Consider the following 57,671-nt stretch of genomic DNA (forward strand, 5'->3'; position numbering starts at 1 on the left):
GGATCCGCCGCTATCGGAGGGGTTCCGCCGACGAGTGACCCGCGGTGTGTGGCCACCCGGATCGGGTGGCCCGCCTCACTGCTGTGTGCGGGTCAGCGTCAACTGCGGCCGCTGCCGAGGGCCTTGCGGTTGCTGCTGGGCAGCGCGGGGCGCGCGGGCGGCGGAGTCGGGGCCGAGGAAGCCACCTGCTCGATGCGCATGGCGAGCGCGGGACAGCGGCGCACGGCTCGCTGCGCACGCCCCTGCATGTGCATGGGGACCATCGCGTCGGCCACCGACGGATAGCCGTCCGGGTTGAGCCGGATCAGTTCGGGGATGATGTCGGCGCAGAGGCCGTGGCCCTGGCAGAGCGTCCAGTCCACGAAGATCTTCTCGCCGCTCGGGATCGACTCCTCCGCCTCCTCGTAACCGGGCAGCGGAAGGGGCAGCACACCCGTCGTCTCGCGTCCGCAACCCCCGTGCAGCACATGGGCCGCGAGATCGTCCGTGAAGGCGGACAGGGTCGAGGCGAAGAAACGCGCGGAACCGTCCGGGTGCTTGCACGCGCCGCGGCCCTTGACCGCCTGGGTCACCTCGCGCAGCGCCTCCAGAGCGGCCGGCCCGCCGCCGTTCATCACGTCGGCCAGCCCGCCGGCCGCCGCGGGCAGGCCGAGCTTGCACGGGCCGCACTGGCCCGCGGTCTCCGCGGCCAGCCAGTTGGCGACCCGCAGCGCCTCACCCAGCGGACACGTCTCCGGACCGATCGGCAGGATCGCGCCGGCGCCCAGCGCGCCGCCCACCGAAGCGAGCGACTCCTTGGAGACGACCGCCTCGTGGACGGCGGCGGAGTCGATCCAGTTGCCGTGGTAACCACCCGTCAGCACCCCTTGGGGCTGCGGCGGTGCGCCGGCCAGCTGGAGCACGTACCGCAGCGGTACGCCCGTCGGGACCTCGACGACCATCGGGCGTGCGACCGCCCCGGAGATCGTCAGCATGACGGTGCCCGGCTCGGAGTCCAGGCCGGTGTTGCAGTAGCGGCGGGCACCGATACGGGCGGCGACGGCGAGCTGCGCGAAGGTCTCCGCGTTGGACAGCAGGGTCGGAGCGCCGCCCACGCCCGTCTCCGCGGCACGGACCCGCCGGCCGGGCGGCAGGGCGGGCCCGCCGTTGACGGCCCGGATGACGGACGACGCCTCGCCCGACACCATGCGTTCAGGGGTGCGGACGACTCTGGCCCGCAGGGCCTGGCCGCGCCGGTCGGACAGGCCACGCTCGGCGAGCGCCGCACGCATGGAGATCTCCGTCGAGTTGCGGGTCACCGCGACGACGAGGGTCCGGGCGCCGAGCGCCTCCGCGGCGAGCAGCGCACCGTCGAGGATCAGATGCGGAGCGCGGTTCAGCAGCACCGTGTCCTTGCGGCAGGCCGGCTCGCCCTCACTGCCGTTGACCACGACGACCGGCCGCACGCCGCGCCGGATCGCGGACTTGGCGACTGCGCGCAGCTTCTTGCCGAACGGGAAGCCCGCTCCGCCGCGGCCGGTGAGGGATATGTCCTCGGCGAGTTGGGCGAGCCGTTCGCCGCTCACAGGCTCGAGCGGCCCGTGCACCTTGAGGTGCATGGGCAGATCGAGACGGTCGACGAGATCAAAACCCTGCGTCAGCTGGGGAAGGCCGACGACGCGGACCTCGGGGACGTCGGGGAGGGGGGCGTTCACGGTCGTTCTCCTGCTGGTGCGTGCCAGGGCTCTCCGGCCGGGGGCTGGAAGAGGGGGCCGGGCAGTGGCGCTGTCTCGTCGTACGCGGGGACGTTGCCGGTGTCGTACGAGGAGCGGTCGGCGTAAGGGGCGGCGGCTTCGGTCAGAGGGGCGTCGTAGGGGGCGGTGGACGTGTAGGGCGCTGAAGCGCCGTACGAGGGGATGTCACCGGTGTCGTACGCCGGCACGCCGCCGGTGTCGTACGTCGGGACGTTGCTGGGTTCGTACGCGGGCAGACCGCCCGTGTCGTACGTCGGGATGTTGCCGGTGTCGTACGTGGGGACGGCACCGGTGCCGTACGAGGAGGGTGCGTCGTACGACGGTGCCGGGTCGAAGAGCGGTGGGGCCGGGGTGTCGTAGACGGGCGGTGCTGCCGGTTCGGGCCTGACCGACTGCGCCGGGGGAGGCGGCGAGGGGGTCGGCCAGCTGCCCGTACCGGGGCCCGTCTCCGACACCACGGGTATCTCCTCGGTCATCGGCACACGCTCGGCGAGCGGGGCAGACGGCTCGCCGGCGAGTGAGACCGCGCGGTAGGCGGCGGACATACGGGTGCCGCGGCCGGTGGTGCCGCCGTCCGGCGTGACGGCCGGTTCGTCGTTCTGCGGCCGCGGGGCCTCGTACAGCTGCGGCGAAGGGGCGGCGAGCCGTGGAGGCTGCGCGCGAGCCTGGCCGAGGGGCGGCTGGAAGTCCTGCTCGTACGGGCGCTGCGACGGCACGCCGTTCATTCCGCCGCCCATGCGATCCATGCGTTCCATGCGGTCCATGCCTGCGGGTACGGTCGGGCGGCCCATCCCGTTCATTCCGCTCACGCCCGGCAGCGGCGCCGTGGCCAGGTCGCGCTGTGCCTGCTCATCGGCGGCGGGCCCGTCGGAGCCGGCACCGCCGGTCAGGACGAGGATCTTCGCGGCGACCTGCCGCTGCAGGGGGCGCGGCAGCAGCCGGACCGAGACCGCGGCGGCCACGCCCGCCAGGGCCAGGCAGTACATGGTCACGACCCACGTCGCGGCCGGTCGGCCGGTGTAGAGGCCGTGAACCAGGGCGAAGCACCAGGCCGGGTACGCCAGCATGTGCAACTGCCGCCAGCGGCCGGCGACGCGGACGTTGCCGGCGAGCGCGCTGCGGAGTGCGCCGGTCGTGCCGGCCACCACCATCAGGAACCCGGCCAGCGAACCGAAGCCAATGAGCGCGGAAGTGCCGGTGACCCCGAGCCCGAACGGGATCAGGGCGCCGATCACCGACACATGCCCCAGCGACACCTTCACGGTGGCGTGCAGCAGCAGGAAGCCGAGCGACGCGATCGCGGTCGCCCGGTGGATGCCCTGGGCGAGCAGACGATGGCGGGGTGAGAGCAGTAGACGGTCGGTGGCGATGAGACCCCAGGCGACGGAGGCGGTCAGCGAGACCAGGGAGAGGACTCCGGTGGTGAAGTCGAGCGCGGCGCGAAAACTGTCGCTTCCTCCGACGGCGAGCAGGGGTATGAGCACCAACGCGGCCGCGGTGAGGCCGCCTTGCACCTGGCGGCTGAGTCCGAGGCCCGGACCGGGCGACAAACGCATCTTGAGACGAGGGTTCATGGGGCGACTCCGAATGGTGCGGGAAAGCTGTCCCGTTGACGCACTCTAGGTCGACCCCTACCAACCGGACGAGGTTTCGAGGTTTATAGCGGTGAAGTGAGCACAACTGACTCGGGGGTTGCCCTGGATAGGTGCGATACGCGGAGTAACCCGGACGGCTCGATCTCCGGAGCCGGCCGAAAGGCGTTCCCGCCCGGTCGGGGCGGCCGTCCGGTGGACAGCAATGCGGCCGGATCCTCCGCTGCGGTACCCTGACGCCATGCGTGCCGTACGCCTTCTGCTTAGCGAGCCGCGCTGATCAGTCCCGGCGGATGAGAAATCCGGTCGGAATCGGCGCGGCGTCCCCTCCTGTGCGAGGGGATTTTTCATTTCCCCTGTACGTGAATCGGCTGGCAGTCGGCAGAGACGATCGATGGAGCTTCGAAGGATCATGAGCGAGATGAACTCGGCTGCCGAGACAGCAGCCCCACATCGTTATACGGCTGCCATGGCGGCCGACATCGAGGCACGCTGGCAGGACTTCTGGGACGCCGAAGGCATCTACGAGGCGCCCAACCCGACCGGGGACCTGGCGGGGGACCCGGCGCAGGTGGCCAGGCCCAAGAAGTTCATCATGGACATGTTCCCCTACCCGTCCGGTGCGGGACTGCACGTCGGCCACCCCCTGGGGTACATCGCCACCGACGTGTTCGCCCGTCACCAGCGGATGACCGGGCACAACGTCCTGCACACCCTGGGCTTCGACGCCTTCGGTCTGCCCGCGGAGCAGTACGCCGTGCAGACCGGCACGCACCCGCGCGTGTCGACCGAGGCGAACATCGAGAACATGAAGGTGCAGCTGCGCCGGCTGGGCCTGGGCCACGACAAGCGGCGGTCGTTCGCCACGATCGACCCGGACTACTACAAGTGGACCCAGTGGATCTTCCTGCAGATCTTCAACTCCTGGTACGACGAGCAGGCGGACAAGGCCCGTCCGATCGATGAGCTGGTCGCCCAGTTCGAGAGCGGTGCCCGCGAGGTGCCTGGGGGTACCTGGGCCGAGCTGAGCTCCCTGGAGCGTGCCGACGTCCTGGGCCAGTACCGCCTGGCGTACGCCTCGGACGCGCCCGTCAACTGGTGCCCCGGGCTGGGCACCGTTCTGGCGAACGAAGAGGTGACGGCCGACGGCCGTTCCGAGCGCGGCAACTTCCCGGTCTTCAAGGCCAAGCTGCGCCAGTGGAACATGCGCATCACCGCCTACGCCGACCGGCTGCTGGACGACCTGGACGCGCTGGACTGGCCGGAGGCCATCAAGCTGCAGCAGCGCAATTGGATCGGCCGCTCCGAGGGCGCCCGCGTCGACTTCGTGGTCGAAGGCCACGACGACGCGCGGATCACCGTCTTCACCACCCGCCCCGACACGCTGTTCGGTGCCACATACATGGTCCTGGCGCCCGAGCACGGGCTGATCGACTCCATCGTCCCGGCCGAGTGGCCGCAGGGTGTCAAGGAGGCGTGGACCGGGGGTGCCGCCACCCCCGCCGAGGCCGTCGCGGCCTACCGCAAGCAGGCGCAGACGAAGAGCGACGTCGAGCGGCAGACCGAGCACAAGGACAAGACCGGTGTGTTCAGCGGCTCTTACGCCCTGAATCCCGTCACCGGTGAGCGGATCCCCGTCTTCGTCGCCGACTACGTCCTGATGGGTTACGGCACCGGCGCCATCATGGCCGTGCCCGGCCAGGACGAGCGGGACTGGGAGTTCGCGGAGGCCTTCGGACTGCCCATCATCCGCACGGTGCAGCCGCCCGAGGGCTGGGAGGGCGAGGCGTTCACCGGGCAGGGTCCGGCGATCAACTCCGCCAACGACGAGATCTCCCTGAACGGCCTGGACGTCGCAGAGGCCAAGGCGAAGATCACGGCCTGGCTGACGGACAAGGGCATCGGCGAGGGAACGGTCAACTTCCGGCTGCGCGACTGGCTGTTCAGCCGGCAGCGCTACTGGGGCGAGCCCTTCCCGATCGTCTACGACGAGGACGGCGTAGCCCACGCCCTGCCCGAGTCGATGCTGCCCCTGGAACTGCCGGAGGTCGACGACTACTCGCCGCGCACCTTCGACCCGGACGACGCCGACACCCAGCCCGAGACGCCGCTGTCGCGCAACGAGGACTGGGTCGATGTCGAGCTGGACCTCGGCGACGGCCCCAAGCGCTACCGGCGCGAGACCAACACGATGCCCAACTGGGCCGGTTCGTGCTGGTACGAAATGCGCTACCTGGACCCGCACAACAACGAGCGGCTGGTCGACCCGGCCATCGAGCAGTACTGGATGGGACCGCGCGAGGGGCAGCCGCACGGCGGTGTCGACCTGTACGTCGGCGGAGCAGAGCACGCCGTGCTGCACCTGCTGTACGCGCGCTTCTGGTCCAAGGTCCTGTTCGACCTGGGGCACGTTTCGTCGGTCGAGCCGTTCCACAAGCTGTACAACCAGGGCATGATCCAGGCGTACGTCTACCGGGACGACCGGGGCTTCCCGGTGGCGGCCACCGAGGTGGAGGAGCGGGACGGCAAGTTCCACTTCGAGGGCGAGCCCGTCAAGCGCGAGCTGGGCAAGATGGGCAAGTCGCTGAAGAACGCCGTCACCCCGGACGAGATCTGCGCCGAGTATGGTGCGGACACCCTGCGCCTGTACGAGATGGCGATGGGCCCCCTGGACGTCTCCCGGCCGTGGGACACCCGCGCCGTCGTCGGGCAGTACCGACTGCTGCAGCGCCTGTGGCGCAACGTCGTCGACGAGGCGAGCGGCGAGGTCACGGTCGTCGACACCGAGGCGGACGAGGCGACGCTGCGTGCGCTGCACAAGGCGATCGACGGTGTGTCGCAGGACATGACGGCGATGCGCTTCAACACCGCCATCGCCAAGATCACCGAGCTGAACAACCACCTGACGAAGTCGGGCGGCCCGGTGTCCCGCTCGGTCGCGGAGCGCCTGGTTCTGCTCATCGCTCCGCTGGCCCCGCACATCGCCGAGGAGCTGTGGCGCAGGCTGGGCCACTTGGAGTCGGTCGTGCACCAGGACTTCCCGACCGCCGACCCGGCATACGTCGTGGACGAGTCCGTGACCTGCGTCGTGCAGATCAAGGGCAAGGTCAAGGCACGCCTGGAGGTCTCCCCGTCCATCACGGACGAGGAGCTGGAGGCCCTGGCGCTGGGTGACGCGGCGGTCGTCGCCGCTCTGGGCGGTGCCGGCATCCGCAAGGTGATCGTTCGAGCGCCGAAGCTGGTCAACATCGTGCCTGCGTAGCGGGCACCCGTTTCGCCCGGACAAAGCGGGCGGGGCGGCGGCGGGGATTTCCCCTACGGGCAGGTTGGGGGTTCCGATGGAACCTACGGCCTGCCCGTTCCGTTTACCGTGGAAGGAACACAACCGACGCCGGAGGGCGCACATGGAAGCCGCGATCACGATCCTGGCGCTGCTCTTCTTCGCCTTCGTGGCGTTGGGGGTGTACGTGGGTGTGAAGGCCGTGCGCGCCACCAAGCGCGGCGTCGAGCGCACCATCAACCAGGCGCGCCGCACCGTCGAGGACACCACGCTGCGTGCGAAGAGCTACGGGCAGATGGGCGTGAGCGGTGAGCTGGCGCAGCTGCGGCTGAAGCTGCGTACGTCCATGAGGGCCACCCAGGAAGCGCTGAACGCCGGCGCGGCGGAGGACGCCTCGCTGTCCGAGTCGCTCGCCCTGTTCAGGCGGCTCAGCGCCCATGGACACGAGCTGGACGACGAGCTCAGGCGGCTGGAGCGCGAGCCCGACCGGTCCACGGTCGCCGCGCTGATGCCCGGCCTGCGCGAGCGTACGGAGCGCATCGCGCACTCCGCGGATTCACTGCGCTGGGCGGCGCGCGACCGGGCGCAGAAGTTCGCAGAGGACGATCTGGACGCGCTGAGCGCCCAGATCGACATGGAGGCGGGAGCGCTGCGGCACTGGTCCGCGCCGGACGAGGCTGCCGGCGTGACGGAGCCGAAGCCGTGGCCGGCAGCGCCGAAGCCAGAGCGCCCGGCGCAGGACCCGGAAGGTGCGGGCGCCCAGACATGGCCGGAGACGGAGGCCGAGTCGCCCGGTCGGCCGCAGGCGATCACCGCGCGGGACCCGCGGCAGCAGACCGCGTACCCCTGGCAGAAGACCGCCCGGCCGGAAACCTCCAACTGACACCTGCGGCGCCCCACATGGACCTTGCGGCGGGGCGCACGGTCCTTGCGGTGGGGCACATGGCCCTTGCGGCGTGCTGCCGCCCTCGAGCGTCCTGGCCGCCCGAACGCCCCGGGGCGGGCGCGCAGGTGGACGCCGGGATGGCGCTGGGGTGGCGCTCGGGAGGTGTTCGCATGCCACCCGTGCGGCCGTCCGACAGGGTCGGGCTGCCGACCAGGGGCGGCTGCGGGTAACCTCCCGCTCATGTCCCGCCATGTCGCGATCGTCACCGATTCAACGGCCTACCTGCCGCCACTGATGATGGAGCGGCACAGCATCACCGCGGTGCCGTTGACCGTCGTACTCGGTGACCAGGCGCTGGAGGAGGGCACCGAGATCTCGGCCCGCTCGCTCGCGGCCGCCCTGCAGAAGCGACGCTCGGTGACGACGTCCCGGCCCAGCCCCGAAATGTTCGCGCAGGCCTACCGCGCCGCCGCGGAAGCCGGCGCGACCGGGATCGTCTCGCTGCACCTGTCGGCCGAGCTCTCAGGGACGTACGACGCCGCGCTGCTGGCCGCCAAGGACGCACCCGTACCGGTTCGCGTCGTCGACACCGGAATGATCGCCATGGCGCTCGGATTCTGCGCGCTCGCGGCCGCCGAGGTGTCGGAGGGGGGCGGATCCCTCGACGAGGCGGTGGCGGCGGCGGAGAAACGAGCGGAAGGCACTGCCGCGTACTTCTATGTCGACACCCTCGACTATCTGCGCCGGGGGGGCCGGATCGGTACCGCACAAGCGCTGCTCGGGTCCGCGCTGGCCGTCAAACCGCTGCTCCAGCTGGACGGCGGCCGCATCGACATGCTGGAGCGCGTGCGTACGGCGTCGAGGGCCATCGCCCGTCTCGAGGAGATCGTCGCCGAACGGGCGGGCACCGCGCCGGTGGACATCGCGGTGCACCACCTGGCGGCGCCGGAGCGGGCCGCGGCACTGGCCGACCGGCTGCGGGAGCGGGTGCCGGGGCTGGCGGACCTGCACGTCAGCGAGGTGGGCGCGGTGATCGGGGCACACACGGGACCGGGGCTGCTGGGCGTCGTGATCTCGGCGCATTGAGGCGACGGCCGTCGTCCGCCCTGCCTGTGGCCTGCGCGTCCGTCGTCACCTGTACGTGCCCGGTCACTCTGCACGTGCCTGGTCACCGCCAGGTCCGGCTTCACCAGCAGGTCCGGCGTCACGTGCAGGTCCGGCGTCACCTGCAGGTCCGGCGTCACGTGCAGGTCCGGCGTCACCTGCAGGTCCGGCGTCACCTGCACGGGTGAGCGAGTTATGCACAACGCATCGGTTTTCCACCGGAATTGGGCCGGCTCGGCGCGTTCGGGCGGTTATGCCTACCGTCCTGTGACATGGCTCTTCGATCACGCTCCGCAACCAGTGGCCCGGGCCGCGCCCCGGCCTCCGACAGTCGCGCACGCCGTGGCCGCGGCCCCGTCCCTGGCCTCGGTCATGGGGTCCTCGGTCAGCAGGCATACGGCGGCGGTAGCGCTTACGCCGGTGACGGTGGTGTCCGACCCGGCCGGCTGCGTGGAGGTCGTGCGTCGCCGACGGCGCAGGCCATGGCCTTGCGCCGGCGGGCGGACGCCTTGTTCGGGGCAGCGGCTCCGCGCGCCGCGGGCGGGCGGACCGAGGGCGGGCGTGCCGCGGGCTCGACGTACGCGCCCGGCGACCCACCTCTTCGCTCCGCACGTTCGGTCCGCCCGGCCCGCTCGGCGGCAGGCGTGCGGCGGAGCGGCGCGGGTACCGGGCCCGGTCGTGGCGGCCCGCCGGGCCGGCCGGGAGCCGACGTACCGGCCACTCCGACGCAGCCGCCTTCCAGGCCGCCCGCACCGGCGGTGGAGCCGGCCGCTGAACGGGACAGGGCGGATGCCGGGCCGGGGACCGATGGGCCGAGTGCCGGGCGGCTGGGTGCCGGGTCGCGGGCCTTCCGCGGTGGAGGAGGGCCGCGCTTCTGGTTCGCGCTCCGGGACCGGCTGCCGGTATGGGTGCAGCTGCGATGCGGTCTCCAGCCCAAGGCGCTGGCCGCTCTGGCTGTGATCCTCGTGGTGGGGGCGGGCTTCGCGGCACAGCACTTCTGGGCGGGCCGACCGCAGTCCGTGAGCGTTCCTGCGCTGCTCCATCAGGGGTCGGCCCTGGACGGATCAGGGCCCGCCGACGCTTCCGGCTCCGAGTCCTCGGCTGAAGAGCCGGGTCCGGGTCCTGAGCCGGAGCCGTCACCGGGTCCGCCGCCTGCCGACGCCCGACAGGCGGCCCGCATCGTCGTTGACGTGAGCGGCAAGGTACGGCAACCGGGAGTGCTCAAACTGCCCGCGGGGTCGAGGGTCGCCGACGCGATCGAGGCGGCTGGAGGGGTCAAGCCCGGTACGGACATGACGGGCCTCAACCGTGCGCGGGTCCTGACGGACGGTGAGCAGGTCGTGGTGGGCGATCCTGCGCCGCCCGTGCCGAGCGGCATCGGCACAGGGGCGGGGGCTGGGACGGGGCCGGGACTCCCGGCGGGGCCGATCAGCCTCAACTCGGCCAGTGCGGAGCAGCTCGAGACGCTGCCCGGAGTCGGACCGGTGCTGGCTCAGCACATCATCGGCCACCGCACGCAGAACGGGGGCTTCCGGTCGGTCGACGAACTGCGTGACGTCAACGGGATCGGCGACCGTCGGTTCGAGGACCTGCGCAATCTGGTTCGGCCATGACCCGGGTGGCGGTTCACGCCGTATCGGGGAGCAGGCTCGGTGCTTGCGACCCACGACAGGAGGGGCCGACAGACCTCCGTCTGGTGCCGCCCGCACTGGCGGCTTGGGCGGCGTCCGCTCTCGCGCTCGGGGCGCCGGGCGGATGGACGGCCGCGGGGGTGGTCGCCTGTCTGGTGGCGACCGGACTGCTACCGCTGTGGGCGGCGGCGCGGCATCGTCGGACGCGTGGGGTCATGGCCACGACTCCGGGCAGAACGTCGGCAGACGTGGACAGTTCTGGGCGAGTCCCCGTCAGTGGCGCGTGGTGGCGGCTCAACGCCACCGCCCTCGCCGCGGTGTTGCTGTGCGCCGCCGCGGGCGCCGCCGCCGCCGGACTGCACGCGGCGGATCTCAGCCGTGGACCGCTCCCGGCCCTGGCCGACCGACACGCGCGCGTCACAGTCGAGTTGACGGTCACGTCCGACCCGAGGCCCACCCGCTCCAGGGTGGTCGGTGACCGGATGGCTCCGGCAGCGCTCGTACTGAACGCCGAGGCGACGCGGGTCACCGCCCCCGGCGGAGCCGTCACCGCGACCCGTTCCCCCGTGCTCGTGATCGTGCCCACCGGCGAGGCGGACGCGAACTGGCGGCGGCTTCTGCCCTCCACGCGGCTGAAGGTCGGCGGACGGCTCGCGCCCCCACTCCGCCCCGACGACCCGTTCACGGCCGTGCTGCGGGCCGACGGCGGCCCGCCGTCCATCGTCGGCTCCCCGAGCGCACTGCAGCGCAGGGCCGGCGCACTGAGAGCAGGACTGCGCGAGGCCACGGACGGCCTGGCGCCGGACGCCCGCGCCCTGCTCCCGGGGCTGGTCGTCGGGGACACCTCACGCATTCCGGCCGACCTGCAGGAAGCCTTCGAAGCGACGGACCTCACGCATCTGCTTGCCGTCTCCGGAAGCAACCTCACCATCGTGCTGGTCCTGCTGATCGGACCGCCCGGCCGGGCGCTGCTGGCCGAACGGCGCGGCCTGGCACCGCGTTTGGGTATTACCCTGCGCGGGACCGCGCTGCTCGGCGGCGTGCTCACGCTCGCCTTCGTGGTGGTGTGCCGGCCCGAGCCGAGCGTTCTGCGCGCGGCGGCGTGCGGGCTCATCACCCTGCTCGCCATCGGAACCGGCCGACGCAGGTCGCTCGTCCCGGCGCTGGCCGCCGCCGTCCTGCTGCTCCTCCTGTACGACCCGTGGCTGGCATGGAGTTACGGCTTTCTGCTCTCCGTCCTCGCCACCGGGGCGCTGCTCACGATCGGACCGCGTTGGAGCGAGGCGCTCCAGCGGCGAAGGGTGCCGCCCCGGCTCGCCGAGGCGCTGGCGGCGACCGCCGCGGCGCAGGCCGTGTGCGCTCCGGTGGTGGCCGTGTTCGCCGCCAGGGTCAGCCTGGTCGCGATCCCCTGCAACCTCGCGGCCGAACTGGCCGTGGCTCCGGCGACGATCCTCGGCTTCGCGGCGCTGGCCACGGCCCCCATGGGCATACCGGTCGCCGAGCTGCTGGCGCGCTGCGCCGGCTGGCCCGCAGGCTGGATCGCCTCCGTGGCCCGGACGGGAGCGGCGCTGCCGGGCGCCCGGATCGACTGGCCGGGCGGCTGGCTCGGCGGGCTGCTGCTCCTGGCGCTCACTGCCGGAACGCTGCTCGTTGTCCGCCGGCTGACGCGGCACCCCTGGGCGGTCGCACTCTGCGCGCTGCTGTTCGTGCTGGCCGTGGTACGCCCCGCCCCACTGACCAGGAGCCTCACCGGCTGGCCGCCTCCTGGCTGGGCGTTGGTGATGTGCGACGTGGGCCAGGGAGACGCCATGGTGCTCTCGGCCGGTGACGGGGCCGCGGTGGTCGTGGATGCGGGGCCCGATCCCCGCCTCGCCGACCGGTGCCTGAGCGAGTTGGGTGTCACGGAGGTGCCGCTGGTTCTGGTGACCCATTTCCACGCCGACCACGTCGCCGGCCTCCCCGGCGTGCTGCGCGGCAGGGCGGTGGGGGCGATCCAGACGACGACGTTCGAAGAGCCCAGCCGGCAGGCGGCGTTCGTACGGCGCACGGCTGCGGCGGCGGGCGTGCCGGTGAACCACGCGACACCGGGAGAGCGGCGTCGGGCCGGGCGGCTCTCATGGCAGGTCCTGTGGCCGGCCATGTCCTGGGCTGCGGCGCCCGAAGGGCCGAACGATGCCAGCGTCGCGCTGCTCGTCCGGGCGGCGGGCGGTCTGTCGCTGCTGCTGCTCGGAGATCTCGAACCTCCGTCCCAGCGTGGGCTGATACGGGCCCATCCCGCGCTTCCACCGGTCGACGTGCTCAAGGTCGCCCACCACGGCTCGGCTTACCAGCACCCGTCGCTGCTGGAGGGGGCCCGCCCCCGGTTGGCCCTGGTGTCGTGCGGCAGGGACAACCCGTACGGGCACCCGGCGCCTCGTACGGTCGGTGCGCTGCGGGCGCGAGGGGCACTGGTGCTGCGTACCGATCGGGACGGTGCCATCGCGGTCACCGGCGCGGGTGCTCAGCTGAGAGCTGTGGCGCGCGGCCCAGCGGGCTGGTGAGGGGGACCGCCGCCGGTGAAGGGCGTGCGGCGGGTGGGTGCACACCGCGGTGGTGCACACCGCGTGTGCGGTCAGTCGTCCAGCCAGCGGCCGTCGCGCATGAGCAGCCGGTCCTTCAGTTCGTTCTCCTCACGCCAGGCCTTCACCACCAGGGGGGTGATCCGCAGATAGACCCAGGGCCGCCGGTCCCGTGGATCCCAGCGCAGCTTCGCGGCGAAGGCGTCGGCGGACTCCCCGGCCAGTTCCGAGCCCTCGACGATCTCGGCCAGGCCCTCGACATGGACCACGTCACGGGTGTGGCCCAGGGTGACCACCGCCTCGCCTCGCGGAGTCACGTTGAGCGCGGTCGGATTGGTGCGCCGGGTGCACATCAGCAGGGTGCCGCGGTCCCAGACGAACGACAGGGGCATGAGGCACGGCCGTCCCTTCGGCGACGCCGTGGCGACCCAGGCGTCGCCGTCGTTCGTGAGCCGGCCGAGGGTGTCCCGCCTGCGCTGTTCCCGGCTGCGTGCCGGTTCCGGAGTCGTCATGTCCGGCACGTTAGGGGTGCCCGGGCATCGCCGCCTCGGGCCGAGGGAGGAAGGACCTCCGCCGTCCGGCCTAGGACCAACGGACGCCTGGCCCACGGGCCGCCTGCGCAAGAGACTGACGGTATGAACCTTCCTGCGCAGACCGTCGATGCCTACCTCGCCCGGATCAAGGGCGTACGACCCCGGCGGGCGGACGCCGCGGCGCTTCGTGAGCTGCAGCAGCGGCATCTGCTGACGGTGCCGTTCGAGAATCTGTCGATCCACCTCGGTGAGCCCCTGGTCCTGGAGGACCGCCCCCTGCTGGAGAAGATCGTCGGTGCCCGACGCGGCGGCTTCTGCTACGAACTCAACGGCGCCTTCGCGGCGTTGCTGCGCGCGCTCGGCTACCGGGTGACGCTGCTCCAGGGGCGGGTGTTCGGCGACGGGGGCCGGCTGGGCATCCCCTACGACCACCTCGCGCTGCGCGTGGAGACCGTGGACGGCACCGGACCCTGGCTGGCCGACGTCGGATTCGGGGACCACAGTCACCATCCGCTGCTCCTCGGGGAACGAGGCGAGCAGGCCGATCCGGCGGGGATCTTTCAGATCGTCGAGGCGCCCGAGGGGGACCTGGACGTGCTCCGGGGCGGCAAGCCGCAGTTCCGCCTGGACACCAGGCCGCGGGAGCTGGTCGACTTCGAGGCGGGCGCATGGTGGCACCGCACCTCGCCCGCCTCGCACTTCACCCAGTCGCTTGTGTGCTCCCTGCTCACCGAGGAGGGGCGGATCACGCTCACCGGCCGCAAGCTCGTCACCACGGTGCGCGGCGAGCGGCAGGAGCGGCCGCTCGACGGCGACGAAGAGGTGCTCGCCGCCTACCGGAAGCACTTCGGCCTGGAGCTCGACCGGGTGCCGGAGGTGCGGAGGACGCAGTCCTGACACCGGGTGCGAGGACAGACCGTGCACGAGTAACAGGGTCGCGGCGGCGACCTGCACAATATGGCCGTGAGCGATGTGAGACATGTGCTGGTGCTGCCCGACCGCGACGCCGCGCAGGAGGTGGCCGAGACGATCGGTGACCGCTTCGCCGTGGCCGAGGAGCCCCAGCTGGTGCGGGACGCCCTTGCCGGTGAGGACGACGCCGAGGACGCGCAGTGGCTGGTGGTCGTCGAAGACCCGGAGGGCAGGCTGGACGGCGCCGCGCTCGACGAGTTCGTCGCGGACTGGGAGGGATGGCGCGAGGCGCACTGACGACGCGACGTACCGCGCGAGACGCACTGAGGACGCCTCGAGAGGCGGGGACGGGCGCAGCACCGGGGGCGGGTAGCGGCAGGAGCGGCGACGGGGACAGCAGGGGACTGTCGGTGGCCCGTGGGATGCTGGAGCGCGATGGCCAGCAACAGGAATTCCACCGACGATCCACTCGCCCCCGTCACCCTCGCGGTGGGTCAGGAGGACCTGCTCCTCGATCGTGCCGTTCAGCAGGTCGTGGCCGCGGCACGCGCCGCGGACGCCGACACCGACGTACGGGATCTCACCGCCGACCAGCTCCAGCCCGGCACCCTTGCCGAGCTGACCAGCCCGTCGCTCTTCGCCGAGCGCAAGGTCGTGATCGTGCGCAATGCGCAGGACCTGTCCGCCGACACGATCAAGGACGTCAAGGGATATCTCGACTCCCCGGTCGAGGAGATCACTCTGGTGCTGGTGCACCCGGGTGGCGCCAAGGGCAAGGGACTGCTGGACGCGGCCCGTAAAGCGGGGGCGCGAGAGGTCGCCTGCCCCAAGACGACCAAGCCGGCGGAGCGGCTCACCTTCGTACGGTCCGAGTTCCGTGCGCTGGGCAGGTCCGCGACGCCGGAGGCCTGCCAGGCTCTGGTCGACTCCATCGGCAGCGATCTGCGGGAGCTGGCGTCGGCCGTGTCCCAGCTGACCGCGGACGTCGAGGGAACCATCGACGAGGCGGTCGTCGGCCGCTACTACACAGGCCGTGCCGAGGCCTCCAGTTTCAACGTCGCCGACCGAGCAGTGGAAGGCCGGGCGGCCGAGGCGCTTGAGGCGCTGCGCTGGTCCCTGTCGACGGGTGTCGCGCCCGTGCTGATCACCAGCGCGCTGGCCCAGGGCGTGCGGGCGATCGGCAAGCTGTCCTCGGCGCGCGGTGGCCGGCCCGCCGACCTGGCCCGTGAGCTGGGCATGCCGCCGTGGAAGATCGACCGCGTGCGCCAGCAGATGCGGGGCTGGACCCCCGACGGGGTCGCCGTCGCCCTGCGGGCGGTGGCCGAGGCGGACGCGGGCGTCAAAGGAGGCGGCGACGACGCGGAGTACGCGTTGGAGAAGGCGGTCGTGACGATCGCACGTGCGGCGCGGTCGCGCCGCTGAAGCCCTGCCTCCCCGACGGGCCACCTCCCACCGCCTCGCCGACGGGCACCCGGCCTCACCTCCCAGGGTCCCCTCCCATCCTCCGCCTCTCGCGCCACCCGGGTACGACGAAGGCCCCGGGCCGGTGTCCTGGGGAAGGACATCGGCACGGGGCCTTCGTTTCAAGCTCGGTGCGCCGCACCCGCGTGGCGAACGCAGGCCGCGTGCGGCGCGGAGGGTGCCGGTCAGGAGCGGATGAGAGGGCCCGCTGAATCCGTCCCGGCGATCACATCAGTGAGCTCAGCCCTGCAGGGAGCCGACCTTGGCAGCCAGCGCCGACTTCTTGTTGGCGGCGGCGTTCTTGTGGATGACACCCTTCGAGACAGCCTTGTCGAGCTGACGGGAAGCGTCGCGGACGGCCACGTTGGCCTTCTCGACGTCACCCGCGGCGACAGCCTCACGGGCCTTGCGGATCGCGGTCTTGAGCGACGACTTGACGGCCTTGTTGCGCAGGCGCGCCTTCTCGTTGGTCTTGTTCCGCTTGATCTGGGACTTGATGTTCGCCACGAAAAAGAGCCCTTTTCTGGGGGTCCCACCACGCCCGCAAGGGCGTAGGGGGCGTTCGATGATTCTTTGAGGTTGCGTCCCGGCCCCCGAAGTTTGAGGGCTTCGGAAGCCCCCGAGAGAGGGCATGAGACACAGCTGCTCAGGCTACCAGTCGCCCCGCGGGCGGCCCAAACCGGGCTCAGTCCCGCAACCGTGGGACCATGGAGCCTACGTATCGATCCGACATCGCCCCGAGCCGAGCCCGAGCCGAGCTCACCGACCCGGCGTCTGCCAAAGAATCAGGACCCTGCGTGCCCGCGACTCCTACCAACGTGCCCGAGCCGAGCCGTACCGACCCGGCTCTGATCCGCAACTTCTGCATCATCGCGCACATCGACCACGGCAAGTCGACCCTCGCCGACCGGATGCTCCAGCTGACCGGCGTGGTCGAGCAGCGGCAGATGCGTGCTCAGTACCTCGACCGGATGGACATCGAGCGCGAGCGCGGCATCACGATCAAGTCCCAGGCGGTCCGTCTTCCCTGGGCGCCCACCGAGGGCGAGGACCAGGGGAAGACCCACATCCTCAACATGATCGACACCCCCGGGCATGTCGACTTCACGTACGAGGTGTCCCGGTCCCTGGCCGCCTGTGAGGGCACGATCCTGCTGGTCGACGCGGCCCAGGGCATCGAGGCGCAGACCCTCGCCAACCTGTACCTGGCGATGGAGAACGACCTCGCGATCGTCCCGGTCCTGAACAAGATCGACCTGCCGGCCGCCCAGCCGGAGAAGTTCGCCGAGGAACTGGCGAACCTGGTCGGCTGCGACCCGGACGACGTGCTCAGGGTGTCCGCCAAGACGGGGCTCGGTGTGGAGGCGCTGCTCGACCGCGTCGTCCGCGAGGTCCCCCCGCCGGTCGGCGTCGCCGACGCCCCCGCCCGCGCGATGATCTTCGACTCGGTCTACGACTCCTACCGCGGTGTCGTGACGTACGTACGTGTGATCGACGGCCAGCTCAGCAAGCGTGAGCGCATCCGGATGATGTCCACCGGCGCCACGCACGAGCTGCTCGAGATCGGCACCAACTCGCCCGAGATGCTCCCGGCCGACGGCCTCGGCGTCGGTGAGGTCGGCTACCTCATCACCGGTGTGAAGGACGTCCGCCAGTCCAAGGTCGGTGACACGATCACCAGCCTGCACAAGGGCGCCACCGAAGCGCTCGGCGGCTACAAGGACCCGAAGCCGATGGTCTTCTCGGGCCTCTATCCGCTCGACGGTTCCGACTACCCGGAGCTGCGCGACGCCTTGGACAAGCTCCAGCTCAACGACGCCGCGCTGGTCTACGAGCCGGAGACGTCCGCGGCTCTCGGCTTCGGCTTCCGTGTCGGCTTCCTCGGCCTGCTGCACCTGGACGTGATCCGCGAGCGGCTCGAGCGCGAGTTCGGCCTCGACCTGATCGCCACGGCCCCCAACGTGGTCTATCGCGTGACCATGGAGGACGGCACCGAGCACACGGTCACCAACCCGAGCGAGTTCCCCGAGGGCAAGATCAACGAGGTGCACGAGCCTGTCGTGCGCGCCACGATCCTCGCGCCCAGCGAGTTCATCGGCTCGATCATGGAGCTCTGCCAGACCCGCCGCGGCACTCTCCTCGGCATGGACTACCTCTCCGAGGACCGGGTCGAGATCCGCTACACCCTGCCGCTGGCGGAGATCGTCTTCGACTTCTTCGACCAGCTGAAGTCCAAGACGCGCGGCTACGCCTCCCTCGACTACGAGCCCACCGGCGAGCAGGCCTCCAGCCTCGTCAAGGTCGACATCCTGCTGCACGGCGACAAGGTGGACGCCTTCTCGGCGATCACCCACAAGGACGCCGCCTACGCCTACGGTGTGCGGCTCGTCGCCAAGCTGCGCGAGCTCATCCCGCGGCAGGCGTTCGAGGTGCCCATCCAGGCTGCCATCGGCTCCCGGGTCATCGCGCGCGAGACCATCCGCGCCATCCGCAAGGACGTCCTCGCCAAGTGCTACGGCGGTGACATCTCCCGTAAGCGGAAGCTGCTGGAGAAGCAGAAGGAAGGCAAGAAGCGGATGAAGATGGTCGGCTCCGTGGAGGTCCCGCAGGAGGCCTTCATCGCGGTGCTGTCCAGCGACGAGGGCGGCAAGAGCAAGAAGTAGCCGTCGCGTCACCGTCCGTGCCGCGCCGCCCCCGGGGCTTGTTCGGTACGCGTGCCGCTCGCTCCGAAATACGCGCACCGCTCTCTCCGGAAGGCGCCCGTCACAGTCGTGACGGGCGCTTTTCGGTGCTCCGGCGCACGTCCAGGGCTTAGCTGCCCCCTACACCGATCTATTGCCCCAACCGGCGGACCTGCGCTCCGTTCGTTATGAAGCGGCAGCCCGAAGGCTCTTACGCACCGGTCGAACGCGCTCTACCCTGATCACGGCTCGATGGTTACTCGCCAGTTAAAAAACCAGCCAGTCGTGCATGCTGCCGCAGGCCCGGAGGACGTCGTGAGCGAAACCCAGACCCAGATCGAGAACCGGCCGCCTTCGGTGGCCACCCTCTTCACCGAGCGCGTGGCAGCCACGCCGAACGGCGAGGCCTACCGCTACCCGGTGCCCCGGGCCTCGGGCACGGGGCCGGACGAGTGGAAGTCGTTGACCTGGGGGCAGGCCGCCGAGCGGGTCTACGCCATCGCGGCCGGACTGATCGACCTCGGGGTGAACGCCGAGGAGCGGGTGGCGCTCGCGTCCTCCACCCGGGTCGAGTGGATCCTCGCCGACCTCGGCGTGATGTGCGCCGGCGGCGCCACCACCACGATCTACCCGTCGACCAACGCGGAGGAGTCGGCTTTCATCCTCGCCGACTCCGGGAGCCGGGTGCTGATCGCCGAGGACGTGGCCCAGCTGGCCAAGGCGCGGGAAAAGCGCGGCGAGCTGCCCGAGCTGAAGCACGTGGTCGTCTTCGACGCGACCGGCCTTGCGCCCGACGCGGGCGAGCCGGACGGCTGGGTCCTCACCCTCGCCGATCTCGAGGCCCGCGGCGCGAAGTACCTGAAGGCCAACCCCTCGGCCGTCGAGGAGCGGGTGGCGGCCATCACCGCCACTCAGCTGGCCACGCTCATCTACACCTCCGGCACCACCGGCCGCCCCAAGGGCGTGCGGCTGCCGCACGACAACTGGTCTTACCTGGCCAAGGCCATGACCGCGACCGGCCTGATCGGCCCTGATGACGTCCAGTACCTGTGGCTACCGCTCGCGCACGTCTTCGGCAAGGTACTGACCTCCGGCCAGATCGAGGTCGGCCACGTCACGGCGGTCGACGGCCGGGTCGACAAGATCATCGAGAACCTGCCGGTCGTCCAGCCGACGTACATGGCGGCCGTGCCGCGCATCTTCGAGAAGGTCTACAACGGGGTCGCCGCCAAGGCGCGTGCGGGCGGCGGCGCCAAGTACAAGATCTTCCAGTGGGCGGCCGGCGTCGCCCGCGAGTACGCCAAGGTCACCCAGGACAACTTCCGACGCACCGGCTCGGCTTCCGCGCCCTTCGGCCTGACCGCCAAGCACAAGGTCGCCGACGCGCTCGTCTACTCCAAGCTGCGCGAGGCCTTCGGCGGGCGGCTGCGTGCGGCTGTCTCCGGCTCCGCCGCGCTCGCGCCGGACATCGGCTACTTCTTCGCCGGCGCCGGCATCCACATCCTCGAGGGCTACGGGCTCACCGAGTCCAGCGCCGCTTCCTTCGTCAACCCGGGCGAGGCCTACCGCACCGGCACGGTGGGCAAGCCGCTGCCCGGCTGCGAGGTGCGCATCGCCGACGACGGCGAGATCCTGCTGCGCGGCCCCGGCATCATGGAGGGCTACCACGGCCTGCCCGAGAAGACCGCCGAGGTCCTGGAGTCCGACGGCTGGTTCCACACCGGCGACATCGGCGAGCTCTCCGCCGACGGCTACCTGCGCATCACGGACCGCAAGAAGGACCTGATCAAGACGTCCGGCGGCAAGTACATCGCGCCCGCCGAGGTCGAGGGCCAGTTCAAGGCGGTGTGCCCGTTCGTCTCCAACATCCTGGTGCACGGCGCGGACCGTAACTTCTGCACCGCGCTGATCGCCCTGGACGAGCCGACAATCCTCGGCTGGGCCGAGGAGAACGGCCTGGGCGGCAGGACCTACGCGGAGGTCGTCGCGTCCCCGCAGGTCGAGCAGCTCGTCGAGGGCTATGTGAAGCGCCTCAACGAGGGTCTGCAGCGCTGGCAGACCATCAAGAAGTTCCGCCTGCTCCCGCGTGACCTGGACATCGAGCACGGCGAGCTGACGCCCAGCCTCAAGCTCAAGCGCCCGGTCGTGGAGCGCGAGTACAAGCACCTGATCGACGAGATGTACGCGGGCTCCCGCGAGGCGTAGCGGGGACCGTCGAAACGACCGGGCGGAAGCGCGGGACCGGTGCCGGACGGATCGGGCGGGGGACGGAGCCCCGCCCGATCCCAAGGCCGTTCCTCCGCTTCCGCCCGCGCTTTTGTGCCTCCCCCACTGTTACGTTCCACCCACTTCGGTGACTCCACGCTTATGAGCGCCCTCGGTCTGTCACTCTGTCGGTGTCATGAGCGGCGCACGCCAGCACCGACCAGGAGCCGCAAGTGGGGTCCATTCCGATGCAGCGCGAATTCGGCAACCGATCGACTCCCGTGTGGCCGGCACGGGCCGACCCCAGGCTGGTCGCGCGGACCAGCCTGCCCGGCAACCTTCTGGCACCGGCCGCCGCGCGCCGCTTCGTGCTCGACGCCGTCGCGGACTGGACCGCTCTCGGGTTCCTGGCCGGCGACGCGTGCGCCGACCGGCTGGCCGACGACGCGGCCGTGGTCGTCAGCGAGCTCGTCACCAACGCCGTCGTGCATGCGGGCACCGCGGCGGAACTGCTCTGCCGGTTCGAGGAACCCACGCACGAGGAACCCGCCGCGCTCGTCGTCGAGGTCTCCGACCATCATCCCGACAGCGCCGTGACCAGCGGTCCGCACAGCGCCGACCAGTCCGGCACCCCCGACTACGGGCGCGGCCTGCATCTCGTCGCCGCCCTCGCCGAACGCTGGGGCGTCACCTTCCACGCCGCACTCAAGACCGTCTGGGCGCGCCTGCCCCTCGACGGCCGCGACGTACGCCCCGCCGCCGCCGTCCTCGCCACGGCCGTGGACCGGGGCACCGTGCGCGGAACGGAGGCGTACGAGCCGGTGCACGCCCGGCGCGGAGACCTGGAGTGGGTGGGCCGGGGTGCGCCCGCCTTCCTCGCGGAGGCGTCGGACCTGCTCGCCGGACAGCTGGACGAGGACATGGTCGCGGCGCTGGCCGGTCCGCTGCTGGTACCGCGGCTCGTCGACCGGTGCGCGATCTGGCTCGCCGCCGGGACGGAGGGGCACAGCCAAGGCGACGGGGGCGGCGCGCCCGGAGCGGCGTCGAGACTCGTCGGCGTATGGCACAGCGACGAGTCCCGCGTGGAGCCGTTGCGCGAGGCTCTGGGCAAGGAGCCGCCCGTCCTGCCCGACGACTCGGTCACCGGCCCGGTGCCGGTTGCCTGGCCGGAGAAACGGCCGGACGAACGGCCGGAGAGACGACCGGAGGAACTGCCCCTGCCCGGACAGCGTCGGGACCCGGCGGGGTTCGTCGACGTCAGCGAAGGAACGGCCACCGCCCTGGCCTACCCGCTCGCCGTCGCAGGCCGTCGCCTCGGGGTGCTGCTCGTCGCGCAGAACGGCCCCGAGCCCGTGTGCGCGGAAGTGGCCGCGCTCGTCGGGGACTTCGCCCGGCGCGTCGCCCTGGCCGTCGGAGCCGCCCGCCGGTACACCCGGCAGGCCACCATCAGCCGGGTGCTCCAGCGCGGTCTGCTGCCCAGCAAAGTGGGACAGATCCCGGGCGTCGACACGTTCCTGGTCTACGAGCCGAGCGACGACGGCGTCGCCGGTGGCGACTTCTACGACGTCTTCCCCGGGTCCGGCGACCGGTGGTGCTTCATGCTCGGCGACGTCCAGGGCAGCGGCCCCGAGGCGGCGGTCGTCACCGGCCTGGCCAGGCCCTGGCTGCGGCTCCTCGCACGCGAGGGGTACGAGGTCGGCCAGGTGCTCGACCGGCTCAACGGTCTGCTGCTCGACGACGCGATGGAGGCGGCGGAGGCGGCGGCCTTGCTGGTCACCGGCGGGCACGGGCCCGGCCTGCCCGACGGGCAGCACTCCCGGTTCCTGTCGCTGCTCTACGGAGAGGTGGTGCCCTCGCCGTCCGGGGACGGCGGCGCCCGGTGCACCCTCGCGAGCGCCGGACACCCGCTGCCCCTGCTGCTGCGCCCGGACGGCACGGTGCGTGCCCTGGCGGAGCCACAGGTACTGCTCGGGGTCGTCGACGACGTCGCCTACCAGAGCCACACCTTCCGTCTCGAACCGGGCGACACGCTGCTGTGCGTGACCGACGGCGTGACGGAGCGGCGCTTCGGACCCCGGATGTTCGACGACGAGGACGGCCTGGCGGCGGTGCTCTCCGGTTGCACCGGCCTTACGGCGCAAGGCGTCGCGGAGCGGATCAGGGCGGCGGTGCACGCGTTCGCGCCGACGCCGCCGGGGGACGATCTGGCGCTGCTGGTGCTCCAGGCCGGGTGAGCGGGGCCAGGAGCGGAGCGGAACCGGCGCCCTCGTGAGCGACGGACGGAGGCCCTCCCGAGTGACGGACAATGGGGGGCATGCCTTCCGTACTGCCCGACGGCGAACCCGTGCCCGAGAACGGCGCACTGCCCGCGTCCGCCCTCCACGCCGCCGGAGACCGGCCTCTCGCCTTCTACCTGCACGTGCCGTACTGCGCGACGCGCTGCGGCTACTGCGACTTCAACACGTACACCGCCACCGAGCTGCGCGGCTCCGGCGGTGTCCTCGCCTCCCGCGACAACTACGCCGAGACCCTCGCCGACGAGATCCGCCTCGCCCGCAAGATCCTCGGCGACGACACGCGTCAGGCGCGGACGGTGTTCGTCGGCGGAGGCACGCCCACGCTGCTGGCCGCCGATGATCTCGTACGGATGCTGGACGTCGTGCGCGAGGAGTTCGGGCTCGCCGACGACGCCGAGGTGACCACGGAGGCGAACCCGGAGTCGGTGGGCCCCGCGTATCTGGAGGCGCTGCGGGCCGGCGGCTTCAACCGGATCTCGTTCGGGATGCAGAGCGCCCGGCAGCATGTGCTGAAGGTGCTCGACCGGACCCACACACCGGGGCGGCCGGAGGCGTGTGTGGCCGAGGCCCGGGCGGCGGGCTTCGACCATGTGAACCTGGACCTGATCTACGGCACCCCCGGCGAGAGCGACGACGACTGGCGCGCCTCGCTGGAGGCGGCGGTGGGCGCCGGGCCGGACCATGTCTCGGCGTACGCGCTGATCGTCGAGGAGGGCACCCAGCTGGCCCGCCGGATCCGGCGCGGCGAGGTGCCGATGACCGACGACGACGTCCACGCCGACCGCTATCTGATCGCCGACGAGGTGCTCGGCGCAGCCGGCTTCGACTGGTACGAGGTCTCCAACTGGGCCACCACCGAAGCCGGCCGGTGCCTGCACAACGAGCTGTACTGGCGCGGCGCCGACTGGTGGGGCGCCGGCCCCGGCGCGCACAGCCATGTCGGCGGCGTGCGCTGGTGGAACGTGAAGCATCCGGGCGCGTACGCGGCGGCGCTGGCGGAGGGCCGCTCGCCGGGAGCGGGCCGCGAGGTCCTCTCCGACGAGGACCGCCGGGTCGAGCGGATCCTGCTGGAGCTGCGGCTGCGGGAGGGCGTCCCGCTGGAGCTGCTGCGGGAGGCGGGCCTCGCCGCGGCCCGCCGGGCGCTCGCCGACGGGCTGCTGGAGCCCGCGCCGTACGAGGAGGGCCGAGCGGTCCTCACCCTGCGGGGACGGCTGCTCGCGGACGGGGTGGTGCGGGACCTGGTGGACTGAGACGGGGTGGTGCGGGACCTGGTGGACTGAGACGGGGTGGTGCGGGACCTGGTGGACCGAGACGGGGTGGTGCGCGGGACGTGGTGGTCCGACCTCCACCGGGCCCCGCCTCCGGGGCCGGCCGCACCTCCCGGCCGCCGGGGGACGCCGGCGGAGGCCAGGCGTCCGAAAGGTCACACGTGGTCCGCGTCACCGGCCGTGACGTGGTCGATCAGCCGCTCCACCGCGCCCAGCAGCGACGGCTCCAGGTCCTTGTAACTCGTGACCTTCGACAGGATGTGCTGCCAGACCGCGCCCGTGTTCTCCGGCCAGCCCAGCGCCCGGCAGACGCCCGTCTTCCAGTCCTGGCCCCGCGGGACCCTCGGCCAGGCCGGGATGCCCACGGACGACGGTTTCACCGCCTCCCAGACGTCGATGTACGGATGGCCCACCACCAGCACGTGCGGGTCGGTGACCGACGCGGCGAGGCGGGACTCCTTCGAGCCCTCGACGAAGTGGTCCACCAGGACACCGAGCCGGGCGTCCGGGCCGGGGGCGAAGTCGGCGACGATCGCGGGAAGGTCGTCGATGCCCTCCAGGTATTCCACGACCACACCCTCGATGCGCAGGTCGTCGCCCCACACGCGTTCCACCAGCTCCGCGTCGTGCCGCCCTTCCACATAGATGCGGCCCGCACGGGCGACCCTGGCCCGCGCGCCGGGCACGGCGAGGGAGCCGGAGGCCGTACGGGCCGGACGGCTCGGGGCCGTGGGCGCCGGGCGGACCAGGGTGACCACCTGGCCCTCCAGCAGGAAGCCGCGCGGCTCGAGCGGGAAGACCCGGTGCTTGCCGAAGCGGTCCTCGAGGGTGACCGTCCCCGCCTCGCAGCGGATCACCGCGCCGCAGAAGCCCGTCGACACCTCCTCGACGACCAGGTCGGGGTCCGCGGGGATCTCGGGGGCCGGCTTCGACCGCTTCCACGGCGGTGTGAGATCAGGGCTGTAACTGCGCATTCGCACGACGATACGTCCGGCTGCCCTACGACACGCCGAAACGCGCGGCCAGCGACGCCCGTTGGGCACGCACGAACGCCGCGTCCACCGCCGCCCCGTGCCCCGGCACGTACAGCGCGTCCTCGCCGCCGAGCGAGAGCAGCCGGTCGAGGGCCGCGGGCCAGCGGGACGGTAGGGCGTCCGGACCGGCCTGCGGCTCACCGGACTCCTCCACCAGGTCGCCGCAGAAGACGACTTCCGGCTCGCCTGGCACCAGCAGCGCGAGGTCGTGGCCGGAGTGGCCGGGGCCGACGTTGGCCAGCAGTACCTGGCGGCCGCCCAGCTCCAGCGTCCACTCGCCGCACACGCTGTGCTGCGGGGCCACCAGCAGGTCCGCGGCCTGCGCCGCGTCGTCCGGCGCGACCCCGTGCCGCACCGCGTCGGCGCCGATCACGTCCCGCTCACGCCGCAGGAGCGTGTCCATGCCCACGGCGCCGTAGACCTCCGCACCCGCGAAGGCCGCTGTGCCCAGCACATGGTCGAAATGGGGATGGCTCAGTGCGATGTGCGTCACCCGCCGGACCCGCCGGCCGGCGAGCAGGGCCTGCGCCTGGGCCCGTACCTCGGCGCCCTCGCGGACCGTGGAGCCGGTGTCGAAGAGCAGCACGGCGTCCTCGCCGACGACCAGACCGACGGTCGCGTCCCAGCCGGGCATACGGCGACGGCCGACTCCGTCGGCCAGCCGTTCCCAGCCGAGGTCTTCCCAACTGACGTCCATGCGGCGACGCTATCGGCATCACATTCGCATCGACCTCGGCGGGCCCCCGGCACAGCGTGTCCGACCGCACGGTCGGCCACCCTTCTACCCGCGTACCCGGCGGCCGTACACTGGCCGGGGGAATGCTGGCACTCGGGCGCGCCGAGTGCCAAGCCACACACGAGGAACCACAGCTGGAGGTGCGCACGAATGCTCAGCGAACGCAGGCTCGAGGTGCTGCGCGCCATCGTCCAGGACTATGTCGGCACCGAGGAGCCCGTCGGCTCCAAGGCCCTCACCGAGCGGCATCAGCTCGGCGTCTCCCCGGCCACCGTCCGCAACGACATGGCCGTGCTGGAGGAGGAGGGGTTCATCGCCCAGCCTCACACGAGCGCCGGCCGGATTCCCACGGACAAGGGCTACCGGCTGTTCGTCGACCGGCTGGCGGGCGTGAAGCCGCTGTCGTCGCCCGAGCGCCGCGCCATCCAGAACTTCCTGGACGGGGCGGTCGACCTCGACGACGTGGTGGGCCGCACGGTGCGCCTGCTGGCGCAGCTGACCCGGCAGGTCGCCGTCGTCCAGTACCCGTCGCTGACCCGGTCCACGGTCCGGCATGTGGAACTCCTCTCCCTCGCGCCCGCCCGACTGATGCTCGTGCTGATCACGGACACCGGCCGGGTCGAGCAGCGCATGATCGACTGCCCCGCGCCGTTCGGCGACACCTCGCTCGCGGACCTGCGGGCCCGGCTCAACAGCCGGGTCGTGGGACGCCGCTTCGCGGATGTGCCGCAACTGGTGCAGGACCTTCCCGAGTCGTTCGAGCACGAGGACCGCGGCACCGTCTCCGCGGTGCTCTCCACACTGCTCGAAACCCTGGTCGAAGAGACCGAGGAGCGGCTCGTGATCGGCGGCACCGCCAATCTGACCCGTTTCGCGCACGACTTCCCGCTGACCATCAGGCCGGTGCTGGAGGCGCTGGAGGAGCATGTGGTGCTTCTCAAGCTGCTCGGAGAGGCGAAGGAATCGGGCGGCATGGGCATGACCGTACGGATCGGTCATGAGAACGCCCACGAAGGACTCAACTCCACGTCCGTGGTCGCCGTCGGCTACGGTTCGGGCGACGAGGCAGTTGCCAAACTCGGCGTGGTCGGACCGACCCGCATGGACTACCCCGGAACGATGGGAGCGGTACGCGCAGTGGCACGTTACGTCGGACAGATCCTGGCGGAGTCGTAAGTGGCCACGGACTACTACGCCGTACTCGGCGTACGCCGCGACGCATCGCAGGACGAGATCAAGAAGGCCTTCCGCCGCCTCGCGCGCGAACTCCACCCGGATGTGAACCCGGATCCGAAGACGCAGGAGCGCTTCAAGGAGATCAACGCCGCGTACGAGGTGCTCTCGGACCCGCAGAAGAAGCAGGTCTACGACCTCGGCGGAGACCCGCTCTCGCAGGCCGGAGGCGGCGGCGCGGGCGGCTTCGGCGCGGGTGGCTTCGGAAACTTCTCCGACATCATGGACGCGTTCTTCGGTACCGCCTCGCAGCGCGGGCCCCGCTCGCGCACGCGGCGCGGCCAGGACGCGATGATCCGTCTGGAGATCGACCTCACCGAGGCCGCCTTCGGCACGACCAAGGACATCCAGGTCGACACGGCCGTCGTCTGCACCACCTGCTCGGGTGAGGGCGCGGCGCCGGGGACCTCGGCGCAGACCTGTGACATGTGCCGCGGCCGTGGCGAGGTCTCGCAGGTGACGCGGTCGTTCCTCGGCCAGGTCATGACCTCGCGGCCGTGTCCGCAGTGCCAGGGCTTCGGAACGGTCGTGCCCACCCCGTGCCCGGAGTGCGCCGGTGACGGCCGCATCCGCTCGCGGCGGACGCTGACCGTGAAGATCCCGGCCGGTGTCGACAACGGCACGCGCATCCAGCTCGCCGGCGAGGGCGAGGTCGGCCCCGGCGGCGGCCCCGCGGGGGATCTCTACGTCGAGATCCACGAGGTCGCGCACCCCGTCTTCCAGCGGCGCGGCGACGATCTGCACTGCACGGTGACGATCCCCATGACGGCGGCGGCGCTGGGCACGAAGTGCCCGCTGGAGACGCTCGACGGCATCGAGGAGGTCGACATCCGGCCGGGCACCCAGTCGGGGCAGTCGATCCCGCTGCACGGGCGCGGCATCACGCACCTGCGCGGTGGCGGGCGCGGCGACCTGATCGTGCACGTGGAGGTGACGACGCCGACGAAGCTGGATCCGGAGCAGGAGCGGCTGCTGCGGGACCTGGCGAAGCTGCGCGGCGAGGAGCGGCCGACGGGCCAGTTCCAGCCGGGGCAGCAGGGGCTGTTCTCGCGTCTGAAGGACGCGTTCAACGGGCGTTAGCCCGCGGCGCGACCCTCCCCACCCCGCCCCTTCCCGATACCGGGGCAAGCCCCGGACCCGTACCGCGCTCCGCGCGGTGTCCTCAATCGCCGGACGGGCTCCTTCGGAGCCCCGCAGGCGTTTGAGGCGCGGGGGTTCGGTGGGGGTGGGGAACAGCCGCGCTGCGGCCGCGCTCGCGCCCGCAGCGCCCCCGGAACGGGGATTCGGCCGCCCGGGCGGGACGTGGCACGATGCCTGCATGTCCTCCCCGCTGACCGATCTCTGCCGTCATCCGATCGTGCAGGCTCCCATGGCCGGCGGCGCTTCCTGCCCGCAGCTGGTCGCGGCCGTCTCGGAGACCGGTGGGCTCGGATTCCTCGCCGCCGGGTACAAGACGGCGGACGGGATGTACCAGGAGGTCAAACAGGTGCGCGGGCTCACCGCCCGCCCCTTCGGCGTCAATCTCTTCATGCCGCAGCCCGGCACCGCCGACCCCGCCGCCGTCGGTGTCTACCGGGATCAGCTGGCCGGTGAGTCCGGGTGGTACGAGACGCCGCTGGGTGATGCCGCCTTGGGACGCGACGACGGCTACGACGCGAAGCTCGCCATCCTGCTCGACGATCCGGTCCCCGTCGTCTCGTTCACCTTCGGCTGTCCCGAGCGCAGCGTGCTCGAGTCCTTCACCAAGGCGGGCACCTTCACGATCGTGACCGTCACCACGCCCGAGGAAGCACAGTCCGCGCAGTGGGCCGGTGCCGACGCCGTGTGTGTGCAGGGCATCGAGGCGGGCGGGCACCAGGGAACACACCGGGACGACCCCGCGACCGACGGAGCAGGTCTGGGGCTGCTCGCGCTGCTCCAACTGGTCAGGGAAACCGTGCAGTTGCCCGTGATCGCGGCCGGGGGTCTGATGCGGGGCAGCCAGATCGCCGCCGTCCTGGCGGCGGGAGCGAGCGCCGCGCAGCTCGGCACCGCGTTCCTGGTGTGCCCGGAGTCGGCGGCACACGTGCTGCACAAGCGGGCGCTGACCGATCCGCTGTTCGCGCGGACCGAACTCACCCGCGCCTTCTCCGGGCGGCCCGCGCGGGGACTGGTCAACCGATTCATGCGGGAGCACGGGCCGTACGCTCCCGCCGCATATCCCGAGGTGCATCACATGACGAGTCCGCTGCGCAAGGCTGCGGCCAAGGCGGGCGACGCCCAGGGCATGGCGCTCTGGGCCGGGCAGGGGCACCGGCTGGTCCGCGAGATGCCCGCCGCCCAGCTGGTGGGGGTGCTGGCGGCGGAAACCGACTCGGCGCGGGCCGCGTTCGCGCTCGGCGGCGGTGTGTGATGACCGCACCCGTTTTCCTCGTCGAGTCGCTCGTCGGCGTCGCTCCCGGCGGGGCCGTCACCCTGGACGGCCCCGAGGGCCGGCACGCCGTGTCCGTACGCAGGCTCCAGCAGGGTGAGGAGATCGTCCTCACCGACGGCCGGGGCCGCGGGGCCGCAGGCGCCGTCGTGTCGACGGAAGGCAAGGACCGTCTTGTCGTCGAGGTGCGCGAATGCCGTGAGGAGCCGGAGCCCTCCCCCCGCATCACGGTCGTACAGGCGCTCCCGAAGGGCGACCGCGGTGAACTCGCCGTCGAGACCATGACCGAGACCGGTGTCGACGCGGTCGTCCCGTGGTCCGCGGCGCGCTGCATCACACAGTGGAAGGGCGAACGCGGGGTCAAGTCGCTGGCCAAGTGGCGGGCGACGGCCCGTGAGGCGGGCAAGCAGTCGCGCCGGCTCCGCTTCCCCGAGGTCGCGGAGACGTCGACGACCAAGCAGGTGGCGGCACTTCTGGCGGCGGCCGACTTCACGGCAGTGCTCCACGAGGAGGGCGCACAGCCGCTGGCGACGGCCGAGTTGCCGACCGCGGGGTCCATCGTGCTGGTCGTCGGACCGGAGGGCGGTGTGTCGCCGGAGGAACTGGCCGTGTTCGCCGAGGCGGGCGCCAAGCCGTACCGGCTGGGCCGCAGCGTGCTGCGTACCTCCACGGCCGGTACGGCGGCGACGGCACTGCTGCTGGGGCGCACCGGCCGCTGGTCCTGAATGCGGAGCCCGGGGCGCGGTTCACCTCCGGGGCGCTTTGCGCGTGTGCCGACGGTCGATCGTGCTCGACTGCTCGTTCCTCGCGGCCTCCGCGCTCCCCTGCCTTCGGCAGGAGGCGCCCCCACTCCCTTTCGCTGTACCGTCAGCGGGCTTTGGCCGGGTGCCCCTTCGGCTCACCCGCCGCGCCGCCCAGTGGTGTGAACTGGCGTCAACCCGTCTTCTCCCACGGGGGAGCCGGTGGCACTCTGCCACCATGACGGCGTCAAGACGCACACCGGTTCTGCTCACCGCCTGCGCGGTGGCGGTTCTCGGCGTCACCGCATGCGAGCCGGCGGCCGGCGGGCTCAATTCCGCCGCGGTCGCCATCACCACGGACCGGACCGCGACCAGCACTCTGGAGCGGCTCACGTTCGACGTGGCCTGGTTCAGCTGCACCGGGAAGGCCGACGCGTCGCCCGTGCCCGCGGCCTCCGGCACCCCCGCCCCGCCCCGAAGCGTCACCGTGGACTGCCGCGGAGAGACCGGATCCGGCCAGGTCATCACCCTCACCGGCAAGGTGACTGAGGAGCGCGCCGGCACGTGCGTCCGAGGTGACATGACCGCCAGGGTCGACAAGAAGGTCGTCTTCCGGGCGACCATGCTCGGCACCTGCGACACCGCCGCCCCGGGCAGCGCCACGCCCCGGACGGGACAGCCCCGGCCGACCGTCACCGTGACCGTCACGGAGACGGTGACCGCCGTTCCGGCCAAGTGATCCAAAACCCTCCCGCAGCTGCTCCCACCTGCCTAGGGTGACGGTGTGACGCACCCTGCCTACCTCAGGTATCCGCATCTGCACGGCGAGTTGATCGCCTTCACCGCCGAGGACGACGTCTGGGTCGCGCCGCTCGACGGCGGCCGGGCTTGGCGCGTGAGCGCCGACAACATGCCCGTGAACCATCCCAGGATCTCGCCCGACGGCACGCACATCGCCTGGTCGTCGTACCGCGACGGCGCCCCCGAGGTCCACCTCGCGCCCGTCGACGGCGGCCCCTCGGACCGGCTCACCCACTGGGGCAGCAACAGAACCTCGGTACGGGGCTGGACCCCGGACGGCCGGGTGCTGGCGCTCACCACCCACGGTCAGGCGTCGCTGCGCCGCACCTGGGCACACGCGGTGCCGCTCGACGGCGGCCCCTCCGAGATCCTCCCGTACGGACCGGTCGGCGGCGTCGCGTACGGCGGCCCGCACACGCTGCTGCTGTCGGCCACCATGGGCCGCGAGGCCGCCGCCTGGAAGCGCTACCGCGGCGGCACGGCGGGCAAGTTGTGGATCGACCGGGGCGACGACGGGGAATTCGTCCGTCTCCACGAGGACGTCGACGGGAACATCGAGTACCCGCTGTGGGTGGGCGGCCGCGTCGCGTTCCTCTCCGACCACGAGGGCATCGGCGCCCTGTACTCCTCCCTGCCCGACGGCTCGGACCTGCGCCGCCACACCGGCGCCGAGGGCTTCTACGCACGCCACGCCGCCACCGACGGCACCCGCGTCGCCTACGCCAGTGCGGGCGAACTGTGGATCGTCGACGACCTGGACGGCGCCGAGCCGCGCCGCCTCGACATCCGGCTCGGCGGGCAGCGCACCGACCTGCAGCCCCGGCCCGTGGACGCCGACCACTACTTCGGCGCGGCTGCCCCCGATCACACCGGCCGGGGCAGCGCCGTGGAGATCCGGGGCGGCATCCACTGGGTCACCCACCGCGAAGGGCCGGCGCGTTCGCTCGCCGTCGAATCGGGCGTACGAGCCAGGCTGCCGCGCACCTTCCGTGTCGACGGCGAACACCACGTCGTGTGGGTGACCGACGCAGAGGGCGACGACGCCCTGGAGTTCGCACCCGCCACCGGTACCGCGGCCGGCGCCACCCCGCGCCGGCTGGCCGCGGGCCGGCTCGGTCGAATCCTGAGCCTGGCCGTCGCCCCCGACGGCAGCCGGGCCGCCGTCGCCTCGCACGACGGCCGGGTGCTGCTCGTCGAACGCGAGACGGGCGAAGTGCGCGAGGTCGACCGCAGCGAGGACGGTGACGCCGACGGGCTCGTCTTCTCGCCCGACTCGGCCTGGCTCGCATGGTCGCACCCCGGCCCCAATCCGCTGCGGCAGATCAAGATCGCCAACACCGGTGATCTGACCGTCTCCGAGGCCACGCCGCTGCGGTTCGCCGACTTCCAGCCCGCCTTCACCCTCGACGGCAAGCACCTCGCGTTCCTGTCCGAGCGGGCCTTCGACCCCGTCTACGACGCGCACGTCTTCGACCTGGCCTTCGTCGGCGGCTGCCGGCCGCATCTGATCACGCTGGCCGCGACCACGCCCTCGCCGTTCGGGCCGCAGCGGCACGGCCGGGCCTTCGACGCCGACAAGGACGGCTCCTCGGAGCAGGAGGAGGGCGCGGCACCCGTCACCCGTATCGACCTCGACGGGCTCGCGGACCGCATAGTGCCGTTCCCCGTCGAGGCCGCCAGCTATTCGGGTCTGCGTGCCGCCAAGGACGGCCTGCTGTGGCTGCGCCACCCGCTGCGCGGCGTCCTCGGCGCGGGCCGCGCCACGCCCGAGGACCCGGGGCCCAAAACCACCCTGGAGCGGTACGACCTCGGGCAGCAGCGGGTCGAGGAACTCTCCTCGGACGCCTCCTACTTCCGCGTCACCGGGGACGGCAAGCGGATCCTGCTGTGCACCGGCGGCAAACTCAAGGTGGTCCCAAGCGACGTCTCGCACGACGACAACGACAACGACGGCGGCGCGAGCGTCACCGTCGACCTGTCCCGGGTGCGCGCCGGCGTCGAACCGGCCGCCGAGTGGCGGCAGATGTATGCCGAGGCCGGCCGGCTGATGCGCGACCACTTCTGGCGTCCGGACCTGGGCGGCGTCGACTGGGACGGAGTCCTCGAGCGCTACCGGCCCGTCCTCGACCGGGTCGCCACCCATGACGACCTGGTGGACCTGCTGTGGGAGGTCCAGGGCGAGCTGGGGACCTCGCACGCGTACGTCATGCCGTACGGCGGCCACGGCGACGCCTCCACCCGGCAGGGGCTGCTGGGCGCCGACATCTCCCGTACCGACGACGGCGCTTGGCGTATCGATCGCATCCTGCCGTCCGAGACCTCCGACCCGAACGCGCATTCGCCGCTCGCCGCACCCGGTGTCGCCCTGCGCGCCGGCGACACGCTCCTCGCCGTGGACGGGCGGCCCGTCGACCCGGTCAGGGGCCCGGGGCCGATGCTCGTCGGTGCGGCCGGCAAACCCGTCGAACTGACCGTGTCCCCGGTGGGCGGTGGCGATCCGCGGTACGCGGTCGTCGTCCCCCTCGCCGACGAGGAACCGCTGCGCTACCACGCGTGGGTCGCCGACCGCCGCGCCTACGTCCACGAGCAGTCCGGCGGCCGCCTCGGCTATCTGCACGTGCCCGACATGCAGGCTCCCGGCTGGGCCCAGATCCACCGCGACCTGCGGGTCGAGGTGGCTCGGGAAGGGCTGGTCGTGGACGTACGGGAGAACCGCGGCGGCCACACGTCGCAGCTCGTCATCGAGAAACTGGCCAGGCGGATCGTCGGCTGGGACCTGCCGCGAGGCATGCGGCCGTACAGCTACCCCCTCGACGCGCCGCGCGGCCCGGTCGTCGCCGTCGCCAACGAGTTCTCCGGCTCCGACGGCGACATCGTCAACGCGGCCATCAAGGCGCTCGGTATCGGACCCGTCGTCGGCACACGCACGTGGGGCGGCGTCGTGGGCATCGACAGCCGCTATTCGCTTGTCGACGGGACGCTGGTCACCCAGCCGAAGTACGCGTTCTGGCTGGAGGGTTACGGCTGGGACGTGGAGAACCGGGGCGTCGATCCGGACGTCGAGGTCGTCACCGCGCCCCAGGACCACGCCGCGGGTCGTGACCCGCAGCTGGACGAGGCGATCCGTATGGCGCTGGAGTCCCTGGCCCGGACGCCGGCGAAGCAACCGCCGACGCTTCCCTAGCGGGCGTTTCCGGAAGCGGCCCGGCCCACCAGGGCCGGGCTCCGCGCCCGGAAGGGGCACGCCGCCGATACGATGCGCGTGGAAGTCGTCGGAGCGCGAGGAGGACCCGGGAATGGCCGGAGAACCGCAGGCGGACTGCCTGTTCTGCAAGATCGTCGCCGGGGAGGTGCCCGCCACCGTCGTGCGTGAGACGGAGACCACCGTCGCCTTCCGCGACATCAATCCCCAGGCTCCCAGTCACGTCCTCGTCATCCCCAAGGCGCACTACGCGGACGCGGCCGACCTCGCCGCAGGCGCCCCGCAGCTCGCCGCCGACGTGCTGAGGGAGGCCGGGCAGATCGCCGCCGACGAGAAGGTGGTCGAGAGCGGGTACCGCGTCGTCTTCAACACGGGAGCCGGCGCGGGGCAGACGGTGTTCCACGCGCACGCGCACGTGCTCGGAGGCCGCGGCCTCCAATGGCCCCCGGGATAGCCCGCCTTGTCCGTACGGGAACTCGTGGTGCTGGGCACCGCCAGCCAGGTACCGACCCGGCACCGCAATCACAACGGCTATCTGCTCCGCTGGGACGGCGAGGGGCTGCTCTTCGACCCCGGCGAGGGTACGCAGCGCCAGATGCTCCGCGCCGGCGTGTCCGCGCACGACATCAACCGGATCTGCGTCACCCACTTCCACGGTGATCATTCGCTCGGTGTCGCCGGGGTGATCCAGCGGATCAACCTCGACCAGGTCCCGCATCCGGTCTCCGCGCACTATCCGAAGAGCGGGCAGCGCTTCTTCGACCGGCTGCGGTACGCGACGGCGTACCGCGAGACGGTGAAACTGGTCGAGGCCCCGGTGCCGGCCGCCGCCGACGGCGTCGTCGCGCGGACCGGCGCGTACACCCTGTATGCGCACAGGCTCTCGCATCCTGTCGAGTCGTTCGGCTACCGCCTCGTCGAGCCGGACGGCCGGCGGATGCTGCCCAAGGAGCTGGCGGCGCACGGCATCAAGGGTCCGGACGTGGGGCGGATCCAGCGGGAGGGCACGCTCGGCGGGGTGTCCCTGGACGACGTGAGCGAGGTCCGCAGGGGTCAGCGTTTCGCCTTCGTGATGGACACCCGGCTCTGCGAGGGCGTCCATGTGCTCGCGGAGGGCTGCGACATGCTGGTCATCGAGTCGACGTTCCTCGACGAGGACGGCCGACTGGCGTCGGAACACGGACATCTGACGGCGGGCCAGGCGGGCGGCGTGGCCCGGGACGCGGGCGTACGCCACCTCGTCCTCACGCACTTCTCCCAGCGCTACACCGACGCCGCCACGGACTTCGAGCGGCAGGCCAGGGCTGCGGGATTCGACGGCGAGCTGACCGTCGCCAGGGACCTGTGGCGCATCCCCGTGCCCAAACGGTCCTGAGGCCGCCGCGGCCTAGGATGTGATCATGCCCCTCCCCAAAGCCGAACTGCACCTTCATATCGAAGGCACCCTCGAGCCCGAGCTCGCCTTCGCGCTCGCCGCGCGCAACGGTGTCACGCTGCCCTTCGCGGACACCGAAGAGCTGCGCCGGGCCTATCTGTTCAAGGATCTCCAGTCGTTCCTCGACCTGTACTACGGGCTGATGGCGGTGCTGCGCACGGAGGACGACTTCGCGGATCTGGCCGACGCGTACCTGGAGCGGGCCGCCGCGCAGGGCGTACGGCATGCGGAGATCTTCTTCGACCCGCAGGCGCACACCGCCAGGGGCGTGTCGATGGGCACGGTCGTGGAGGGGCTCGGCCGCGCGCTCGACCGGGCAGAGGAGCGGCACGGCGTCTCCACCCGGCTGATCATGTGCTTCCTGCGCGACGAGTCCGCACAGTCGGCGCTCGCGACGCTGGAGGCGGCGAAGCCGTATCTGAACCGGATCACCGGCGTGGGGCTCGACTCCGCGGAGGTGGGCCATCCGCCCTCCAAGTTCCGCGCGGTGTTCGAGGCGGCGGCCGCGCTCGGCCTGCGCAGGGTGGCGCACGCGGGCGAGGAGGGGCCGCCCGCCTACATCGTGGAGGCGCTCGAGGTCCTCGGCGTCGAGCGCGTCGACCACGGGCTGCGCTGCATGGAGGACGCGGGCCTGGTCGCGCGGCTGGTACGTGAGCGGATCCCGCTCACGCTGTGCCCGCTGTCCAACGTAAGGCTGCGCGCGGTCGACGTGCTGGAGGACCATCCCCTGGCGCGGATGATGGACGCCGGGCTGATGTGCACGGTCAACTCGGACGACCCGGCGTACTTCGGCGGCTATGTGGGGGACACGTTCCACGCGGTGCACGAGGCGCTGGGGCTGGGGGACGAGCAACTGCGCGAGCTGGCCCGGAACTCGATCCTGGCGTCGTTCCTGGACGACGACGAGGAGCGGCGGGCGCGCCTGCTGGCCGAGGTGGAGGCGTACGAGTTCGAGCACGCCGGCTAGGCCCGGACAGGACCTGGCGCCGTCCGCCCGGACAGGGCCGGCAAGGGGGTCAGGACGGGACGCGGTCCGGACCGGCCCCCTGCCGGCCGGTCCGGACCCGCTCGCGGGGGGCTCAGCGGGCGGCCGGGCCCGTCCAGCCGGCCGGGACGTGGGCGATGCGGACCCGCTGGGGGTGGTCTCCGACGGAGACGGTGGCGACCTTCCTGCCGGTGGCGAAGTCGATCGCGGTGACGGCGTCGGAGCCGCTCTCGGAGATGACGCAGGCCTTGCCGTCGCCGCTGACCGTCGCCCAGTAGGGCTTGGAGGCGGTCACCAGCGGCCCCTCCCGCAGGGTCGCGCGGTCGACGACGGTGGCGTAGTCGTCCATGGTTCCGGCGATGCAGAGCTTGTCGCCCGCGGGGCTCATGGACATGCCGTGGTGGCGGGAGTCGTTGACCCAGGTGGTGCGGTCCTCGCTGGTCGCGGGGTTCTTCGGGAGCGTCTTGGCCCTGGTGATCTTGTCCGTCGCCACGTCGTACTCGAGGAAGCCGTTGAAGAACGACACCTGGAAGTAGAGCTTCGACTCGTCCGGGCCGAAGGCGACGGGCCGGACCGAGTCGGAGAGGTCCTCGCGGCCGAAGGCGTCGAGCCGTTCGCGCATGTCGATGACCTTGACCTGCTCGAAGGTCCGCGCGTCGACGACGGTGATACGGCGGTCGCCCTTGGTCCAGTCGAGCCAGGGGGCGTCGAGCGCGGTGTTGACCTCACCGATCGACATGTTCCACAGATACCTGCCGCCGTCGGTGAAGACGTTCTCGTGCGGCTTGTCCCCGGTCGTGAACGACCCCACCTGCTCGCCGGTCTCGATGTCGAGGACATGCACGGTGTTGGAGGTCGAGGCGGAGACGGCGACGCGCTTGCCGTCGGGGGAGACGGCCATGTGGTCGGAGCGGAAGCCGGAGACGGGGAAGCGCCAGTTGATCTTTCCGGTGGCGAGGTCGATGGAGACGACGTCGGCGAAGCTGGGCCGGGAGACCACCATGGCGGAGCCGTCGGGCGTGGAGTACATGTCGTCGACGAACTGGTCGTGGCCTTCTCCCGGGCCCTGGCGGATGCCGAGGAAGAACGCCAGTTTGACGGGGTTGAGGTAGATCTCGGTGAGCCGCTGCTCCTTGTCGGGTATGACGTTGACCCGCCCGATCTTCGCGAAGTCGCCCCGGGCCTCGATGACATCGGCGGTGCCGTCCCAGTTGTTGCCGACGAACATCACCTCCCGCAGGCCGTCTGCGGCCCGGGCGTCGGCGTCCTGTGCCGCGGACGCCGGGGCCGCGGGGGGCGCCGCGGTTGCTGTCACCGAACCGGTCGCGGCGAGGGCCACGGCGGCGACGACCGCACCCAGGGCCCGCCTGGTGCTGGACAGAGACATCGTCGTTCCTTCCACAAGGGCGTCCCGACAAGGGCGCAGTCTGAAAACGGGTCCGTTCAGATTGGGCTACTGGAAAGTAACGAGGAGGAGCGGGCTTCACAAGACTCCGGACGCGTGAAAATGAGTCAGCGATCGACGAGGGAGGCACCAGTGGGCGGCAGGCTCAGACAGCCGACGGGCCGTTACGGGGGCCGGTCGGCCGGGGAGCGGCAGGCCGAGCGGCGCCGGCGGTTCCTCGACGCCGGTCTGCGTCTCTTCGGTGACACCCCGGGCTACCGCGCGACGACCGTCGCGGCGCTGTGCGACGCGGCCGGGCTCTCCACCCGGCAGTTCTACGAGGAGTTCCGGACGCTCGAGGACGTGCTGGCCGCGCTGCATCTCCAGGTCAACGACTGGGCCGAGGAGGCGGCGCTCGCCGCGCTCGCGGAGGCGGCCGACCTGCCGGTGGCGGAGCGGGCGACGGCGGTCTTTCGCGCGTACGCGGGCAACGTGACGGGTGATCCGCGGCGCATCAGGATCACGTTCATCGAGATCATCGGCGTCAGCCCGCAGATGGAGCGTCAGCGGCTCACCCGGCGCGCCCGCTGGGTGAACTTCATATGTGCGCAGGCCGAGGACGCCGTGGCGCGGGGAGAGGCGGAGCCGCGCGACTACCGCGTCGCGGCGGCGGCGTTCATCGGCAGCGTCAACGGACTGCTCCACGACTGGACGGTCGGGTGGGTGGACGCGACGCTCGACGAGCTCGTGGACGAGCTGGTCCGGATGCTGCTGGGCATCCTCCGACCGGTCACGCCGTAGGGCCTCTCGAGCCGCCGCGGCAGGGCAGGCGTTCAGCTCTTCGGGTGCCGCGTTCAGCCCCTTGGACGGCCCGCTCCGTCACCAGCGGGGCACGGCGGGGGTGACCCACCCCGGTTCGGCGACGCGCATCGCCGCCGCGTCGTCGCGTTCGCGCATCGTGCCGTCGTCGTCCAGCCACCGCCGGTGCAGCCGGGCCAGCCTGTCGCGGTCCAGGTCGACACCGAGGCCGGGCCGGTCGCTCACCGTCAGTCGTCCGTCCCGGAAGGAGAGCCGCTCGGTGATCACGTCCTCCGTCTGCCACGGGTAGTGGCTGTCGCAGGCGTGGTCCAGGTTCGGGACGACGGCCGCGACGTGCGTCATCGCGGCGAGGCTGATGCCCAGATGCGTGTTGGAGTGCATGGAGAGCCCCACGCCGAAGGTCCGGCACACCGCCGCCAGTTCCCGGGTCGCCAGCAGTCCGCCCCAGTAGTGGTGGTCGGACAGGACGACCTGCACCGCCCCGCGCGAGAAGGCCTCCGGGATCTCCGCGAACGTGGTCACGCACATGTTCGTCGCGAGCGGTACGTCCGCACCCGCCGCCACCTCCGCCATACGGGCCGTCCCGCTCGCCGGGTCCTCCAGATACTGCAGTACGCCCGCCAGCTCCTCTGCGACCTTCAGCGACGTCGCCACCGACCAGGCGCCGTTGGGGTCGAGCCGCAGATGGTTCCCGGGAAACTCGTCGGCCAGCGCCCGGATCGCCGCGATCTCCTGCTCCGGCTCGAAGACGCCGCCCTTGAGCTTGAACGAGGTGAAGCCGTACTCGTCGGCGAAGCGCCTCGCCTGCGCGACGATGCCGGGCGGGTCGATCGCGGCGCCCCAGTCGTCCGGCTCGCCGGCGCCCCCGGGGTGCCGGGCCCAGCGGTAGAAGAGGTACGCGCTGTACTCGACGGTGTCGCGGAGCTTGCCGCCGAGCAGCGCGTGCACGGGGAGCCCGAGGGACTTGCCCAGTGCGTCGAGGCAGGCCACCTCGAAGGCGGAGACCACGGAGAGCCGCAGCTTGTCCGCGGTCTGCACGCCGCGCAGCCCGCCGGCGTCGACGGCACCGGCGCCCGTCGCCGCCGGCGAGTCACCGCACACGCGCTGCGCCAGCCGGTGCAGCGCGTTGACGTCGGAGACCGGGCGGCCGGGCAGTGCGTCGGCAAGGGGAGCCGCCAGATCGAGGTACTTGGTGTCCCCGTAGGTCTCGCCGACGCCGGTCACGCCGTCGGCGGTGACGATCTCGACGATCAGCCGCGGGGTGTAGGGCTGGTGCACTCCCTGGGTGTTCAGCAGCGGCGGGTCGGCGACCAGGATCGGGGTGAGCCGTACCTCGGAGATGGTCAGGTCCTGGCCCATGTGTCTCCCCACAGGAATCATGTACATGTATGAGAACAGAGATTAGGTAGGCGAACATCCACGCGTCAATGGTGTGGGAACTCCCTCCGCCCGCCCGGCGGTGTGCCCTTCGGGTCTCCGGGCGGGGCGCATGTGCTTCGGGCCGGGTGTCGGTGCCGTCGGGCAGACTGGCTTGAACTGCATCACGTACGGGAGCGCGCACGGTGACCACTCGCAGCGGAGAACAACTGCGGCACTCGACCTACCTCGACCCCCTCGCGGCCCTGCGGACGCCGGAGGACCCCGTCTGCGACGTCTACCTCACCGGCAGCGTCTTTCTCGACATCATCTTCACCGGCCTCGACTCCGCGCCCGTGCGCGGCACCGAGTCGTGGGCGCGCGGCATGGGATCCAGCCCCGGCGGCGTCGCCAACATGGCCACCGCCCTCGCCCGGCTCGGCCTGCACACCTCCCTCGCCGCCGCCTTCGGGGACGACCACTACGGCGAGTACTGCTGGGACGCCCTCGAACAGGGCGAGGGCATCGATCTGACCCTGTCCCGTACGGTCCCGGGCTGGCACTCCCCGGTCACCGTCTCCATGGCGTACGAGGGCGAGCGGACGATGGTGACGCACGGCCACGAAGCCCCGCCGCACGAGTCCGCTCCCGCCTGCCCGCCGCCCGCCCGCGCCGCGGTGGCGTCCCTCGTGCCAGGGACCCGCGCCGAGTGGATCGCCCAGGCCGCCCGCAAGAGCACGCGGATCTTCGCGGACGTCGGGTGGGACGACTCCGGCCGCTGGGACCCGGACGACCTGGCCGACCTGGAGCACTGCGAGGCGTTCCTGCCCAACGCGGCGGAGGCCATGCGCTACACCCGCACCGACTGCCCGCGGGCCGCCGCCCACGCCTTGGCGGACCGGGTCCCGCTCGCCGTCGTCACTCTGGGTGCGGAGGGCGCCTACGCCGTGGACGGCGCCACCGGCGAGAGCGCGGAGGTGCCCGCCATCTGTGTGGAGGCCCTGGATCCGACAGGCGCGGGGGACGTCTTCGTGGCCGGATTCGTCACCGGCACGCTGGCGGGGTGGCCGCTCGCCGACCGCCTGGCGTTCGCCGGGCTGACCGCCGCCCTGTCCGTGCAGGAGTTCGGCGGGTCGCTGTCCGCGCCGGGCTGGTCGGAGGTCGCCGCGTGGTGGCAGTCCGTCCAGTCCGCACCGGACCAGGACCCGGCCGCGCTGCGCCGCTACGGGTTCCTGGAGGGCTTGCTGCCCGCGCCGGCCAGGCCGTGGCCCCTGCGCCGGGCGGTGCCGACCATCGGTTTCGGCCGCTCGGTCTGAGGCGCCGGGACCCGCCGAGCGCCGGGGTCGGCGGAACGGCGCGGGCGCTGAGAAAAGCCTTCGGTCCTGTCAGTGGCACGTCGTACCCTGGGTGTTCCAGAGGTTGTCGAGCAGCGAGAACCCTGCAACGGGAGGTATGTGCAGGCCACAGAGCCGGCCCATGACTCAGACACCCATTGACCAGACACCGGCGCCGGACCAGGCACGAGCCCACTTCACCGTCCCCGCCAAGCATCCGATGGTGACGGTTCTCGGCTCGGGTGACGCCTTGCTGCGCGTGATCGAGAAGGCCTTCCCGGCGGCCGACATCCATGTCCGGGGCAATCAGGTCAGCGCGGTCGGCGATGCGCGGGAAGTCGCTCTGATCCAGCGCCTGTTCGACGAGATGATGCTCGTGCTCCGCACCGGGCAGCCGATGACGGAGGACGCAGTGGAACGCTCGATCGCCATGCTCAGGGCGGCCGAGGAAGGCTCTGGCGAGGCCGTGCCGGAAACCCCGGCAGAGGTCCTCACCCAGAACATCCTCTCCAGCCGCGGCCGCACCATCCGCCCCAAGACGCTCAACCAGAAGCGTTACGTCGACGCGATCGACAAGCACACGATCGTTTTCGGCATCGGCCCCGCCGGTACCGGCAAGACGTACCTCGCCATGGCGAAGGCGGTGCAGGCGCTCCAGTCCAAGCAGGTCAACCGCATCATCCTGACCCGCCCCGCCGTCGAGGCGGGTGAGCGCCTCGGCTTCCTGCCCGGCACGCTCTACGAGAAGATCGACCCGTATCTCCGGCCGCTGTACGACGCGCTGCACGACATGCTCGACCCCGATTCAATCCCGCGCCTGATGGCCGCGGGCACGATCGAGGTCGCGCCCCTCGCGTACATGCGAGGACGCACGCTCAACGACGCGTTCATCATCCTCGACGAGGCGCAGAACACGAGCCCCGAGCAGATGAAGATGTTCCTCACCCGGCTCGGCTTCGACTCGAAGATCGTGATCACCGGCGACGTCACCCAGGTCGACCTGCCCGGCGGCACGAAGAGTGGCCTGCGCCAGGTCCAGGACATCCTGGACGGCGTCCCGGACGTGCACTTCTCACGGCTCACGTCGCAGGATGTCGTCCGGCACAGGCTGGTCGGCCGTATCGTCGACGCGTACGAGAAGTACGACGGCCAAAACGGGAAGTAGCAAACGCGCACCATGTCGATCGACGTCAACAACGAGTCCGGAACCGAGGTCGACGAGCAGGCGATCCTCGACATCGCCCGCTACGCGCTCGCGCGGATGCGTATCCACCCGCTCTCCGAGCTCTCGGTGATCGTCGTGGACGCCGAAGCCATGGAGCAGTTGCACATCCAGTGGATGGACCTGCCCGGTCCGACCGATGTCATGTCCTTCCCGATGGACGAGCTCCGTCCTCCGGTGAAGGACGACGAGGAGCCCCCGCAGGGGCTCCTCGGTGACATCGTGCTCTGTCCCGAGGTGGCGAAGAAGCAGGGCGACGAGGCACCGACGCAGCACTCCATGGACGAGGAGCTCCAGCTCCTCACCGTCCACGGAGTGTTGCACCTGCTCGGGTACGACCACGAGGAGCCCGACGAGAAGGCCGAGATGTTCGGTCTGCAGGCCGCGATCGTCGACGGCTGGCGGACGGAGAAGGGCCTGACCGGTCCCTCGCCGGCGCCGACCGTCTCATGAGCGGCCAACTGATCGCGGGCGCCGTCGCGCTGGTCGTCGTCGCCTGGCTGGCAGCCTGCGCGGAGGCCGGCATCGCACGCGTGTCCAGCTTCCGCGCGGCCGAGGCCATACGGGCGGGGCGGCGCGGCGCCGACAAGCTCGAACAGGTTGCCGCCGACCCGACCCGCTATCTCAACGTCGCCCTGCTGGTGCGGGTCGCATGCGAGATGGCGGCCGGGGTGCTCGTCACCTACGGGTGCCTCGAGGAGTTCGACGAGACCTGGTCGGCGCTGCTCGTCGCCATCGCCGTGATGGTGCTGGTCAGTTACGTCGCCGTCGGCGTCTCCCCGCGCACCATCGGCCGCCAGCACCCCCTCAACACGGCCACCGCCTCCGCGTACGTGCTGCTGCCGCTGGCCCGCGTCATGGGCCCGATCCCGCAGCTGCTGATTCTCATCGGCAACGCGCTGACCCCCGGAAAGGGCTTCCGCAAGGGGCCGTTCGCGTCGGAGGCCGAGCTGCGCGCGATGGTCGACCTCGCCGAACAGGAGTCGCTGATCGAGGACGAGGAACGCCGTATGGTGCACTCCGTCTTCGAGCTCGGCGACACCCTCGTCCGCGAGGTGATGGTGCCGCGCACCGACCTCGTCTCCATCGAGCGCTACAAGACCGTCCGCCAGGCGCTGACGCTGGCGCTGCGCTCCGGCTTCTCCCGCATCCCCGTCACCGGGGAGAACGAGGACGACATCGTCGGCGTCGTGTACCTCAAGGACCTGGTCCGCAAGACCCACATCAACCGCGACGCAGAGGCCGACCTCGTCTCCACGGCGATGCGGCCCGCGGTGTTCGTGCCCGACACGAAGAACGCGGGCGACCTGCTGCGCGAGATGCAGCAGAAGCGCAACCACGTCGCCGTCGTCATCGACGAGTACGGCGGCACGGCCGGCATCGTCACGATCGAGGACATCCTGGAGGAGATCGTCGGTGAGATCACTGACGAGTACGACAGGGAACTGCCGCCGGTCGAGGAGCTGGGCGACGGCCGCTTCCGCGTCACCGCCCGCCTCGACATCGGCGACCTCGGCGACCTGTACGGCGTCGACGAACTCGACGACGAGGACGTGGAGACGGTCGGCGGCCTGCTGGCCAAGGCGCTGGGCCGCGTCCCGATCGCGGGCGCCGAAGCGGTCGTGGACCTGCCGGACGGCCGCGCGCTCCGACTGACCGCGGAGTCCCCCGCCGGCCGCCGCAACAAGATCGTCACGGTGCTGTCGGAACCGGTGAAGCAGGTGACGGAGGAGGAGCCGGCGGGATGAGCGGCACGAGCGGCACGCGAGCCATGACGGCGCGGGAACTGAGAGCCTTCTGCCTCGACTTCAACGAGGCGGTCGAGGAGTTCCCGTTCGGCCCCGAGACGTCGGTCTTCAAGGTTCTGGGCAAGATGTTCGCCCTCAGCGCGCTGGACGCCGCACCGCTGACGGTCAACCTCAAGTGCGATCCCGACCTCGCCGTGCAGCTCCGGGCGGAGCACGCGGCGGTCGTGCCCGGCTGGCACATGAACAAGCGGCACTGGAACACGGTGACGGTGGCCGAGCTCCCGGCGCGGCTGGTGCGGGAGTTGGTGGAGGACTCGTACGACCTGGTGGTGGCCGGCCTGCCGCGGGCGGACCGGCTGCGCCTGGACCGGCCGTGACGCGCGCTTCGGGGACGGAGCCCCGGTCAGGGGAAGAGGCGTGACGGGGGAAGCTCAACGTCGGCGTGGCCGCAGCGCCACCGCCAGCACCCCCGCCGCCCCGACCACAACCAGCGCGTCGATCGCCAGCACCACCCGTACCCCCTCCCAGAGCGACGACCGCGTCGTCGCCAGCACCCCCAGCAGAGGGATCCCGACCGTGAGGCCCACCTGCTGCGTCGTCGTGACGAGGCCCGTCGCCAGGCCCTGTTGCTCGTCGGGGACGCCGGACGTCACGGTGAGGCCGTACGAGATGATCGCCCCCAGATGGCACACGCTCGCCAGCGAGACGCCCACCGTGGCGAGCAGCGCGCCCGATTCCGTGCCGATGCCCAGGAGCGTCGCGACGAACAGGCCCTGACCGGCCAGGGAGTACACCAGCGTGCGGCGGGCGCCGAATCGGCCTATGACCTTCGGGACGAGGGTTCCGGCGGCCACGGACAGGGCGCCCTGCACTCCGAAGACCAGTCCGGTCCGGAAGGCCGAGAGGCTCAGCGTCTCCTGCAGGTACAGCGTGAGCACAAAAACGACCGTGCTCATCATCGAGAAGGTGACGAGACCGCCCAGATTGCCGAAGGCGACCGTTTGCCGGCGCAGCATCGGCAGGGACACCAGTGGCGCCGCGCTGCGTGTCTCGGCGACGACGAAGGCGGCCAGCAGCACCACGCCCACGGCGAGCGTGACGAGCACGTCCGCGCCGCCGAAGCCGCGGTCGGCGGCGGTGGACAAGGCGTAGATCACCGCGAGCAGCCCGCCCGTGACGGTGATCGCGCCGGGCACATCGAGTTTCGGCCGCTGCGGGGTGCGGGACTCGGGCAGCAGGCCCGGGGCGAGCGGCAGGACAATCAGGGTGAAGAGGGCCGGCAGGCCCATGGTCGAGCGCCAGCCGAGGGTGTCGGTCATGACGCCGCCCAGCACCATGCCGACGGTGAACCCGAGCGACATGAGCGTGCCGCTGATGCCCAGCGCCCGGTCGCGCTGCGGCCCTTCGGGGAAGGTGGTGGTGAGCAGGGACATGCCGGCGGGCACGATGACGGCCGCCCCGAGGCCCTGGAGCGCCCGGCCGGCGAGGAAGGACACCGGGTCCCACGCGCAGGTGGCGAGAAGCGAGGCCGCGCCGAAGACCGCGAGTCCGGTGAGGAACAGTCTGCGCCGCCCGTAGAGGTCCGCGATCCGGCCGAACAACAGCAGCAGGCCGCCGGCAGGCAGCGCGAAGGCGGTGACGGCCCACTGCAGGGCGGACCGGCTCAGCCCGAGGTCCCGGCCGAGGTCGGGCAGTGCCACGTTCAGCACGGAGAAGTCGAGCGCGACCATGAACTGCGCGGCGCACAGCACGAAGAGGACCAGCCGCAGGCGCCGGTCGAACCGGGGCGGGGCCGTCGCACCGGTGGCGCGGAGGGAGGTGTCGGTAGCCATGGTTGTCAGCGTGCGGAGGCCGGAACAACCGTGGGGAGCGGGAACTTATCCTGTTGGCCGCACCACCAGTTGAGGCGAACAGGGGGAGTACGTGGCCACGTCGGCCGAGCAGGACGCCTTGAAGGCGCACCGCCTGGGCGAGCTGCGCGAGTTCCTGATGAGCAGACGCGCCCGGATCACGCCGGCGGAGGCGGGGCTTCCGGACGGCGGCGCCCGTCGCCGTACGCCGGGGCTGCGCCGGGAGGAGGTCGCGGTCCTCGCCGGGGTCGGGGTCTCCTGGTACCAGTGGCTGGAACAGGGCCGGGACATCACCGTCTCGCCGCAGGTCCTGGACTCCGTGGGCCGGGTGCTGCGGCTCAGCAGCGCGGAACGACGGCATCTGTACGTGCTCGCCGGGCTCAACCCGCCCGCCCCGGAGGTGGATCCCGACGACCGGAACATGTGCGCGGGGCTGCGGCGGCTGATCGATGCGTGGATGCCGTTCCCGGCGCACATCATGGACGGCTACTGGAACACCGTCATGTACAACGAGGCGGCGGCGGCGGTGCTCGGTATGCGTCCCGATGTCGTGCAGAACTGTCTGATCGCGTACTTCACCGACCCCATCTACCGGTCGCGCAGCTCCGGTTGGGAGGAGATCGCACCACAGGTCGTCGCCCAGTTCCGGGCCGCGTGCTCCGAATGCCCAGACGACGAAGGTTTCCAGGCCGTCGTCGCCGAAGCGAAGGCGGCCAGCGGCAAGTTCGCTGAGCTGTGGGACCGGCGCGACATCGCGCCCGGCGGGCAGATCCGCAAGGAGATGACGCATCCGCTGGTGGGCCGGCTGGTCATCGAGTCCACCCAGCTGAGGATTCCGGCCCGCCCGGACCTGGTCATCGTCATGCACACCCCGGTGCCGGACGCGACGACGGACACAGCGGCGAAACTGGCGTGGCTGGCGAGCCCCGAGGGCCGGCGCGGCTCGATGTATCCCGTGGCGGGGTGATCACCGTGCCGATCTATGCTCAGGGCATGACGCAGAGCACCGACCTCGGCCCCGAGGACCGCAAGATCATCACGCTGGCGCGCAGCGCCCGGGCCCGCAACGGTGTGGCCGAAGGCGCCGCCGTACGCGACGAGACCGGCCGCACCTATGTCGCCGGGACCGTCGCCCTGGACTCGCTCAAGCTCAGCGCGCTGCGGACCGCGGTGGCCATGGCCGTCGCCAGCGGCGCCAAGTCGCTGGAGGCCGCCGCGGTCGTTTCCGACACCGATGCCCCCTCGGACGAGGACCGTGCGGCGGTACGGGATCTGGGCGGTGCCGCGACCCCGGTGCTGCTGGCGGGCCCGGACGGCGAACTGAAGGCCACGGTGACGGCGGGCTGAAGGCCACGGTCGCGGCGGTCTTGAAGGCCCGTCGTCACGGCAAAGGCCCGGTCAGGGCAGGCTGACGGGCCGTACGGGACGGCCCTGGCGGGGCCGAGTCCTCGTCCCGGACGCCTACCCGGACGCGCACCGCGCGGCGGCGCGTGACGGAGGGCCGTCGGCATCAGGGAGAATGGGCGCCATGAGCGCTCGTACCCAGTCTCCCGAAGCCCCCCACCGGGCCGGCTTCGCCTGCTTCGTCGGCCGCCCGAACGCGGGCAAGTCCACCCTCACGAACGCTCTGGTCGGCCAGAAGGTGGCGATCACCTCCACCCGGCCGCAGACGACCCGGCACACGGTGCGCGGCATCGTGCACCGCCCGGACGCCCAGCTGATCCTGGTGGACACCCCGGGGCTGCACAAGCCGCGCACGCTGCTCGGTGAGCGGCTCAACGACGTGGTGCGCACCACGTGGGCCGAGGTCGACGTGATCGGTTTCTGCCTGCCCGCGGACCAGAAGCTCGGCCCCGGTGACCGGTTCATCGCCAAGGAGCTGGCGGGGATCAAGAAGACGCCGAAGGTCGCGATCGTCACCAAGACGGACCTGGTCGACTCCAAGACGCTGGCCGAGCAGCTCATCGCGATCGACGCGCTGGGCAGGGAGCTGGGCATCGAGTGGGCGCAGATCGTGCCGGTCTCCGCCGTCGGCGACTCTCAGGTGCAGCTGGTCGCCGACCTGCTGGTGCCGATGCTTCCCGAGAGCCCTCCGCTCTATCCGGAGGGCGACCTCACGGACGAGCCGGAGCAGGTCATGGTCGCCGAGTTGATCCGCGAGGCGGCGCTGGAGGGCGTGCGGGACGAGCTGCCGCATTCGATCGCGGTGGTCGTCGAGGAGATGCTGCCGCGCGAGGACCGTCCGGCGGACCGTCCGCTGCTGGACATCCACGCCAACGTCTACATCGAGCGTCCCAGTCAGAAGGGCATCATCATCGGCCCGAAGGGCAAGCGACTGAAGGAGGTCGGCACGAAGTCGCGCAAGCACATCGAGGCGCTCCTGGGCACGCCGGTCTTCCTGGACCTCCATGTGAAGGTCGCCAAGGACTGGCAGCGCGACCCCAAGCAGCTGCGGAAGCTGGGTTTCTGAGCCGGAGCCCCGTCCGGGTCCGGTGACGGCGGGCCCGGAGGCGGGCCCCCGTCACCCCCCTTCCTTGAGCACCAGCGAGATCAGATGCCGCTGGGCCTCGGTCAGCCGCGGGTCGGAGCAGTAGACCGTGAGCCCGTCCACCGTGAGCTGGTAACTGAAGCCGTCGGGGACCCCGATGGGCGGGGTCCTTCTGGCCTCGGAGACCGCCTGCTCGGCCAGCGCCTGCACCTCGTCGGCATCCGACCGCCCCGAGGTGTCGACCTCGGCGAGACGCTCGATCCCGGCGAATCCTCCCGTACGCCTTACTTGGATACGCATGGTTCCCGTTCTAGTACGGAACGAGGCCGGGCGACACCGGGGAGCGACCCTGCCGCACGGCACTCCCCGGTCCGCCGCGGGGGTGTCAGTCGGCGGTGTCCACGCCGACCTGCGACCACGCCTTCAGTACTGCCTCGTACTCCTGGCCCTCGCCGTACCGCGCACGCGCCGCGGACACCGTGAGGCGGGCGAAGCTCGCGAAGTCGGCGTCCACCTGCAGATCGCCGCCGGTCAGCACGTCGAACCAGATCTGCCCCGCCCGCTCCCACGCCCGCCCGCCCAGCCGGGTGGCGAGCAGGTAGAAGGCGTGGTTGGGGATCCCCGAGTTGATGTGGACGCCGCCGTTGTCGCGGCCCGTGCGGACGTAGTCCTCCATCGTCGCGGGCTGCGGGTCCTTGCCGAGCACGTCGTCGTCGTACGCGGTACCCGGTGCCTTCATCGAGCGCAGCGCGACACCACTGACGCGCGGCGTGAGCAGGCCGGCGCCGATCAGCCAGTCCGCCTCCTCCGCGCTCTGCCCGAGGGTCCGCTGCTTGACCAGCGAGCCCATCACGTCGGACACCGACTCGTTGAGGGCTCCGGGCTGGCCGAAGTAGCTCAGGTTGGCCGTGTACTGGGTCAGGCCGTGCGCCAGCTCGTGCGCGATCACGTCGACCGCGACCGTGAAGTCGACGAAGATCTCGCCGTCACCGTCGCCGAACACCATCTGCTCGCCGTTCCAGAAGGCGTTGCCGTACTTCTCGTCGAAGTGCACGGAGGCGTCGAGGGGCAGGCCCGCCCCGTCGATCGAGCTGCGCCCGTACGCGGTCAGCAGCTCGAAGGTCGCGCCGAGGCCCGCGTACGCGCGGTTGACGGTCGCGTCCTTGACGGCTTCCTCGCCCTCGCCGCGGGCCAGGGTGCCGGGCAGCGCCGTGCCGCCCAGCGCGTCGTAGACGGTGCGGCGCGGTCCGTCGGCCGGGGACGCGACCGCGCGTGCGGCAGCACCGACGACGGTCGTCAGCCGGCGGCCGGTGCGCTGTGCGGCGTCGGCCTGCAAGGTGCGACGGGCGGGGCCGGAGATCGCAGGGTCGTCGGCGCGGGTGAGCTTGTCGAGGATGTGCGGCGGGACGATGCCGCAGAAGGCGGGGGTGGGGGAGGGGATACTCATGTCCGGCAATCTGGCAGCACGTGAAAGGCCTGTCACGCAAAGTGAGGTCGATTAATGAAATGGAGTGATCTGCCACATTTGCCCGTTACCGTTCGGTCGTCCCGCATACTGAAACGGGACCCACGCTCCCGCCGCGACTCGGCTAGTGTGCTGAGCATCATGCGTTTCGGGCTGCTTCTCCTTAGCTGCCGCGGCGAGGGCCTGTAGTCGTAGGCCGACCCCCTCCCCGCGGAGTCTGGTGCTGCTTCGACACAGTCGGCCGTCCCTCTCCGAAGGACCCGAGGAGCCCTACGCAATGTCTCAGTCGCAGTGGATCGGCCGCCCCACCCCGATCACCAACACGACGCACACCCAGAAGCCGTCCGGCATGCCGATCCACAAGTACGGCCGGTACGAGGCCGTCGAGATCCCCGACCGCACCTGGCCCGAGCAGCGCATCACCAAGGCCCCGCGCTGGCTGTCCACGGACCTGCGCGACGGGAACCAGGCCCTGATCGACCCCATGAGCCCCGCCCGCAAGCGCGAGATGTTCGACCTGCTGGTACGCATGGGCTACAAGGAGATCGAGGTCGGTTTCCCGTCGTCCGGCGAGACGGACTTCGCGTTCGTGCGCTCCATCATCGAAGAGGGCGCGATCCCCGACGACGTCACCATCTCCGTGCTGACGCAGGCACGTGAGGACCTGATCGAGCGCACTGTCGAGTCGATCGTCGGCGCCGGGCGCGCGACCGTGCACCTGTACAACGCGACGGCACCCACCTTCCGCCGGGTCGTCTTCCGGGGCTCGAAGGACGACATCAAGCAGATCGCCGTCGACGGCACCCGCCTGGTGATGGAGTACGCGGACAAGCTGCTGGGCCCCGAGACGGCCTTCGGCTACCAGTACAGCCCCGAGATCTTCACGGACACCGAGCTGGACTTCGCCCTGGAGGTCTGCGAGGCGGTCTGCGACGTGTGGCAGCCCGGTCCGGGCCGCGAGATCATCCTCAACCTGCCCGCCACCGTCGAGCGCTCCACGCCGTCGACCCACGCCGACCGGTTCGAGTGGATGTCACGCAACCTGACCCGGCGCGAGCACGTGTGCCTGTCCGTCCACCCGCACAACGACCGCGGCACCGCCGTGGCCGCCGCCGAACTGGCGATCATGGCGGGCGCGGACCGTATCGAGGGCTGCCTGTTCGGGCAGGGCGAGCGCACCGGCAACGTCGACCTGGTCACCCTGGGCATGAACCTGTTTTCGCAGGGCGTCGACCCGCAGATCGACTTCTCGCAGATCGACGAGATCCGTCGCACCAGCGAGTACTGCAACCAGATGGAGATCCACCCGCGCCACCCCTACGCGGGCGATCTGGTCTACACGGCCTTCTCCGGCTCCCACCAGGACGCCATCAAGAAGGGCTTCGACGCGATGGAGGCCGACGCGGCCGCCGCAGGAAAGAGCGTCGACGACATCGAGTGGGCCGTGCCGTACCTGCCGATCGACCCGAAGGACGTCGGCCGCTCCTACGAGGCCGTCATCCGCGTCAACTCGCAGTCCGGCAAGGGCGGTATCGCCTACGTCCTGAAGAACGACCACAAGCTGGACCTGCCGCGCCGGATGCAGATCGAGTTCTCGCGGATCATCCAGGCCAAGACCGACACCGAGGGCGGCGAGGTCACGCCGGCCGCGATCTGGTCCGTCTTCCAGGACGAGTACCTGCCGAACCCCGAGAACCCGTGGGGGCGCATCCAGATCCGCTCCGGCCAGACCACCACCGACAAGGACGGCGTCGACACGCTGACCGTCGAGGCGGTCGTCGACGGCGAAGAGACGGTGCTGACCGGCTCCGGCAACGGTCCGATCTCCGCCTTCTTCGAGGCGCTGAACGCCGTGGGTGTCGATGTACGCCTGCTGGACTACCAGGAGCACACGATGAGCGAGGGCGCGTCCGCGCTGGCCGCCTCGTACATCGAGTGCGCGATCGACGGCAAGGTGCTGTGGGGCATCGGCATCGACGCCAACACCACCCGCGCCTCCCTGAAGGCGGTCGTGTCCGCAGTCAACCGCGCGGCCCGCTAGTACGCCGCCGGATTTCCCACCCGATCGCCGGGCCCGCTCGATCCGGAGCGGGCCCGGCGTTTTGCGGTGTTGTGCACGTACTGTGCCAGGGAGCGGAATCGGCCATGTCGATTCGTCCTCGCGCCGGGGTGCTGACGCGACATCATCCGTGTGGCTAACATCACGTCAACGCGGCAGTGTTGCCGCAGCATTACGGAGGTGCGACGTGCTGCCAGCCCGGGGATTGTTCGTCCGAAAACTGCGGGTATGCGGCGTGCACACGTCCTGGAGCACCGTCGGCGACGGAGAGTTCTTCTGCTCCGAATGCGGTGGCGACCGCAACTACCGGCGTCGCACGGGCCGGCGCCGCTTCACGGTCCTCGGAGTGCCGCTGCTGCCGCGTGGTCTCGCAGGACCCGTGGTGGAATGCGCCGCCTGCCACACCCACTTCGGCATGGACGCCCTCGACCATCCCACCACCGGCCGCTTCTCCGCGATGCTCAGGGACGCGGTGCATACGGTCGCCCTCGCCGTCCTCGCCTCCGGCGGCACCTCCTCCCGCACGGTTCGCGAGACCGCCGTCCACGCGGTGCGTGCCGCCGGACTCGACGACTGCACGGAGGACCAGCTCACCTCCCTGATCGAGGCGCTCGCCGCCGACACCGGACGGTACGTCGCGGATGCCGGGCCGTACGGAGCGGCGCTCGCCATCGAGCTCCACGAGGCGCTGGAACCGCTGGCCCCCCACCTGGCCCCGGCCGGGCGCGAATCGATCCTGCTGCAGGGCGCGCGGATCGCCCTCGCCGACGGTCCCTACACCCCGGCCGAGCGTGAGGTCCTGACCACGGTCGGCGCGGCGCTGCAGCTGTGCGACGACGACACCACGCGGCTTCTGGAGACGGCGCGGACGCCGTTCTGAGCAGGGCCGACTGCTCCCGCCGCCGTACTCCCCGGGGAGTACGCAGCCTGCCGGGCCACCCTGCGCAGTAGCCCCCGTCTCGCCCCTGCGCGCGACGAAACCGCCCCTTGCCGGCGGGAGTCTGGTGATGCGTTCCGCCACCGGACGCCCGTGATGAAGGGGAGACACCCATGGGGCCCGTACCGACCGCGACCGCACCACCGCCATCGAGGCCCACCGCGCGCCGCATGGCCGTGCCCTGGGCGATCGTCGTCCTGTGGATCGCCGTCATCGCCCTCGCCGCCCCCTTCGCGGGCAAACTCGGCGACGCCCAGCGCGACAACATCGTCGACTATCTTCCCGCGAGCGCCGACTCCACCCAGGTCGCCAGGATCGAACAGGCGCTCCCGGGCGGCGAGTCCACCGAACTGGTCGTGGTCTACCACCGCGACGGCGGACTCACCGCCGCCGACCGGACGCACGCCCAGCAGCAGGTCGACACGATCACCGGCGCGCACCGGTTCGACGGCGGCCCGCCCGAGGGCATCCCGTCGAAGGACGGTGCGACGCTGATGTACCCGCTGTCCACCACCGGGCCCGGCACCGACAACGACGCCCGCACCGCGCTCGTCGACGACGTGCGGAGCCGTCTCGCCGCGGATCCGGCCGAAGGACTCGGGGTGGAACTCGGCGGGCCCGGCGCCCTGCAGACCGACATGGAGAAGGTTTTCGAGACCATCGACGGCACCCTCATGATCGCGACCGTGCTCGTCGTCGCCGTGCTGCTGATCCTCACCTATCGCAGCCCGTTCCTGTGGCTGGTCCCCCTCACCGTCGTCGGTGTCGCGGCCGTCGCCTCACAGGCGCTCGTCTACGGCCTCGTCCAGGGCTTCGATCTCACCGTCACCAGCCAGAGCGCCGCGATCATGACTGTCCTCGTGTTCGGCGCCGGCACCGACTACGCCCTGCTGCTCGTCGCCCGCTACCGCGAGGAACTCCGCCGCGTCGAGCGGCCCTACGACGCGATGCTCGCCGCCCTGCGCGGCTGCGGCCCCGCCGTCCTCGCCTCGTCCGGCACGGTCGCCGCCGGACTGCTGTGCCTGCTCGTCGCCGACCTCAACAGCGCCAGTGGCCTCGGCCCGGTCGGCGCCGTGGGTGTCGTGTGCGCGCTGGCCGCCATGCTCACGCTGCTGCCGGCTGTTCTCGTCCTGCTCGGCCGCCGGGTGTTCTGGCCGCTCGTTCCCGCGTACGGCTCCGAGGTCTCGCAACGCCGGTCGCTGTTCGCCGCGATGGGCAGCTCCGCCGGCCGCAGGCCCACCGCCGTCCTCGTCTCCGGGGTGCTGCTGCTGGGCGCCCTGGCGCTGGGCGCGTTCAACCTGCCGGGCAACCTGGCCCAGGAGGACACCTTCACGCGACAGCCCGAGTCCGTCTCCGCGATGACACAGCTCTCCGCGGCGTACCCGGACCGCAGTACCCAGCCGGTCACCGTCATCGCGCCCGCCGGTACCGCCGAGGAGGCGCTCGCCGAGGCGCGCCGCACCGAAGGTGTGGCGGCAGCCCACGCCGGGCGCTCCGGAGACGGCTGGACCGAGATCACGGTCTTCGCGAAGGACGCACCCGAGACACCCGGTGAGACCGCCACCATCAAGGCGCTGAGGGCGAATCTCGACGGCGCCCACGTCGGGGGGCCGAGCGCCCAGCAGCTGGACCTCGCGGACACCAACGCACGCGACCAGAAGGTCGTCATCCCGCTCGTGCTCGTGGCGGTGCTGCTGATCCTCGTCGTTCTGCTGCGCAGTCTGGTCGCGCCCCTGATGCTCACCGCGGCCGTGGTGGCGGTGTGGGGAGCGGTGATGGGCCTCGGCGGACTCGTCTTCGAGCCGGTCTTCGGGTTCGAGGGGCTCGACCCGAGCATTCCGCTGCTCTCGTTCGTCTTCCTCGTCGCCCTCGGCGTCGACTACGGCATCTTCCTGATGCACCGGATGCGCGAGGAGGCACTGTCCGGCGCGGAGCCGGCGGCGGCAGCGCTGACCGCGCTGCGCACCACCGGCGGGGTGATCGCCTCCGCGGGCATCGTGCTCGCCGCGACGTTCACCGTCCTGATGAACCTGCCGCTGGTGCCGCTCTTCCAGATGGGCTTCCTCGTCGCGGTCGGCGTCCTGCTGGACACGTTCCTGGTCCGCACGTATCTGGTGACCTCGGCGAGCCTGCTGCTGGGCCGGCGGGTGTGGTGGCCGGGTCCGCTGAGCCGGCGGGCGCCGGCGCCGGTGGTGACGGCGCCACGGGAACCGGTGGCCCGACCGTAACGAGCCGTTCCTGCCGGCCCGCCCCTTCGGGACCGGGACTCTCGCCGGGCTCCGTCCATGCTTCGCGTGGTACGGGGCCCGGTGGGCCCCGTCCGCACGGGGAGGGCGAGGGATGGGGAAAACGCAACCGTTAACCGAGGATGGACCCGTGCCGCAGCCACCCACCCGTCTCCGCCTCGGCGAGCGCGTGCTCAACGCCGTCAGTCGCGACCCCCTTGCCACTCCCCACCGCACGCGCAACGACGCCTTCGTCGCCGCGTCCGTCGGGGCGCTCTCCGTCGCGCTCGCGCTCCTCGTCGACGACGGTCGCAGGCCGGACGCCGTCGGCTGGGCGCTGCTCGCCGGGAGCGTCGTGCCGTTGGTGTGGCGGCGCTCGTACCCGAGCCACGTCCTGGTGGCCGTCCTGGCGTGCATCGGGCCGTACCACGCGCTCGACAACACCCACGCCGCGCCGGTGCCCGCCTCCCTCCTCGCCCTCTACACCGTCGCCGCGACCGCGCGCCCCCTGTACACCTGCTTCGTCGGCTGCCTCGTCATGGGCGTCACCCTGACGATCATGTTCAACGTCGGTGCCCACGAGGGCCTGGAGTCGTTGCGCACCTCGGGCTGGATCCTCGCCGTCCTCGTCTTCGGTGTCGACGTACGCACCTACCGCCGCTACATCGCGTCCGTCGTGGGCCGCGCGGAACGTGCCGAGCGGACCCGGGAGGAGGAGGCCGCGCGCCGGGTCGCCGAGGAACGACTGAGGATCGCCCGCGATCTGCACGATCTGCTCGCCCACTCCATCACCCTGATCGGTGTGCAGACGTCCGTCGCCTCCCATGTCCTGACCGTCGACCCCGAGCGGCTCGACCGGGCCGCGATCGCCAGGGCACTCGACGACATCGCGGAGACCTGCCGCACCGCGCGCGGCGAACTGCGCACCACACTGGAAGTTTTGCGCGCCGACGGACCCGACTGCGACGGTCCGCTGCCGGACCTGGCGGCGCTCCCCGGTCTCGCGCGCACTGCGGGCGCCGAGTTGACGCTGAAGACGGGCGGCGCCCCGATGCCGCCCGCCGTGGAGGCGGCCGCGTACCGGATCGTGCAGGAGTCGCTGACGAACGCGGTGCGGCACGGGGGAGCAGGGGTACGCATCACCGTGAGGGTGGTCCTGGAAGCGGGTGCCCTCCGGGTCGGGGTCACCGATGACGGGAACGCGTCGGTGCAGCGGCCCGGCACGGGCTTCGGCATCGTCGGGATGCGCGAGCGGGCCCGCAGCGTGGGCGGCACGCTGTCGGCGGGGCCGCGCGGCGACCGACCCGGTTTCGAAGTCGCCGCAATCCTGCCTTTGCAGCCGTCGGAGGCCGCCGTATGAACCCCGTGAACCCGATCCGTGTCCTGCTCGCCGACGACCAGACGCTGGTGAGGGCCGCGTTCGCGATGCTGGTGGAGTCGGCCCGCGACATGGAGGTCGTCGGACAGGCGGGCACGGGCGCGGAAGCCGTCGAACTGGCGCGCAGTGAACGGGCGGACCTGGTCGTCATGGACATCCGCATGCCCGAGCTCGACGGGATCGAGGCCACCCGCCTGATCGCGGCGGACGACGACCTGGCCGGCGTGAAAGTCCTCGTCCTCACCACGTACGACACCGAGGAGCACATCGTCGAGGCGCTGCGGGCCGGTGCGTCGGGCTTCCTGGTGAAGGACACCAGGCCGGCGGAGCTGCTGGCGGCGATCCGTACGGTCGCGGCGGGGGAGTCCCTGCTCTCGCCGGGCCCGACGTCCCGGCTGATCGCCCGTGTCCTCAGCGCCCCGCAGATGCCGAGGGCCGGGGGCCCGGACGGGCTCACGGACCGCGAACGGCAGGTCCTGACGCTGGTGGCCCGGGGGCTGAACAACACGGAGATCGCCGAGTCACTGGGCCTGAGCCCGCTGACGGCCAAGACCCATGTCAGCCGCATCATGGGCAAACTCGGCGCCCGTGACCGAGCCCAACTGGTCATCATCGCCTACGAGTCGGGGCTGGTGAGCCCGGGAGAGGTCTGACCGGGCGGGTGGCCCGGCTCAACGGGGAGTGGCCTG

At 71.5% G+C, this 57,671-nt stretch carries 46 protein-coding genes; 35 read left to right on the top strand and 11 right to left on the bottom strand.

Going from position 1 to position 57,671, the window contains the following annotated elements; translation table 11 throughout:
* Nucleotides 1-98: 98 nt before the first annotated feature.
* Nucleotides 99-1,694 carry a ferredoxin gene (locus ABZ070_RS04285; protein WP_356629741.1) on the bottom strand — a complete coding sequence of 532 codons (1,596 nt, stop codon included), beginning with the start codon at nt 1,692-1,694 and terminating at the stop codon, nt 99-101.
* Nucleotides 1,691-3,307 carry a hypothetical protein gene (locus tag ABZ070_RS04290; RefSeq protein WP_356629743.1) on the bottom strand — a complete coding sequence of 539 codons (1,617 nt, stop codon included), beginning with the start codon at nt 3,305-3,307 and terminating at the stop codon, nt 1,691-1,693. The genes ABZ070_RS04285 and ABZ070_RS04290 overlap by 4 nt, the downstream gene beginning before the upstream one ends.
* 430 nt (nt 3,308-3,737) lie before the next feature.
* Between ABZ070_RS04290 and leuS the strand changes: the two genes are divergently transcribed.
* From leuS to ABZ070_RS04315, 5 genes are all read left to right on the top strand, one after another.
* A complete protein-coding gene (gene leuS / locus ABZ070_RS04295; RefSeq protein ID WP_356629745.1) occupies nt 3,738-6,587 on the top strand; it encodes a leucine--tRNA ligase in 2,850 nt (949 codons plus the stop codon).
* A gap of 142 nt (nt 6,588-6,729) precedes the next feature.
* Complete coding sequence (locus ABZ070_RS04300; protein WP_356629747.1) at nt 6,730-7,488, top strand: hypothetical protein; 759 nt, start codon at nt 6,730-6,732, stop codon at nt 7,486-7,488.
* 243 nt (nt 7,489-7,731) lie between these two features.
* On the top strand, nt 7,732-8,577 hold the full coding sequence (locus tag ABZ070_RS04305; protein ID WP_356629749.1) for a DegV family protein: 846 nt from the start codon (nt 7,732-7,734) through the stop codon (nt 8,575-8,577).
* 1,208 nt (nt 8,578-9,785) lie between these two features.
* Entirely contained in the window at nt 9,786-10,208 is a 423-nt protein-coding gene (locus ABZ070_RS04310; protein WP_356629751.1) for a ComEA family DNA-binding protein, read from the top strand.
* A complete protein-coding gene (locus tag ABZ070_RS04315) occupies nt 10,205-12,766 on the top strand; it encodes a ComEC/Rec2 family competence protein (protein ID WP_356629753.1) in 2,562 nt (853 codons plus the stop codon). The genes ABZ070_RS04310 and ABZ070_RS04315 overlap by 4 nt, the downstream gene beginning before the upstream one ends.
* A 71-nt stretch (nt 12,767-12,837) precedes the next feature.
* On the opposite strand, the gene ABZ070_RS04320 is transcribed toward ABZ070_RS04315, so the two are convergent.
* Nucleotides 12,838-13,296, bottom strand: coding sequence for a pyridoxamine 5'-phosphate oxidase family protein (locus ABZ070_RS04320; protein WP_356629755.1), 459 nt, complete (start codon nt 13,294-13,296; stop codon nt 12,838-12,840).
* Nucleotides 13,297-13,419: 123 nt separating this feature from the next.
* Here ABZ070_RS04320 and ABZ070_RS04325 point away from each other — a divergent pair, with 123 nt between their 5' ends.
* The 3 genes from ABZ070_RS04325 to holA all read left to right on the top strand — a co-directional run bounded on the left by ABZ070_RS04325 (nt 13,420) and on the right by holA (nt 15,651).
* Nucleotides 13,420-14,214, top strand: coding sequence for an arylamine N-acetyltransferase (locus tag ABZ070_RS04325; RefSeq protein ID WP_356629757.1), 795 nt, complete (start codon nt 13,420-13,422; stop codon nt 14,212-14,214).
* A 66-nt stretch (nt 14,215-14,280) separates the two neighbouring features.
* Entirely contained in the window at nt 14,281-14,526 is a 246-nt protein-coding gene (locus tag ABZ070_RS04330; RefSeq protein WP_356629759.1) for a hypothetical protein, read from the top strand.
* 138 nt (nt 14,527-14,664) lie between these two features.
* The gene (gene holA, locus ABZ070_RS04335) at nt 14,665-15,651 is read left to right on the top strand and encodes a DNA polymerase III subunit delta (protein ID WP_356629761.1); all 987 of its coding nucleotides are present in this window, start codon (nt 14,665-14,667) and stop codon (nt 15,649-15,651) included.
* 279 nt (nt 15,652-15,930) lie between these two features.
* On the opposite strand, the gene rpsT is transcribed toward holA, so the two are convergent.
* Nucleotides 15,931-16,197: a 30S ribosomal protein S20 gene (rpsT, locus tag ABZ070_RS04340; RefSeq protein ID WP_356629763.1), complete on the bottom strand. Its 267-nt coding sequence runs from the start codon at nt 16,195-16,197 to the stop codon at nt 15,931-15,933.
* A 290-nt stretch (nt 16,198-16,487) separates the two neighbouring features.
* Between rpsT and lepA the strand changes: the two genes are divergently transcribed.
* The 4 genes from lepA to hemW all read left to right on the top strand — a co-directional run bounded on the left by lepA (nt 16,488) and on the right by hemW (nt 24,123).
* Nucleotides 16,488-18,353, top strand: coding sequence for a translation elongation factor 4 (gene lepA, locus ABZ070_RS04345; RefSeq protein ID WP_356629765.1), 1,866 nt, complete (start codon nt 16,488-16,490; stop codon nt 18,351-18,353).
* A 333-nt stretch (nt 18,354-18,686) separates the two neighbouring features.
* On the top strand, nt 18,687-20,576 hold the full coding sequence (locus ABZ070_RS04350; RefSeq protein WP_356629767.1) for an AMP-dependent synthetase/ligase: 1,890 nt from the start codon (nt 18,687-18,689) through the stop codon (nt 20,574-20,576).
* 248 nt (nt 20,577-20,824) lie between these two features.
* Nucleotides 20,825-22,810 carry an ATP-binding SpoIIE family protein phosphatase gene (locus ABZ070_RS04355; protein WP_356629857.1) on the top strand — a complete coding sequence of 662 codons (1,986 nt, stop codon included), beginning with the start codon at nt 20,825-20,827 and terminating at the stop codon, nt 22,808-22,810.
* A gap of 80 nt (nt 22,811-22,890) precedes the next feature.
* Nucleotides 22,891-24,123, top strand: coding sequence for a radical SAM family heme chaperone HemW (hemW, locus tag ABZ070_RS04360; RefSeq protein ID WP_356629769.1), 1,233 nt, complete (start codon nt 22,891-22,893; stop codon nt 24,121-24,123).
* Between the two features lie 173 nt (nt 24,124-24,296).
* Here the strand turns inward: hemW and ABZ070_RS04365 are convergent, their stop codons facing one another.
* Nucleotides 24,297-25,115, bottom strand: coding sequence for a DUF3097 domain-containing protein (locus ABZ070_RS04365; protein ID WP_356629771.1), 819 nt, complete (start codon nt 25,113-25,115; stop codon nt 24,297-24,299).
* A gap of 25 nt (nt 25,116-25,140) precedes the next feature.
* Nucleotides 25,141-25,872, bottom strand: coding sequence for an MBL fold metallo-hydrolase (locus tag ABZ070_RS04370; protein WP_356629773.1), 732 nt, complete (start codon nt 25,870-25,872; stop codon nt 25,141-25,143).
* A 189-nt stretch (nt 25,873-26,061) separates the two neighbouring features.
* Here ABZ070_RS04370 and hrcA point away from each other — a divergent pair, with 189 nt between their 5' ends.
* The 9 genes from hrcA to ABZ070_RS04415 all read left to right on the top strand — a co-directional run bounded on the left by hrcA (nt 26,062) and on the right by ABZ070_RS04415 (nt 36,699).
* Nucleotides 26,062-27,087: a heat-inducible transcriptional repressor HrcA gene (gene hrcA, locus ABZ070_RS04375; RefSeq protein WP_356629775.1), complete on the top strand. Its 1,026-nt coding sequence runs from the start codon at nt 26,062-26,064 to the stop codon at nt 27,085-27,087.
* Entirely contained in the window at nt 27,088-28,224 is a 1,137-nt protein-coding gene (gene dnaJ, locus ABZ070_RS04380) for a molecular chaperone DnaJ (RefSeq protein WP_356629777.1), read from the top strand. It abuts the gene before it with no gap.
* Between the two features lie 238 nt (nt 28,225-28,462).
* Complete coding sequence (locus tag ABZ070_RS04385) at nt 28,463-29,536, top strand: nitronate monooxygenase (RefSeq protein WP_356629779.1); 1,074 nt, start codon at nt 28,463-28,465, stop codon at nt 29,534-29,536.
* Nucleotides 29,536-30,279: a 16S rRNA (uracil(1498)-N(3))-methyltransferase gene (locus ABZ070_RS04390; protein WP_356629781.1), complete on the top strand. Its 744-nt coding sequence runs from the start codon at nt 29,536-29,538 to the stop codon at nt 30,277-30,279. Before ABZ070_RS04385 ends, ABZ070_RS04390 begins: the two co-directional genes overlap by 1 nt.
* Nucleotides 30,280-30,532: 253 nt before the next feature.
* Nucleotides 30,533-31,033 carry a hypothetical protein gene (locus ABZ070_RS04395; protein WP_356629783.1) on the top strand — a complete coding sequence of 167 codons (501 nt, stop codon included), beginning with the start codon at nt 30,533-30,535 and terminating at the stop codon, nt 31,031-31,033.
* Nucleotides 31,034-31,078: 45 nt separating this feature from the next.
* Nucleotides 31,079-34,279: a S41 family peptidase gene (locus tag ABZ070_RS04400; protein WP_356629785.1), complete on the top strand. Its 3,201-nt coding sequence runs from the start codon at nt 31,079-31,081 to the stop codon at nt 34,277-34,279.
* A 112-nt stretch (nt 34,280-34,391) separates the two neighbouring features.
* Nucleotides 34,392-34,751 (top strand): histidine triad nucleotide-binding protein, encoded by a 360-nt coding sequence (locus ABZ070_RS04405; protein WP_356629787.1) that lies wholly within the window; start codon nt 34,392-34,394, stop codon nt 34,749-34,751.
* Between the two features lie 6 nt (nt 34,752-34,757).
* The gene (locus ABZ070_RS04410) at nt 34,758-35,672 is read left to right on the top strand and encodes a ribonuclease Z (RefSeq protein ID WP_356629789.1); all 915 of its coding nucleotides are present in this window, start codon (nt 34,758-34,760) and stop codon (nt 35,670-35,672) included.
* 25 nt (nt 35,673-35,697) lie between these two features.
* Entirely contained in the window at nt 35,698-36,699 is a 1,002-nt protein-coding gene (locus tag ABZ070_RS04415) for an adenosine deaminase (RefSeq protein WP_356629791.1), read from the top strand.
* Nucleotides 36,700-36,811: 112 nt separating this feature from the next.
* Here the strand turns inward: ABZ070_RS04415 and ABZ070_RS04420 are convergent, their stop codons facing one another.
* The gene (locus tag ABZ070_RS04420; protein WP_356629793.1) at nt 36,812-38,104 is read right to left on the bottom strand and encodes a PQQ-binding-like beta-propeller repeat protein; all 1,293 of its coding nucleotides are present in this window, start codon (nt 38,102-38,104) and stop codon (nt 36,812-36,814) included.
* A 150-nt stretch (nt 38,105-38,254) separates the two neighbouring features.
* Between ABZ070_RS04420 and ABZ070_RS04425 the strand changes: the two genes are divergently transcribed.
* Nucleotides 38,255-38,902 carry a TetR/AcrR family transcriptional regulator gene (locus ABZ070_RS04425; protein WP_356629795.1) on the top strand — a complete coding sequence of 216 codons (648 nt, stop codon included), beginning with the start codon at nt 38,255-38,257 and terminating at the stop codon, nt 38,900-38,902.
* A 78-nt stretch (nt 38,903-38,980) separates the two neighbouring features.
* Here the strand turns inward: ABZ070_RS04425 and ABZ070_RS04430 are convergent, their stop codons facing one another.
* Nucleotides 38,981-40,279, bottom strand: coding sequence for a glucarate dehydratase family protein (locus ABZ070_RS04430; protein WP_356629797.1), 1,299 nt, complete (start codon nt 40,277-40,279; stop codon nt 38,981-38,983).
* Between the two features lie 203 nt (nt 40,280-40,482).
* Between ABZ070_RS04430 and ABZ070_RS04435 the strand changes: the two genes are divergently transcribed.
* The 5 genes from ABZ070_RS04435 (at nt 40,483) to ABZ070_RS04455 (ending at nt 44,957) form a co-directional block, all read left to right on the top strand.
* The gene (locus ABZ070_RS04435; protein WP_356629799.1) at nt 40,483-41,592 is read left to right on the top strand and encodes a PfkB family carbohydrate kinase; all 1,110 of its coding nucleotides are present in this window, start codon (nt 40,483-40,485) and stop codon (nt 41,590-41,592) included.
* 160 nt (nt 41,593-41,752) lie between these two features.
* Nucleotides 41,753-42,775 carry a PhoH family protein gene (locus ABZ070_RS04440; protein ID WP_356629801.1) on the top strand — a complete coding sequence of 341 codons (1,023 nt, stop codon included), beginning with the start codon at nt 41,753-41,755 and terminating at the stop codon, nt 42,773-42,775.
* A 12-nt stretch (nt 42,776-42,787) separates the two neighbouring features.
* On the top strand, nt 42,788-43,285 hold the full coding sequence (ybeY, locus tag ABZ070_RS04445) for an rRNA maturation RNase YbeY (RefSeq protein WP_356629803.1): 498 nt from the start codon (nt 42,788-42,790) through the stop codon (nt 43,283-43,285).
* Complete coding sequence (locus ABZ070_RS04450; protein ID WP_356629805.1) at nt 43,282-44,580, top strand: hemolysin family protein; 1,299 nt, start codon at nt 43,282-43,284, stop codon at nt 44,578-44,580. Before ybeY ends, ABZ070_RS04450 begins: the two co-directional genes overlap by 4 nt.
* Nucleotides 44,581-44,603: 23 nt before the next feature.
* The gene (locus tag ABZ070_RS04455; RefSeq protein ID WP_356629859.1) at nt 44,604-44,957 is read left to right on the top strand and encodes an MmcQ/YjbR family DNA-binding protein; all 354 of its coding nucleotides are present in this window, start codon (nt 44,604-44,606) and stop codon (nt 44,955-44,957) included.
* Between the two features lie 54 nt (nt 44,958-45,011).
* On the opposite strand, the gene ABZ070_RS04460 is transcribed toward ABZ070_RS04455, so the two are convergent.
* The gene (locus tag ABZ070_RS04460) at nt 45,012-46,412 is read right to left on the bottom strand and encodes an MFS transporter (protein ID WP_356629807.1); all 1,401 of its coding nucleotides are present in this window, start codon (nt 46,410-46,412) and stop codon (nt 45,012-45,014) included.
* A gap of 91 nt (nt 46,413-46,503) precedes the next feature.
* Here ABZ070_RS04460 and ABZ070_RS04465 point away from each other — a divergent pair, with 91 nt between their 5' ends.
* From ABZ070_RS04465 to era, 3 genes are all read left to right on the top strand, one after another.
* Entirely contained in the window at nt 46,504-47,397 is an 894-nt protein-coding gene (locus ABZ070_RS04465) for a helix-turn-helix transcriptional regulator (RefSeq protein WP_356629809.1), read from the top strand.
* 26 nt (nt 47,398-47,423) lie between these two features.
* Nucleotides 47,424-47,777 (top strand): cytidine deaminase, encoded by a 354-nt coding sequence (locus tag ABZ070_RS04470; protein WP_356629811.1) that lies wholly within the window; start codon nt 47,424-47,426, stop codon nt 47,775-47,777.
* A 181-nt stretch (nt 47,778-47,958) separates the two neighbouring features.
* On the top strand, nt 47,959-48,900 hold the full coding sequence (gene era, locus ABZ070_RS04475) for a GTPase Era (protein WP_356629813.1): 942 nt from the start codon (nt 47,959-47,961) through the stop codon (nt 48,898-48,900).
* Nucleotides 48,901-48,951: 51 nt separating this feature from the next.
* Here era and ABZ070_RS04480 read toward each other — a convergent pair whose 3' ends face one another.
* Both ABZ070_RS04480 and ABZ070_RS04485 read right to left on the bottom strand, forming a co-directional pair.
* Nucleotides 48,952-49,218 (bottom strand): protealysin inhibitor emfourin, encoded by a 267-nt coding sequence (locus ABZ070_RS04480; protein ID WP_356629815.1) that lies wholly within the window; start codon nt 49,216-49,218, stop codon nt 48,952-48,954.
* A gap of 85 nt (nt 49,219-49,303) precedes the next feature.
* A complete protein-coding gene (locus ABZ070_RS04485) occupies nt 49,304-50,365 on the bottom strand; it encodes a M4 family metallopeptidase (RefSeq protein WP_356629817.1) in 1,062 nt (353 codons plus the stop codon).
* Nucleotides 50,366-50,660: 295 nt separating this feature from the next.
* Between ABZ070_RS04485 and leuA the strand changes: the two genes are divergently transcribed.
* From leuA to ABZ070_RS04510, 5 genes are all read left to right on the top strand, one after another.
* Complete coding sequence (gene leuA / locus ABZ070_RS04490) at nt 50,661-52,424, top strand: 2-isopropylmalate synthase (protein WP_356629819.1); 1,764 nt, start codon at nt 50,661-50,663, stop codon at nt 52,422-52,424.
* 205 nt (nt 52,425-52,629) lie between these two features.
* Nucleotides 52,630-53,322 (top strand): TerB family tellurite resistance protein, encoded by a 693-nt coding sequence (locus ABZ070_RS04495; protein WP_356629821.1) that lies wholly within the window; start codon nt 52,630-52,632, stop codon nt 53,320-53,322.
* 227 nt (nt 53,323-53,549) lie between these two features.
* Complete coding sequence (locus tag ABZ070_RS04500) at nt 53,550-55,607, top strand: MMPL family transporter (protein ID WP_356629823.1); 2,058 nt, start codon at nt 53,550-53,552, stop codon at nt 55,605-55,607.
* Between the two features lie 112 nt (nt 55,608-55,719).
* Complete coding sequence (locus ABZ070_RS04505; protein WP_356629825.1) at nt 55,720-56,964, top strand: histidine kinase; 1,245 nt, start codon at nt 55,720-55,722, stop codon at nt 56,962-56,964.
* Nucleotides 56,961-57,635, top strand: a complete 675-nt coding sequence (locus ABZ070_RS04510) for a response regulator transcription factor (protein ID WP_356629827.1) — start codon at nt 56,961-56,963, stop codon at nt 57,633-57,635. The genes ABZ070_RS04505 and ABZ070_RS04510 overlap by 4 nt, the downstream gene beginning before the upstream one ends.
* Nucleotides 57,636-57,671: the final 36 nt, after the last annotated feature.

This window comes from Streptomyces sp. NPDC006283, from assembly GCF_040613325.1.
Taxonomy (GTDB): domain Bacteria; phylum Actinomycetota; class Actinomycetes; order Streptomycetales; family Streptomycetaceae; genus Streptomyces.

Coding starts and splice junctions, on each gene's coding strand:
- ABZ070_RS04290 (WP_356629743.1), bottom strand. CDS start 3,307: ATGAACCCTCGTCTCAAGATGCGTTTGTCGCCCGGTCCGGGCCTCGGA.
- leuS (WP_356629745.1), top strand. CDS start 3,738: ATGAGCGAGATGAACTCGGCTGCCGAGACAGCAGCCCCACATCGTTAT.
- ABZ070_RS04300 (WP_356629747.1), top strand. CDS start 6,730: ATGGAAGCCGCGATCACGATCCTGGCGCTGCTCTTCTTCGCCTTCGTG.
- ABZ070_RS04305 (WP_356629749.1), top strand. CDS start 7,732: ATGTCCCGCCATGTCGCGATCGTCACCGATTCAACGGCCTACCTGCCG.
- ABZ070_RS04315 (WP_356629753.1), top strand. CDS start 10,205: ATGACCCGGGTGGCGGTTCACGCCGTATCGGGGAGCAGGCTCGGTGCT.
- ABZ070_RS04320 (WP_356629755.1), bottom strand. CDS start 13,296: ATGACGACTCCGGAACCGGCACGCAGCCGGGAACAGCGCAGGCGGGAC.
- ABZ070_RS04325 (WP_356629757.1), top strand. CDS start 13,420: ATGAACCTTCCTGCGCAGACCGTCGATGCCTACCTCGCCCGGATCAAG.
- holA (WP_356629761.1), top strand. CDS start 14,665: ATGGCCAGCAACAGGAATTCCACCGACGATCCACTCGCCCCCGTCACC.
- ABZ070_RS04355 (WP_356629857.1), top strand. CDS start 20,825: ATGCAGCGCGAATTCGGCAACCGATCGACTCCCGTGTGGCCGGCACGG.
- hemW (WP_356629769.1), top strand. CDS start 22,891: ATGCCTTCCGTACTGCCCGACGGCGAACCCGTGCCCGAGAACGGCGCA.
- ABZ070_RS04365 (WP_356629771.1), bottom strand. CDS start 25,115: ATGCGCAGTTACAGCCCTGATCTCACACCGCCGTGGAAGCGGTCGAAG.
- ABZ070_RS04370 (WP_356629773.1), bottom strand. CDS start 25,872: ATGGACGTCAGTTGGGAAGACCTCGGCTGGGAACGGCTGGCCGACGGA.
- hrcA (WP_356629775.1), top strand. CDS start 26,062: ATGCTCAGCGAACGCAGGCTCGAGGTGCTGCGCGCCATCGTCCAGGAC.
- ABZ070_RS04385 (WP_356629779.1), top strand. CDS start 28,463: ATGTCCTCCCCGCTGACCGATCTCTGCCGTCATCCGATCGTGCAGGCT.
- ABZ070_RS04390 (WP_356629781.1), top strand. CDS start 29,536: ATGACCGCACCCGTTTTCCTCGTCGAGTCGCTCGTCGGCGTCGCTCCC.
- ABZ070_RS04395 (WP_356629783.1), top strand. CDS start 30,533: ATGACGGCGTCAAGACGCACACCGGTTCTGCTCACCGCCTGCGCGGTG.
- ABZ070_RS04405 (WP_356629787.1), top strand. CDS start 34,392: ATGGCCGGAGAACCGCAGGCGGACTGCCTGTTCTGCAAGATCGTCGCC.
- ABZ070_RS04415 (WP_356629791.1), top strand. CDS start 35,698: ATGCCCCTCCCCAAAGCCGAACTGCACCTTCATATCGAAGGCACCCTC.
- ABZ070_RS04420 (WP_356629793.1), bottom strand. CDS start 38,104: ATGTCTCTGTCCAGCACCAGGCGGGCCCTGGGTGCGGTCGTCGCCGCC.
- ABZ070_RS04430 (WP_356629797.1), bottom strand. CDS start 40,279: ATGGGCCAGGACCTGACCATCTCCGAGGTACGGCTCACCCCGATCCTG.
- ABZ070_RS04440 (WP_356629801.1), top strand. CDS start 41,753: ATGACTCAGACACCCATTGACCAGACACCGGCGCCGGACCAGGCACGA.
- ybeY (WP_356629803.1), top strand. CDS start 42,788: ATGTCGATCGACGTCAACAACGAGTCCGGAACCGAGGTCGACGAGCAG.
- ABZ070_RS04450 (WP_356629805.1), top strand. CDS start 43,282: ATGAGCGGCCAACTGATCGCGGGCGCCGTCGCGCTGGTCGTCGTCGCC.
- ABZ070_RS04455 (WP_356629859.1), top strand. CDS start 44,604: ATGACGGCGCGGGAACTGAGAGCCTTCTGCCTCGACTTCAACGAGGCG.
- ABZ070_RS04460 (WP_356629807.1), bottom strand. CDS start 46,412: ATGGCTACCGACACCTCCCTCCGCGCCACCGGTGCGACGGCCCCGCCC.
- ABZ070_RS04470 (WP_356629811.1), top strand. CDS start 47,424: ATGACGCAGAGCACCGACCTCGGCCCCGAGGACCGCAAGATCATCACG.
- era (WP_356629813.1), top strand. CDS start 47,959: ATGAGCGCTCGTACCCAGTCTCCCGAAGCCCCCCACCGGGCCGGCTTC.
- ABZ070_RS04480 (WP_356629815.1), bottom strand. CDS start 49,218: ATGCGTATCCAAGTAAGGCGTACGGGAGGATTCGCCGGGATCGAGCGT.
- ABZ070_RS04485 (WP_356629817.1), bottom strand. CDS start 50,365: ATGAGTATCCCCTCCCCCACCCCCGCCTTCTGCGGCATCGTCCCGCCG.
- leuA (WP_356629819.1), top strand. CDS start 50,661: ATGTCTCAGTCGCAGTGGATCGGCCGCCCCACCCCGATCACCAACACG.
- ABZ070_RS04500 (WP_356629823.1), top strand. CDS start 53,550: ATGGCCGTGCCCTGGGCGATCGTCGTCCTGTGGATCGCCGTCATCGCC.
- ABZ070_RS04505 (WP_356629825.1), top strand. CDS start 55,720: ATGGGGAAAACGCAACCGTTAACCGAGGATGGACCCGTGCCGCAGCCA.
- ABZ070_RS04510 (WP_356629827.1), top strand. CDS start 56,961: ATGAACCCCGTGAACCCGATCCGTGTCCTGCTCGCCGACGACCAGACG.